This is a genomic window from Microbacterium bovistercoris, from assembly GCF_003387575.1.
Lineage (GTDB): Bacteria > Actinomycetota > Actinomycetes > Actinomycetales > Microbacteriaceae > Microbacterium > Microbacterium bovistercoris.
Genome location: NZ_QUAB01000041.1, coordinates 113,592 through 169,798 on the forward strand (window position 1 = coordinate 113,592; position 56,207 = coordinate 169,798).

The 56,207-nt window shown below is 68.5% G+C and carries 57 protein-coding genes and 2 tRNA genes (2 of these 59 cut by a window edge); 26 read left to right on the forward strand and 33 right to left on the reverse strand.

All coding sequences use genetic code 11. The features are described from left to right. The 5 genes from gltB to DY023_RS09660 all read left to right on the forward strand — a co-directional run. Positions 1–1,326 carry the final stretch of a glutamate synthase large subunit gene (gltB, locus tag DY023_RS09640; RefSeq protein ID WP_116242227.1) on the forward strand. 3,177 nt of this gene lie to the left of the window's left edge, so 1,326 of the gene's 4,503 nt are visible here — the last part of the coding sequence; its start codon lies off the left edge, out of view; it ends in the stop codon at positions 1,324–1,326. Next, positions 1,319–2,785, forward strand: coding sequence for a glutamate synthase subunit beta (locus DY023_RS09645; protein WP_116242124.1), 1,467 nt, complete (start codon positions 1,319–1,321; stop codon positions 2,783–2,785). Before gltB ends, DY023_RS09645 begins: the two co-directional genes overlap by 8 nt. Positions 2,786–2,840: 55 nt before the next feature. Continuing rightward, on the forward strand, positions 2,841–4,289 hold the full coding sequence (gene pyk / locus DY023_RS09650) for a pyruvate kinase (protein WP_116242228.1): 1,449 nt from the start codon (positions 2,841–2,843) through the stop codon (positions 4,287–4,289). Positions 4,290–4,350: 61 nt separating this feature from the next. Next, positions 4,351–4,431: transfer RNA gene (locus tag DY023_RS09655), tRNA-Leu, on the forward strand. A gap of 26 nt (positions 4,432–4,457) precedes the next feature. Further along, complete coding sequence (locus DY023_RS09660) at positions 4,458–5,075, forward strand: ANTAR domain-containing response regulator (RefSeq protein WP_116242125.1); 618 nt, start codon at positions 4,458–4,460, stop codon at positions 5,073–5,075. 22 nt (positions 5,076–5,097) lie between these two features. Here DY023_RS09660 and DY023_RS09665 read toward each other — a convergent pair whose 3' ends face one another. Beyond that, the gene (locus DY023_RS09665; RefSeq protein WP_116242229.1) at positions 5,098–5,469 is read right to left on the reverse strand and encodes a hotdog fold thioesterase; all 372 of its coding nucleotides are present in this window, start codon (positions 5,467–5,469) and stop codon (positions 5,098–5,100) included. A 96-nt stretch (positions 5,470–5,565) separates the two neighbouring features. Here DY023_RS09665 and polA point away from each other — a divergent pair, with 96 nt between their 5' ends. The 6 genes from polA (at position 5,566) to DY023_RS09695 (ending at position 13,959) form a co-directional block, all read left to right on the forward strand. After that, positions 5,566–8,196: a DNA polymerase I gene (gene polA / locus DY023_RS09670; RefSeq protein WP_181905792.1), complete on the forward strand. Its 2,631-nt coding sequence runs from the start codon at positions 5,566–5,568 to the stop codon at positions 8,194–8,196. A gap of 14 nt (positions 8,197–8,210) precedes the next feature. Beyond that, positions 8,211–9,881 (forward strand): DUF885 domain-containing protein, encoded by a 1,671-nt coding sequence (locus DY023_RS09675; RefSeq protein ID WP_116242127.1) that lies wholly within the window; start codon positions 8,211–8,213, stop codon positions 9,879–9,881. A gap of 81 nt (positions 9,882–9,962) precedes the next feature. Continuing rightward, positions 9,963–10,994, forward strand: a complete 1,032-nt coding sequence (locus DY023_RS09680; protein ID WP_116242128.1) for an LLM class flavin-dependent oxidoreductase — start codon at positions 9,963–9,965, stop codon at positions 10,992–10,994. Between the two features lie 43 nt (positions 10,995–11,037). After that, complete coding sequence (locus DY023_RS09685) at positions 11,038–12,390, forward strand: MFS transporter (RefSeq protein WP_116242129.1); 1,353 nt, start codon at positions 11,038–11,040, stop codon at positions 12,388–12,390. Between the two features lie 32 nt (positions 12,391–12,422). After that, the gene (locus tag DY023_RS09690) at positions 12,423–13,178 is read left to right on the forward strand and encodes an SGNH/GDSL hydrolase family protein (protein WP_181905793.1); all 756 of its coding nucleotides are present in this window, start codon (positions 12,423–12,425) and stop codon (positions 13,176–13,178) included. A gap of 37 nt (positions 13,179–13,215) precedes the next feature. Further along, a complete protein-coding gene (locus tag DY023_RS09695) occupies positions 13,216–13,959 on the forward strand; it encodes a formylglycine-generating enzyme family protein (RefSeq protein WP_116242130.1) in 744 nt (247 codons plus the stop codon). Between the two features lie 4 nt (positions 13,960–13,963). On the opposite strand, the gene DY023_RS09700 is transcribed toward DY023_RS09695, so the two are convergent. Continuing rightward, positions 13,964–14,380 carry a GNAT family N-acetyltransferase gene (locus DY023_RS09700; protein ID WP_116242131.1) on the reverse strand — a complete coding sequence of 139 codons (417 nt, stop codon included), beginning with the start codon at positions 14,378–14,380 and terminating at the stop codon, positions 13,964–13,966. Between the two features lie 37 nt (positions 14,381–14,417). Further along, positions 14,418–15,740: an MFS transporter gene (locus DY023_RS09705; RefSeq protein WP_281271921.1), complete on the reverse strand. Its 1,323-nt coding sequence runs from the start codon at positions 15,738–15,740 to the stop codon at positions 14,418–14,420. A gap of 45 nt (positions 15,741–15,785) precedes the next feature. Here DY023_RS09705 and DY023_RS09710 point away from each other — a divergent pair, with 45 nt between their 5' ends. After that, a complete protein-coding gene (locus DY023_RS09710; RefSeq protein WP_181905794.1) occupies positions 15,786–16,565 on the forward strand; it encodes a class I SAM-dependent methyltransferase in 780 nt (259 codons plus the stop codon). A 2-nt stretch (positions 16,566–16,567) separates the two neighbouring features. Here the strand turns inward: DY023_RS09710 and DY023_RS18000 are convergent, their stop codons facing one another. Beyond that, the gene (locus tag DY023_RS18000; protein WP_181905795.1) at positions 16,568–17,119 is read right to left on the reverse strand and encodes a GNAT family N-acetyltransferase; all 552 of its coding nucleotides are present in this window, start codon (positions 17,117–17,119) and stop codon (positions 16,568–16,570) included. A 91-nt stretch (positions 17,120–17,210) separates the two neighbouring features. Between DY023_RS18000 and DY023_RS09720 the strand changes: the two genes are divergently transcribed. Then, positions 17,211–18,095 (forward strand): GNAT family N-acetyltransferase, encoded by an 885-nt coding sequence (locus DY023_RS09720; protein WP_116242132.1) that lies wholly within the window; start codon positions 17,211–17,213, stop codon positions 18,093–18,095. A gap of 18 nt (positions 18,096–18,113) precedes the next feature. On the opposite strand, the gene DY023_RS09725 is transcribed toward DY023_RS09720, so the two are convergent. Next, positions 18,114–18,851: an alpha/beta hydrolase gene (locus DY023_RS09725; protein WP_116242133.1), complete on the reverse strand. Its 738-nt coding sequence runs from the start codon at positions 18,849–18,851 to the stop codon at positions 18,114–18,116. A gap of 159 nt (positions 18,852–19,010) precedes the next feature. Here DY023_RS09725 and DY023_RS09730 point away from each other — a divergent pair, with 159 nt between their 5' ends. Beyond that, the gene (locus DY023_RS09730; protein ID WP_116242134.1) at positions 19,011–19,874 is read left to right on the forward strand and encodes an HAD hydrolase family protein; all 864 of its coding nucleotides are present in this window, start codon (positions 19,011–19,013) and stop codon (positions 19,872–19,874) included. Here DY023_RS09730 and DY023_RS09735 read toward each other — a convergent pair. From DY023_RS09735 to DY023_RS09765, 7 genes are all read right to left on the reverse strand, one after another. Further along, entirely contained in the window at positions 19,861–20,343 is a 483-nt protein-coding gene (locus DY023_RS09735) for an HIT family protein (protein WP_116242135.1), read from the reverse strand. The genes DY023_RS09730 and DY023_RS09735 overlap by 14 nt on opposite strands. Positions 20,344–20,349: 6 nt before the next feature. Continuing rightward, entirely contained in the window at positions 20,350–20,694 is a 345-nt protein-coding gene (locus DY023_RS09740) for a VOC family protein (RefSeq protein ID WP_116242136.1), read from the reverse strand. 43 nt (positions 20,695–20,737) lie between these two features. Further along, a complete protein-coding gene (locus tag DY023_RS09745; RefSeq protein ID WP_116242137.1) occupies positions 20,738–21,391 on the reverse strand; it encodes a class I SAM-dependent methyltransferase in 654 nt (217 codons plus the stop codon). 39 nt (positions 21,392–21,430) lie between these two features. Then, a complete protein-coding gene (locus DY023_RS09750; RefSeq protein ID WP_116242138.1) occupies positions 21,431–21,955 on the reverse strand; it encodes an AAA family ATPase in 525 nt (174 codons plus the stop codon). Positions 21,956–22,049: 94 nt separating this feature from the next. Further along, positions 22,050–22,481 (reverse strand): type II toxin-antitoxin system VapC family toxin, encoded by a 432-nt coding sequence (locus DY023_RS09755; protein WP_116242139.1) that lies wholly within the window; start codon positions 22,479–22,481, stop codon positions 22,050–22,052. Next, a complete protein-coding gene (locus tag DY023_RS09760) occupies positions 22,478–22,738 on the reverse strand; it encodes a type II toxin-antitoxin system Phd/YefM family antitoxin (RefSeq protein ID WP_116242140.1) in 261 nt (86 codons plus the stop codon). The genes DY023_RS09755 and DY023_RS09760 overlap by 4 nt, the downstream gene beginning before the upstream one ends. A 71-nt stretch (positions 22,739–22,809) precedes the next feature. Continuing rightward, positions 22,810–23,358, reverse strand: coding sequence for an NUDIX domain-containing protein (locus DY023_RS09765; protein ID WP_116242141.1), 549 nt, complete (start codon positions 23,356–23,358; stop codon positions 22,810–22,812). Between the two features lie 30 nt (positions 23,359–23,388). On the opposite strand from DY023_RS09765, the gene DY023_RS09770 reads away from it, so the two are divergent. Both DY023_RS09770 and aspS read left to right on the forward strand, forming a co-directional pair. Beyond that, positions 23,389–24,153: a class I SAM-dependent methyltransferase gene (locus DY023_RS09770; RefSeq protein ID WP_245958653.1), complete on the forward strand. Its 765-nt coding sequence runs from the start codon at positions 23,389–23,391 to the stop codon at positions 24,151–24,153. 213 nt (positions 24,154–24,366) lie between these two features. Then, the gene (gene aspS, locus DY023_RS09775) at positions 24,367–25,668 is read left to right on the forward strand and encodes an aspartate--tRNA(Asn) ligase (protein ID WP_116242142.1); all 1,302 of its coding nucleotides are present in this window, start codon (positions 24,367–24,369) and stop codon (positions 25,666–25,668) included. 47 nt (positions 25,669–25,715) lie between these two features. Here the strand turns inward: aspS and DY023_RS09780 are convergent, their stop codons facing one another. The 7 genes from DY023_RS09780 to DY023_RS09810 are packed head-to-tail and all read right to left on the reverse strand — an operon-like array spanning position 25,716 to position 31,791. Next, the gene (locus DY023_RS09780) at positions 25,716–26,663 is read right to left on the reverse strand and encodes a GrpB family protein (protein WP_116242143.1); all 948 of its coding nucleotides are present in this window, start codon (positions 26,661–26,663) and stop codon (positions 25,716–25,718) included. Next, positions 26,660–26,941, reverse strand: a complete 282-nt coding sequence (locus DY023_RS09785; RefSeq protein WP_147303286.1) for a hypothetical protein — start codon at positions 26,939–26,941, stop codon at positions 26,660–26,662. Before DY023_RS09785 ends, DY023_RS09780 begins: the two co-directional genes overlap by 4 nt. Next, a complete protein-coding gene (locus DY023_RS09790) occupies positions 26,938–27,738 on the reverse strand; it encodes a class I SAM-dependent methyltransferase (RefSeq protein WP_116242145.1) in 801 nt (266 codons plus the stop codon). The genes DY023_RS09785 and DY023_RS09790 overlap by 4 nt, the downstream gene beginning before the upstream one ends. A 9-nt stretch (positions 27,739–27,747) precedes the next feature. After that, entirely contained in the window at positions 27,748–28,560 is an 813-nt protein-coding gene (locus DY023_RS09795) for a TrmH family RNA methyltransferase (protein WP_116242146.1), read from the reverse strand. A 4-nt stretch (positions 28,561–28,564) separates the two neighbouring features. Then, a complete protein-coding gene (locus DY023_RS09800) occupies positions 28,565–30,913 on the reverse strand; it encodes an ATP-binding cassette domain-containing protein (RefSeq protein ID WP_116242147.1) in 2,349 nt (782 codons plus the stop codon). Between the two features lie 16 nt (positions 30,914–30,929). Beyond that, positions 30,930–31,340, reverse strand: a complete 411-nt coding sequence (locus tag DY023_RS09805; protein ID WP_116242148.1) for a VOC family protein — start codon at positions 31,338–31,340, stop codon at positions 30,930–30,932. A 10-nt stretch (positions 31,341–31,350) separates the two neighbouring features. Next, complete coding sequence (locus tag DY023_RS09810; RefSeq protein ID WP_181905796.1) at positions 31,351–31,791, reverse strand: helix-turn-helix transcriptional regulator; 441 nt, start codon at positions 31,789–31,791, stop codon at positions 31,351–31,353. A 98-nt stretch (positions 31,792–31,889) separates the two neighbouring features. On the opposite strand from DY023_RS09810, the gene DY023_RS09815 reads away from it, so the two are divergent. Then, entirely contained in the window at positions 31,890–32,480 is a 591-nt protein-coding gene (locus tag DY023_RS09815; RefSeq protein ID WP_116242149.1) for an HdeD family acid-resistance protein, read from the forward strand. A 65-nt stretch (positions 32,481–32,545) separates the two neighbouring features. Here DY023_RS09815 and DY023_RS09820 read toward each other — a convergent pair whose 3' ends face one another. Then, positions 32,546–33,310, reverse strand: a complete 765-nt coding sequence (locus DY023_RS09820) for an SDR family oxidoreductase (RefSeq protein ID WP_116242150.1) — start codon at positions 33,308–33,310, stop codon at positions 32,546–32,548. A 117-nt stretch (positions 33,311–33,427) separates the two neighbouring features. Here DY023_RS09820 and DY023_RS09825 point away from each other — a divergent pair, with 117 nt between their 5' ends. The 4 genes from DY023_RS09825 (at position 33,428) to DY023_RS09840 (ending at position 36,101) form a co-directional block, all read left to right on the forward strand. Continuing rightward, positions 33,428–33,883 (forward strand): NfeD family protein, encoded by a 456-nt coding sequence (locus DY023_RS09825; protein ID WP_116242151.1) that lies wholly within the window; start codon positions 33,428–33,430, stop codon positions 33,881–33,883. Between the two features lie 34 nt (positions 33,884–33,917). Then, complete coding sequence (locus DY023_RS09830; protein WP_425453451.1) at positions 33,918–34,823, forward strand: SPFH domain-containing protein; 906 nt, start codon at positions 33,918–33,920, stop codon at positions 34,821–34,823. Further along, a complete protein-coding gene (locus tag DY023_RS09835; protein WP_116242153.1) occupies positions 34,820–35,593 on the forward strand; it encodes a glycerophosphodiester phosphodiesterase family protein in 774 nt (257 codons plus the stop codon). Before DY023_RS09830 ends, DY023_RS09835 begins: the two co-directional genes overlap by 4 nt. Before the next feature lie 124 nt (positions 35,594–35,717). Beyond that, positions 35,718–36,101 (forward strand): RNA polymerase-binding protein RbpA, encoded by a 384-nt coding sequence (locus tag DY023_RS09840; protein ID WP_116242154.1) that lies wholly within the window; start codon positions 35,718–35,720, stop codon positions 36,099–36,101. Here the strand turns inward: DY023_RS09840 and lnt are convergent, their stop codons facing one another. From lnt to DY023_RS09885, 9 genes are read right to left on the reverse strand one after another with little or no spacing between them, the layout of a single operon-like run. Continuing rightward, positions 36,102–37,649 (reverse strand): apolipoprotein N-acyltransferase, encoded by a 1,548-nt coding sequence (gene lnt / locus DY023_RS09845; protein WP_116242155.1) that lies wholly within the window; start codon positions 37,647–37,649, stop codon positions 36,102–36,104. A gap of 7 nt (positions 37,650–37,656) precedes the next feature. Further along, positions 37,657–40,131: a DEAD/DEAH box helicase gene (locus DY023_RS09850; protein ID WP_116242156.1), complete on the reverse strand. Its 2,475-nt coding sequence runs from the start codon at positions 40,129–40,131 to the stop codon at positions 37,657–37,659. After that, positions 40,128–40,889, reverse strand: a complete 762-nt coding sequence (gene tatC / locus DY023_RS09855) for a twin-arginine translocase subunit TatC (protein WP_116242157.1) — start codon at positions 40,887–40,889, stop codon at positions 40,128–40,130. Before tatC ends, DY023_RS09850 begins: the two co-directional genes overlap by 4 nt. Positions 40,890–40,948: 59 nt before the next feature. Beyond that, positions 40,949–41,188, reverse strand: a complete 240-nt coding sequence (gene tatA / locus DY023_RS09860; protein WP_116242158.1) for a Sec-independent protein translocase subunit TatA — start codon at positions 41,186–41,188, stop codon at positions 40,949–40,951. A gap of 35 nt (positions 41,189–41,223) precedes the next feature. After that, positions 41,224–42,207: a helix-turn-helix transcriptional regulator gene (locus DY023_RS09865; protein WP_116242159.1), complete on the reverse strand. Its 984-nt coding sequence runs from the start codon at positions 42,205–42,207 to the stop codon at positions 41,224–41,226. Beyond that, complete coding sequence (locus tag DY023_RS09870) at positions 42,204–43,193, reverse strand: helix-turn-helix transcriptional regulator (protein ID WP_116242160.1); 990 nt, start codon at positions 43,191–43,193, stop codon at positions 42,204–42,206. Before DY023_RS09870 ends, DY023_RS09865 begins: the two co-directional genes overlap by 4 nt. After that, positions 43,193–44,089: a hypothetical protein gene (locus tag DY023_RS09875; RefSeq protein WP_116242161.1), complete on the reverse strand. Its 897-nt coding sequence runs from the start codon at positions 44,087–44,089 to the stop codon at positions 43,193–43,195. Before DY023_RS09875 ends, DY023_RS09870 begins: the two co-directional genes overlap by 1 nt. A gap of 10 nt (positions 44,090–44,099) precedes the next feature. Beyond that, positions 44,100–45,110: a tRNA (adenine-N1)-methyltransferase gene (locus tag DY023_RS09880; protein WP_116242162.1), complete on the reverse strand. Its 1,011-nt coding sequence runs from the start codon at positions 45,108–45,110 to the stop codon at positions 44,100–44,102. Then, entirely contained in the window at positions 45,107–45,802 is a 696-nt protein-coding gene (locus DY023_RS09885) for an HAD family hydrolase (RefSeq protein WP_281271922.1), read from the reverse strand. The genes DY023_RS09880 and DY023_RS09885 overlap by 4 nt, the downstream gene beginning before the upstream one ends. Before the next feature lie 69 nt (positions 45,803–45,871). Here DY023_RS09885 and DY023_RS09890 point away from each other — a divergent pair, with 69 nt between their 5' ends. Further along, entirely contained in the window at positions 45,872–46,717 is an 846-nt protein-coding gene (locus DY023_RS09890) for a PAC2 family protein (protein WP_116242164.1), read from the forward strand. Positions 46,718–46,736: 19 nt separating this feature from the next. On the opposite strand, the gene DY023_RS09895 is transcribed toward DY023_RS09890, so the two are convergent. The 3 genes from DY023_RS09895 to DY023_RS09905 all read right to left on the reverse strand — a co-directional run bounded on the left by DY023_RS09895 (position 46,737) and on the right by DY023_RS09905 (position 49,060). After that, entirely contained in the window at positions 46,737–47,564 is an 828-nt protein-coding gene (locus DY023_RS09895; protein WP_116242165.1) for an undecaprenyl-diphosphate phosphatase, read from the reverse strand. Positions 47,565–47,612: 48 nt separating this feature from the next. Then, a complete protein-coding gene (locus DY023_RS09900) occupies positions 47,613–48,908 on the reverse strand; it encodes a M20/M25/M40 family metallo-hydrolase (RefSeq protein ID WP_116242166.1) in 1,296 nt (431 codons plus the stop codon). Positions 48,909–48,975: 67 nt separating this feature from the next. Next, positions 48,976–49,060, reverse strand: a tRNA-Leu gene (locus tag DY023_RS09905). Between the two features lie 202 nt (positions 49,061–49,262). Here DY023_RS09905 and DY023_RS09910 point away from each other — a divergent pair. The 4 genes from DY023_RS09910 to DY023_RS09925 are packed head-to-tail and all read left to right on the forward strand — an operon-like array spanning position 49,263 to position 55,616. Continuing rightward, positions 49,263–50,645 (forward strand): hypothetical protein, encoded by a 1,383-nt coding sequence (locus tag DY023_RS09910; RefSeq protein ID WP_116242167.1) that lies wholly within the window; start codon positions 49,263–49,265, stop codon positions 50,643–50,645. Continuing rightward, positions 50,642–51,364, forward strand: coding sequence for a GAP family protein (locus tag DY023_RS09915; protein ID WP_116242168.1), 723 nt, complete (start codon positions 50,642–50,644; stop codon positions 51,362–51,364). The genes DY023_RS09910 and DY023_RS09915 overlap by 4 nt, the downstream gene beginning before the upstream one ends. Next, a complete protein-coding gene (locus tag DY023_RS09920; protein ID WP_220347274.1) occupies positions 51,361–53,046 on the forward strand; it encodes a SulP family inorganic anion transporter in 1,686 nt (561 codons plus the stop codon). Before DY023_RS09915 ends, DY023_RS09920 begins: the two co-directional genes overlap by 4 nt. Positions 53,047–53,057: 11 nt before the next feature. After that, on the forward strand, positions 53,058–55,616 hold the full coding sequence (locus DY023_RS09925) for a LuxR C-terminal-related transcriptional regulator (protein ID WP_116242169.1): 2,559 nt from the start codon (positions 53,058–53,060) through the stop codon (positions 55,614–55,616). A 39-nt stretch (positions 55,617–55,655) separates the two neighbouring features. Here the strand turns inward: DY023_RS09925 and DY023_RS09930 are convergent, their stop codons facing one another. Next, on the reverse strand, positions 55,656–56,207 hold the 3' end of the coding sequence (locus DY023_RS09930; RefSeq protein ID WP_116242170.1) for a VIT1/CCC1 transporter family protein. Its footprint extends 558 nt past the window's final position; only the last 552 of its 1,110 coding nucleotides appear in the window; its start codon lies beyond the right edge, outside the window; it ends in the stop codon at positions 55,656–55,658.

A 56,207-nucleotide genomic window follows, 5' to 3' on the forward strand; every position in this document is an offset into this window, starting at 1 on the left:
ATGCTCAACGGCATGCGCGACCGCGTGGTCGTGCAGGTGGACGGGCAGCTGAAGACGGGCCGCGACGTGATCATCGGCGCGCTGCTGGGCGCGGAGGAGTTCGGATTCGCCACGGCACCGCTCGTGGTGAGCGGGTGCATCATGATGCGCGTCTGCCACCTGGACACCTGCCCGGTGGGTGTCGCGACGCAGAACCCGGTGCTGCGCGAGCGCTTCACCGGCAAGCCCGAGTTCGTGGTGAACTTCATGGAGTTCATCGCGGAGGAGGTGCGCGAGCTGCTCGCCGCCCTGGGCTTCCGGTCGATCGAGGAGATCGTGGGACGCACGGACCTGCTGCGCACCGACGCCGCCATCCGGCACTGGAAGGCCGACGGTCTCGACCTCGCTCCCATCCTCGAGGGGCCCGCGTTCCCCGCGGACGAGCCCCGTCGCGGCGGACGCTCGCAGGACCACGAGCTCGACAAGCACTTCGACGTCGAGCTGATCCGGATGTCGCACGATGCGCTGCAGTACCAGGACCCGGTGCTCATCGAGCTGCCCATCCGCAACACCGAGCGCGCGGTGGGCACCATGCTCGGCCATGAGGTGACCACGCGTCACGGTGCCGCGGGTCTGGCCAAGGAGACGATCGACATCACGCTGCACGGCACCGCCGGGCAGTCCCTCGGCGCGTTCCTTCCGCCGGGCATCTCGCTGCGGCTCGAGGGCGACGCGAACGACTACGTCGGCAAGGGCCTCTCCGGCGGTGACATCAGCATCCGTCCTCCACGAGGGGCGCTCTTCGAACCGCATCGCAATGTGATCGCCGGCAACGTGATCGGGTACGGCGCGACCGCCGGCACGATGTTCATCTCCGGTGTGGTCGGTGAGCGGTTCCTGGTGCGCAACTCCGGAGCGACCGCCGTCGTCGAAGGCGTCGGCGATCACGCGCTGGAGTACATGACGGGCGGAACGGCCGTCATCCTCGGCCCGACCGGCCGCAACCTCGGTGCCGGGATGTCGGGAGGCGTCGCCTACGTGCACCGCCTCGACACCGGAAAGATCAACGCCCAGTCGCTGCAGAGCGGCGAGCTCAGGCTCGAGCCGCTCGACCGGGCCGATCTCGAGCTCCTCCGCGGGCTGCTGGTCGAGCACGTCGAGCGCACGGCGTCGCCGATCGCGCAGAGCATCCTCGACGGCTTCGACGCTGTCGCGGACGAATTCACCAAGGTGCTGCCGCGCGACTTCGCGGCGGTGCAGAGCGTACGCCAGGAGGCGGAGCAGGCGGGGATCGATCCCGACGGCGACACCGTCTGGCACCGGATCCTGGAGGTGACCGGTGGCTGATCCCAAGGGCTTTCTCAAGGTGACCGAGCGGGAGCTGCCCGCTCGGCGCCCCGTCCCGGTTCGCATCATGGACTGGAAAGAGGTCTATGAGAAGGGCGACACCGCGGTGCTGCGTCGCCAGGCGAGCCGCTGCATGGACTGCGGTGTGCCGTTCTGCCATTCCGGATGCCCGCTGGGCAACCTCATCCCGGAGTGGAACGATCTCACCTGGCGCGGCGAGGACCGCTCCGCCATCGAGCGGCTGCACGCCACGAACAACTTCCCGGAGTGGACAGGGCGGCTCTGCCCGGCTCCCTGTGAGAGCGCCTGCGTGCTGGGCATCAACCAGCCTGCGGTGACGATCAAGCAGATCGAGCAGTCCATCGCCGACCAGGCGTTCGACAGCGGCTGGGTGCAGCCGCAGCCGCCGGCGCGCCTCACGGGAAAGACCGTGGCCGTGATCGGCTCCGGCCCCGCCGGACTCGCCGCGGCGCAGCAGCTCACCAGGGCCGGTCACACCGTGGTCGTCTACGAGCGCGATGACCGCGTCGGCGGGCTGCTGCGCTACGGCATCCCGGACTTCAAGATGGAGAAGCAGCATGTCGATGCGCGCCTCCGTCAGATGGAGGAGGAGGGCACCCGCTTCCGTGCCGGTGTCGCGGTGGGGAAGGACATCGGCTGGGACGAGCTCCGAGCCCGCTACGACGCCGTCCTCGTCGCCACCGGTTCCACCGTGCCCCGTGACCTGCCGATCCCCGGGCGAGACGCCGAGGGAGTGCACTTCGCGATGGAGTACCTCGTGCAGTCGAACAAGGCCACTGCGGGTGATGAGGTTCCCGAGCAGATCACCGCCGAAGGCCGGCATGTCATCGTGATCGGCGGTGGCGACACCGGCGCGGACTGCATCGGCACCGCGCACCGGCAGGGCGCTCTCAGTGTCACGAACCTCGCGATCGGGCGCCAGCCCGCCGATGCGCGGCCGGACCACCAGCCGTGGCCGATGATGCCGACGCTGTTCGAGGTGTCCTCGGCGCACGAGGAGGGCGGCGAGCGGGTATATCTCGCCTCGACCGTCGAGTTCCTCACCGATGACGCGGGCAGGGTGCGTGCGCTGCGCGTGGCCGAGACCGAGTACGTCGACGGCCGCCGCATCCCGAAGAGCGGCACCGAGCGCGAGATCCCCGCGGACCTGGTGCTGATCGCGATGGGCTTCACCGGGCCCGAGTCCGACACATTCGACGGTGGCTCCTCGCCGGTCCAGACCGAACGCGGTACCCTTCGTCGAGACGCCGATTACCAGTCGACCGTCCCCGGTGTGTTCGTCGCAGGAGACGCCGGACGCGGACAGTCGCTGATCGTCTGGGCGATCGCCGAGGGTCGCGCAGCGGCCGCGGCGGTGGATCGTCACCTGATGGGCTCGACGGTGCTGCCGGCACCGGTTGCCCCGACGGATGTCGCGATCGGCGTGCAGCCCGCGTAGGCTGGCGGCGGCAACGTCGCCTATTTCCGATCCCCCCTCTACCCTGGAGATGCTGTTGAGACGCGCGAAGATCGTCGCCACACTGGGCCCCGCCACATCCACCTATGAGACCGTGCGTGCACTGTTCGATGCCGGCGTGGATGTCGCGAGGCTGAACCTCAGCCACGGCGACTACACCGTGCACGACGCGAACTACGCGAACGTGCGCCGCGCCGCGGAGGACGCCGGTCGTGCGGTCGCCGTGCTCGTCGACCTGCAGGGCCCGAAGATCCGCCTCGGCAAGTTCGAGGACGGCCCGTACGAGCTCGCCGTCGGAGACATCTTCAAGATCACCACGGAAGACATCGTGGGCAACCGCGAGATCTGCGGCACGACGTTCAAGGGCCTGCCCCAGGACGTCAAGCCCGGTGACTTCCTGCTGATCGACGACGGCAAGGTCCGTGTCGAGGTCGTGGAGACCGACGGCGTCACCGTTACCACGCGTGTCGTGGTCGCCGGTGCGGTGTCGAACAACAAGGGCATCAACCTGCCCGGCGTGGCTGTCAGCGTTCCCGCGCTGAGCGAGAAGGACGAGGCGGATCTGCGCTGGGGCCTGCGCACCGGCGCCGACATCATCGCGCTGTCGTTCGTGCGGGATGCCGCGGACGTGACCCGCGTGCACGAGATCATGGCCGAAGAGGGGATCAAGATCCCGGTCATCGCCAAGATCGAGAAGCCGCAGGCGGTCGACAACCTCGAGGAGATCGTCGAGGCCTTCGACGGCATCATGGTGGCCCGTGGCGACCTGGGCGTCGAGCTGCCGCTCGAGGCCGTGCCGATCGTGCAGAAGCGCGCGGTCGAGCTGGCGCGCAGCCAGGCGAAGCCCGTGATCGTGGCGACGCAGATGCTGGAGTCGATGATCTCGAGCCCGGTGCCGACCCGCGCCGAGACCTCGGATGTCGCGAACGCGGTGCTCGACGGCGCCGACGCGGTCATGCTCTCGGGCGAGACCAGCGTGGGGGAGTACCCCGTGGTCGTCGTGGAGACGATGGCCCGCATCATCGAGTCCACCGAGGAGCACGGCCTGGAGCGCATCCAGCCGCTGCGCAACAAGCCGCGCACCCAGGGGGGCATCATCACGCTGGCGGGTGAGGAGGTCGCGGAGTTCGTCGAGGCGAAGTACATCTGCGTCTTCACCCAGTCCGGTGACTCGGCTCGTCGCATGTCCCGCCTGCGCCCGCGCATCCCGATGCTCGCGTTCACGCCCGAGCCGGGCATCCGCCGCCGTCTGGCGATGACGTGGGGCATCCGCACCGCGCTCGTGGACGTGGTGGAGCACACCGATCTGATGTTCCACCAGGTGGACGAGTACCTGCTCGGCAACAAGCTCGCCGTCGAAGGCGACAAGGTCGTCGTGATCTCGGGTTCCCCTCCCGGGATCATCGGCTCGACCAACGACATCCGCGTCCACCAGGTCGGGGATGCGGTCGGCGGAGCGGCGCCGGTCTACAAGTCGAAGAACTGATCGCACAGGAAGGGCGGGGCCGTCCGGCTCCGCCCTTTCCCGTGCGATAAAGTCGGTCAGGGCCGGCGTGGCGGAATGGCAGACGCGGAGCACTCAAAATGCTTTGTCGAAAGACGTGTGGGTTCGAGTCCCACCGCCGGCACAAGTTGAACAGATAGGATTTTCCCCGTGACTGAAGAGCAGCAGCCTGAGCAGCCCACGGCATCCGCCCCGCGACGCGTCGTCGTCGCCGAGGACGAGTCGCTGATCCGCCTCGACATCGTGGAGATCCTCCGCGACAACGGGTTCGATGTCGTCGGCGAGGCCGGCGACGGCGAGACCGCTGTGGCGCTTGCCACCGAACTGCGTCCGGACCTGGTCGTCATGGACGTGAAGATGCCCCAGCTCGACGGCATCAGCGCCGCCGAGAAGCTGCACAAGAACAACATCGCTCCCGTCGTGCTGCTGACCGCGTTCAGCCAGAAGGAGCTCGTCGAGCGCGCCAGCGAGGCCGGCGCGCTCGCCTACGTCGTCAAGCCGTTCACGCCGAACGACCTGCTGCCCGCGATCGAGATCGCCCTGGCCCGCCACGAGCAGATCATCACGCTCGAGGCCGAGGTCGCCGACATGGTCGAGCGTTTCGAGACCCGCAAGCTCGTCGACCGGGCCAAGGGCCTGCTGAACGAGAAGATGGGCCTCTCGGAGCCCGAGGCGTTCCGCTGGATCCAGAAGGCGTCGATGGACCGCCGCCTGACGATGCAGGACGTCGCGAAGGCGATCATCGAGCAGCTCGCCCCCAAGAAGTGATGACCTGAGGACGCGCCGCGCCTCAGGCGGGCGCGTCCTTGATCATGTTCGTGATGCGGATGGTCGAGCAGCGACGTCCCTGATCGTCGCTGACCACGATCTCGTGCACGGTGATGCTGCGCCCGAGGTGGATCGGAGTGCACACGCCCGTCACGGTCCCGCTGGTCGCCGAACGCGTGTGCGTGGCGTTGATGTCCACACCGACCGCGAGCTTCCCAGGGCCGGCGTGCAGGTTCGCCGCCATGGACCCGAGAGACTCGCCGAGCACCACGTAGGCGCCGCCGTGCACGAGCCCGACCGGCTGGGTGTTGCCCTCCACGGGCATGGTGGCGACGCTGCGCTCGATCGAGAATTCGGTGAACTCGATGCCCATCTTCTCGGCCAGGGCGCCCATGCCTCGGCGGGTGGCCCACTCCAGGCCGTCGGTCGTGGTCGTGTCGCTCACTCGTCCTCCTCAGCGCGTGTCCGTCGCCCTCGTTAGGCTGACAGGGTGACGGACTCCGCAAAGCCTACCCTCATGGTCGTCGACGGCCATTCGCTCGCCTACCGTGCGTTCTTCGCCCTCCCGGTCGAGAACTTCACCACACGCGACAACCAGCACACGAACGCCATCTACGGCTTCCTGTCGATGTTCGTGAACCTCATCAAGGCCGAGCAGCCGACGCATCTCGCGGTCGCCTTCGACACCTCGCGACACTCGTTCCGCACCGACGAGTACCCCGAGTACAAGGCCACCCGCTCAGAGACGCCCAGCGAGTTCCGGGGTCAGATCCCGCTGCTGCAGGACTGCCTCGCCGCGATGTCGGTCCCTGTGCTCACCAAGGAGGGCATCGAGGCCGACGACATCCTCGCGACGCTGTCCACCCAGGGATCCGCCCTGGGCTACGACGTGCTCGTGGTCTCGGGAGACCGCGACACGATCCAGCTCGTGAACGATGAGGTGACGCTGCTGTACCCGTCGGTGCAGGGCGTCTCGCAGCTCAAGCGCTACGACCCGGCGGCGGTGCAGGAGCGCTACGGCGTGCGGCCCGAGCAGTATTCCGACATCGCCGCGCTGGTCGGCGAGACCAGCGACAATCTGCCGGGTGTCCCGAAGGTCGGCGAGAAGACCGCGGTCAAGTGGCTGACCCAGTTCGGCACGCTCGACGAACTGCTGGAGCGCTCGGGTGAGATCAAGGGCGTCGTGGGCGGTAACCTGCGCGACCACATCGATGACGTGCGCCGCAACCGCAAGCTCAACCGCCTGCTGACCGATGTCGAGCTGCCGGTCGGCCCCGCCGACCTCGCGGTCGCCCCGATCGACGCTCAGGCGGTGCGCGACATCTTCGCCCGCCTCGAGTTCCGTACGCTGCTGCCGCGTGTGTTCGACGCGGTCGGCGCCCACGACGAGGACGCTGAGACCGCGGCCTCCGTGGACCTCCCCGAGGCCGTCCAGGCCGCAGCAGCTGACATCGCGAGTTGGCTCGCCTCTCAGCAGGACGAGGTGGCGCTCACACTGGTGCCCGGAGCACGCCCGACCCGCATCGGCGTCGCGACCGCGACCGAGCTGCGCGAGGGCGACTGGAACGAAGAGATGGCCGACGCGCTGCGCACGTGGCTCGAGTCGGATGCGCCGAAGGCGCTGCACGACGCGAAGCCCCAGGTGAAGGCGCTGACCGCCGCCGGCATCCGGCTCGGCGGGCTCGCCTACGACACCAGCCTCGCCGGCTGGCTGCTGCGGCCGAGTTTCCCCGACAAGACCCTCGGCGACCTCGTGGAGCGCTACCTCGGTGAGAAGCTGCCCGAGTCGGACCCCTCGCAGCTCGTCCCCGAGACCGACGGTGCGACGCCGTCGCAGGAGGCGTGGTTCACGCTGCGGACAGCGCACGCGCTGCGCGACGAACTGCCCGAGTCCGTGGCCACGGTGCTCACCGACATCGAGCTGCCCACCCTGCTGACGCTGGCCGACATGGAGACCGCAGGCGTCGCCGTCTCGCACGAGGTGCTCTCGACCTTCTCCGCGGAGCTGGGCGCGCGGGCCGAGGGCATCGCGCAGGACGCGTACGTCACGATCGGCCGCGAGGTGAACCTCGGCTCTCCGAAGCAGCTCCAGGAGGTGCTCTTCGAAGAGCTTCAGCTGCCGAAGACGCGCAAGACGAAGACCGGCTATTCGACGGATGCCGCTTCGCTCGCCGACATCCAGGAGAAGAGCCCGCACATCTTCCTGGAGCAGCTCTCGCAGCACCGCGAGGCGACCAAGCTGCGCCAGATCATCGAGTCGCTCGACACCGCGATCCGCGACGACCACCGCATCCACACCACCTACGTGCAGACCGGCAGCCAGACCGGGCGTCTGTCCAGCACCGACCCGAACCTGCAGAACATCCCGGTGCGCACCGAGGAGTCCCGCCGCATCCGCAGCGCCTTCGAGGTCGGCGAGGGGTACGAGACGCTGCTCACCGCCGACTACTCGCAGATCGAGATGCGCATCATGGCGCATCTCAGCGGCGACGAGGGCCTCATCGAGGCGTTCAACTCCGGCGAGGATCTGCACCGCTTCGTCGGGGCACGGGTGTTCGGCGTCGAGCCGTCCGAGGTGACCCCGGCGATGCGCACCAAGGTCAAGGCGATGTCCTACGGTCTGGTCTACGGCCTGAGCGCCTTCGGCCTGTCCAAGCAGCTGCGCATCGAGCAGTCCGAGGCCAAGGGGCTCATGACCGAGTACTTCGCCCGGTTCGGCGCGGTGCGCGACTACCTGCGTGCGTCGGTGATGGCGGCGAAGGAGGTCGGCTACACCGAGACGATCTTCGGTCGCCGCCGCCCGTTCCCCGACCTGTCCAGTCCGAACCGCGTGCTGCGCGAGAACGCCGAGAGGGCGGCGCTGAACGCACCGATCCAGGGCAGCGCCGCCGACATCATGAAGATCGCGCTGTTCCGCATCCACGACGACCTGCGCGCCGCCGACCTCTCCTCGCGGGTGCTGCTGCAGATCCACGACGAACTCGTGGTCGAGGTCGCGGCAGGGGAGTGGGACGCCGTCGAGGGCATCGTCCGCGATCGCATGGGCGGCGCGGCCGACCTCTCCGTTCCGCTCGACGTCCAGGTCGGCCGAGGACGCGACTGGAATGAGGCGGCCCACTGACTAGGCTCGACCCCATGACTGATTCACGCACGCCCTCGGCGATCGACAAGGTCGCCGAGGAATGGGTCGACGAACTCGTCGGCCTGTCGCCGGTGCTGGCGACTTACATCGGCCGCAACGAAGCGAACGGCCGCCTCGACGATCTCAGCCCTGAAGGGCATGAGCAGAGTGTCGAGGCGACCCGTCGCACGCTCGCCGCCCTGCAGGACCTGGAGCCCGTCGACCACATCGACGAGGTCACCAAGTCTGATCTGTCCTCCCAGCTGCAGCTCGACCTCGAGTTGCACGAAGCGCAGTGGCACCTGCGCGATCTCAACGTGATCGCCTCGGCGGCGCAGGACTTCCGCCAGGCCTTCGACCTGATGCCCACCGCCACCACAGACGACTGGTCGGTCGTCGCCGAGCGCCTCGCAGCCATCCCGCAGGCGCTCCGCGGGTACACCGCCACGCTGCGCGAGGGCATCGCAAAGGGCGTCGTCCCCGCGCGCCGTCAGGTCACTGAAGTCGCGACGCAGATCACCAGGTACACGGCCGACGACGGCTTCTTCGCCTCGTTCGTCGCGGGAGCCGCCCCCGAGGACGGTCAGCTGCCCGCATCGCTCGCCCGCACCCTGTCCGACAACGCCGGTGCGGCCCGCGTGGCCTACGACCAGCTGCGCGACTTCCTGGCCACCGAGCTCGCCCCGGCGGCGGGCGAGGACGACGCGGTCGGCCGCGAACTCTACGCACTGAACTCCCGCCGCTTCCTCGGTGCGACGATCGACCTCGACGAGACCTACGAGTGGGGTCGTGAAGAGCTCGCCCGCATGATCTCCGAGCAGGAGGCGATCGCGAACGAGATCCTGCCCGGCGCGACCGTCGAGCAGGCCGTCGCACACCTCGAGGCCGACGCCTCGCGCCGGCTCGTCGGCACGGACGCGCTGCAGCAGTGGATGCAGCAGACCAGCGACCGGGCGATCGCCGAGCTGGGTGCCACGCACTTCGACATCCCCGAGCAGATCCGCGAGCTCGAGTGCATGATCGCGCCTACGCAGGAAGGCGGAATCTACTACACCGGTCCGACGGACGACTTCTCCCGTCCCGGCCGTATGTGGTGGTCGGTGCCCGAGGGCGTCACCGAGTTCGACACCTGGCGCGAGCTCACCACGGTCTACCACGAGGGTGTTCCGGGCCACCATCTGCAGATCGCGCAGGCGACCTACAACCGGGCCGAGCTGAACAGCTGGCGCCGCCTGCTGGCCGGCACCTCCGGTCACGCCGAAGGCTGGGCGCTGTACGCGGAGCGTCTGATGGAGCAGCTGGGCTATCTCGACGACCCGGCGGATCGTCTGGGCATGCTCGACGGCCAGCGCATGCGCGCCGTGCGCGTCGTGCTCGACATCGGCGTGCACCTGCGCAAACCGCGCCTCGACGGCGAGGGGATCTGGGACCACGACTACGCGCTCGAGATGATGCGCCGCAACGTGAACATGTCGGACGAGTTCCGTCAGTTCGAGGTGAACCGCTACCTCGGCTGGCCGGGACAGGCTCCTTCCTACAAGGTCGGGCAGCGCATCTGGGAGCAGGTCCGCGACGCGTACCGCGCCGAGCGGGGCGACGACTTCTCGATGAAGGAGTTCCACAAGCGCGCCCTCGACATGGGCGGCGTCGGGCTCGACACCCTGCGCACGGCGCTGCTGGGCTGAACGCACCGGCAGACGCGGGGGTCATCCGGGAATGCCCGGGTGGCCCCCGTGTTGCATTCGTGTGAATACGAAAGGGACTTCATGAACGTGGAATTCGGACTCGGCACTTTCGGCGACATGTCGACGGACCTCGACGGCTCGCCGCTGACGGGGGCGCAGACCATCCGCAACGTCGTCGCCCAGGCGGAGCTCGCCGACAGCCTCGGCGTCGACTACTTCGCGGTGGGGGAGCACCACCGGCCCGAGTTCGCGATCTCCGCCCCCGAGATGGTGCTGGCCGCCATTGCGAGCCGCACGGAGCGGATCAAGCTCGGCACAGCGGTCACCGTGCTCTCCTCGGATGACCCTGTGCGGGTGTACGAGCGCTTCGCGACGCTCGACGCCGTCTCGAACGGCCGGGCGGAGCCCGTGCTGGGCCGCGGGTCGTTCACGGAGTCCTTCCCGCTCTTCGGCTACGACCTGCGGGATTACGAGGCCCTGTTCGAGCAGAAGCTCGACCTGTTCGCCGAGCTTGTCAAGGAGCAGCCGGTCACATGGTCCGGCACGATGCGTCCCGCCCTCCATGACGCCGACGTGTTCCCGAAGACGGAGAACGGCCTGCGACCCTGGGTCGGCGTGGGCGGCAGCCCCGAGTCGATCCTCCGCGTCGCGCGATACGGCTTCGGTCTCACCCTTGCGATCATCGGGGGAGCGGCGTTCCGGTTCAAGCCGCTCGTGGACCTCTACCATCGCGCGGTCGACCAGTTCGGCACCGAGGTCCGCCCCATCGCGGCCCACTCACCGGGACACATCGCCGACACCGACGACGAGGCCTGGGAGCAGGCCTACCCGGGATTCGAGGCGATGAACCGCACGATCGGGCGTGAGCGCGGCTGGCCGTCGTACAGCCGGGCGCAGTTCCAGAACGACGTCGGCCCGATGGGCGCGACATATGCAGGCTCGCCGGATCGGGTGGCGGCCAAGATGGCGGACACCATCCGCACGCTCGGCCTCGGTCGCTTCGAGCTCAAGTACGCCACCGGCACGACTCCGCACGAGCACCTGATGCGCAGCATCGAGCTGTACGCCACGGAGGTCGTTCCGCGGGTGCGCCGCCTGCTCGCCGACGACTGACCCTTCGCGGCTCGGGTCGCGGCTTCGTCCTAGGATGAAGGTCATGCCCGACACCGTCGTCCCGAGCCGCCGCTCCCTGGCGTCGCGCCTCGACGCGCTCCCGCTCACCCGTCGCCACCTCCGCATCCTCACCGGATCGGGTGTCGGCTGGGCGCTGGACGCGATGGATGTCGGCCTGATCTCGTTCATCATCGCCGCACTCGCACAGCAGTGGGCGCTCACGCCGGGTCAGTTGGGCTGGATCGCCTCTGTGGGTTTCATCGGCATGGCGATCGGTGCGAGTGTCGGAGGTCTGCTCGCGGATCGCTACGGGCGCCGGCAGGTGTTCGCCGTCACCCTGCTGGTGTACGGCATCGCCACCGGAGCCAGCGCCCTCGCCGCCGGTGTGACGGGCCTGCTCATCCTGCGCTTCATCGTCGGACTCGGCCTCGGCGCCGAGCTGCCCGTCGCGTCCACCTACGTCAGCGAGATCGTCCCCGCCCGTATCCGGGGTCGTCTGATCGTGGTGCTCGAGGCGTTCTGGGCGGTGGGCTGGACGGCGGCCGCCCTGATCGGATTCTTCGTGATCCCGGCATCCGAGGACGGCTGGCGCTGGGCCTTCGCGATCGGCGCGATCCCGGCCCTCTATGCGGTGGTCGTGCGCTGGGGGCTGCCGGAGTCGCCGCGCTGGCTCGCCGGAAGAGGGCGGATCACGCGCGCGCAGCGCATCGTCGAGACGTTCGAGAGGGATGCCGGGATCGTGCTGTCCCCGGCGATCAACAAGGAGCCCGACACGCGTCCCGTCGCGGTCACCACGGCGGCGCGTCTGGCGACGCTGTGGAACCAGGAATTCCGGCTGCGCACCCTGAGCATCTGGTTGGTGTGGTTCTGCGTGAACTTCGCCTATTACGGGGCGTTCATCTGGATTCCGAGCATCCTCGTCGCGGCCGGCTACGACCTGGTGCGCTCGTTCGGCTTCACGCTGATCATCACGCTCGCCCAGTTGCCCGGGTACGCGGTCGCCGCGTGGCTGATCGAGGTGTGGGGGCGCCGCACGACGCTCTCAGTGTTCCTCGTCGGCTCCGCCGTGTCGGCGGTGCTGTTCGGCACTGCGGGCAGCACAGGCATGATCATCGCAGCGGGCATGGCTCTGTCGTTCTTCAACCTCGGCGCCTGGGGTGCACTGTACGCCGTCACCCCCGAGATCTATCCGACCTCGCTGCGCGGAACCGGTGCGGGCTGGGCTGCGGGGGTGGGCCGGATCGCCAGCATCTTCGCGCCGCTGCTCGTTCCGGTGATGCTCGACGCGGGCGGCGCGCCGCTGGTCTTCATCGTGTTCTCGGCGTTCTTCGTGGTCGCAGCCGTCGGCGCGTGGGGCCTTGTCGATCGCCGAGGCGCTCGGCTCGACGACCGCTGACCTTCGACGAGAAGTCGCAATAGGCTGGACGGATGGCGGCTGTGCGATTCGTGGCGATCGGAGACTCCTTCACCGAGGGCGTGGGCGACGAGCTCCCCGACGGCCGGGTGCGCGGCTGGGCGGACATCGCCGCGCAGGGGTGGGCGAACGCTGCGGGTGAGCCGATCGAGTACGCGAACCTCGCCATTCGAGGCAAGCTCGCCTGGCCCATCGTCGAGCAGCAGCTCGAGCCGGCACTCGCATTGCGTCCGACGCATCTGTCGTTCAACGCCGGCGGCAACGACATGCTCCGCCCGAAGGCTGACATCGAGCACATCGCCGACTCGTTCACCCGCGTGCTGCGTCGCTGCGACGAGCAGGGCGTGACGATGATCGTGCTCTCCGGCGCCAACCCGAGCGGTCAGCTGCCGATGGGAAAGATGATCCAGGCCCGCGGCGACGAGCTGTCCGCTGCGGTGCTGCGCCGCTTCGAGGACCGCCCCGATGTGCTGCGCGCGCTGAACTGGCCCGATGCCGAGCTCTCCACGCCTCCTTACTGGTCCGAGGACCGACTGCACATGAACTCCAACGGGCACCACAGAGTCGCCGCGCGAGTGCTGCACGCTCTGGGTTTCGAGCCGCCCGCGCAGTGGTGGGCGGCGCATGAGCACGGCCCGGTGGGCCCCGCCGGTCTCCAGTACTACCGGGAGTTCGTCGGCCCGTGGATCAAGCGGCGCGTCACACGGACGTCCTCCGGAGATGGACGGGCAGCGAAGTACCCGACCTGGGTCGAGCGGACCCCGCAGTGACGGGGACCGGCGGCGAAGTCCCCGCGGTCGCTTGACCATGGACCTGTGGGAGATGCGCCGCCTGGACGGCGGCGCCGTGACTCTGCACGACGCGCGGAGGAACGAACACCGCACCGTGCAACTGGAGTCCTACGAGATGGGCGTCTTCGCCGTGACGCAGGAGCAGTTCGCCGAGGTGCTCGGCGTGCCGGCGACACATCCGCGCCGGCCGGCATCCGATCTCAGCTGGCTGCGCGCGATCCGGTTCTGCAACGCCGCGTCCGAGTGGGAAGGGCTGGATCCTGCGTACTCGTTCGACGGAGAGGACGTGACCTGGCATCTGGACAGTGACGGCTACCGTCTGCCGACTGAGGCGGAGTGGGAGTTCGCCTGCCGCGCCGGGTCTGTGGCGCCGCACTACGGACCGCTTGCGGACGTGGCCTGGACGGGTGCGGACGGCGTGCCCACCCCGCAGGACGTCGGCCTGCGCCTGCCGAACCTCAACGGCCTGTTCGACATGCTCGGCAACGTGTGGGAATGGTGCTGGGATCTCCTGGATCCGGCGCGCTATGACGACTACCGGGTGTTCCGCGGCGGCGGCTTCGCCGATGACGCCTGGAGTGTGCGCGCATCGGTGCGTCGCGGGGGCGCCCCACGGATGCATCACGAAGACGTCGGGATGCGCCTCGCGCGCGGAGGATTCGACGCGGTCGACGCCGCACAGGGCTGGTCCGCCACGGTCGATGTCGAGCGCGGCGGTCGAGGCGGAGCACGACCGCTCGGCTGGACGCCCCGGGGGTGACCGCTCAGTCCCTGAGCCGGATCATGTAGCGGTTCGGGTCCTCCGAGGGCGCGAAGCCGTACTGCGCGTACAGGCCGTGCGCATCAGCCGTGGCGAGCACGATGCGCCGCACCGTCGTCTGCTCGATGTCGGAGATGACGCCCTCGACCAGCAGCTTGCCGACGCCGTTTCCGCGCGCGGCCGGGTCGACGAACACGTCGCAGAGCCAGGCGAAGGTCACGGCATCGGTGACGACGCGGGCGTATGCGACCTGCCGGCCCGAACCGTCGAGGACGGCGTAGTTGCGGGAGCCGTCGATCGCGGCATCCTGCATCTCCCGTGCCCGCCCGGCCGCCCAGTACGACTGCTCGCTGAGCCAGGCGTGCACGCGGGCACGATCGATGTCGGCGAGATCGGAGGAGAAGCGGTATGCGGAGGTCATCCTTCATCCTATGAGGACGGCAGGCGGCCCCTGCCGGTCATCGCCGCGGCCGCTCCGGGTCGAGTCCCATCCGGATGCGGGTTCGCTTGCGCTCGATGCTGATGAACGTCACGCCGAGGGCCCAGAGCGGCAGCTGGGTCGCGAACGCCCAGCGGAAGGCCTCAAGGGAGTAGGTGTCGGGTGTTCCAGCGCCCTGCAGGTCGAGTGTGAGGCCGATCAGGAAGATCGCGATGAGGGCGGCGAGGAAGCCGCCCGAGTTGGTGAGCCCGGTGGCCGTGCTGAGGCGGTGCGCGGGGTTGTGCGTGCGCGCGTGGTCGAAGGCGATCATGGACGCCGGCCCGCCCGCGGCGAGCGCGACGACCAGGGCGACGAGGAGCCAGGTCGGTGCAGGGCCCGGCCAGAGGATGACGGCGAGCCAGGCGACCACCTGAACGGCGACGCTGGGGATCACGAGGGCCCGCGACCTGCGCAGCGGGATGCGGCGGGAGAGTTCGCCGATCAGAGGGCCGAGGGCCATCGCGACGATGACATTGAGCGAGAGCAGGGATGCGGCGGCGGCGTTGCTGAGCCCCTCACCCGCGGTGAGGAACGGCATGCCCCACAGCAGCAGGAACGCCGTGCCCGCGAACGGCGTGGTGAAGTGCGACCAGAACGCGAGACGGGTGCCGGGGTGCGCCCAGGCCGCACGGATGCCGGTGCCGGTGTCTATCGCCGAGGTCACCACCCGGATCGCACCGGTGTCTGTGTTGACCGACACATCGGCCTTCTGCTCCGGCGGGTGGTTGCGGATGACGGCCCAGGTGAGGATGGCGAAGAGCACGCCGAGCCCTGCGATGCTGCCGAATGCGATCGACCAGGAGGTCGCGTGCAAAAGCGCGGCGAGCGGGATGAGGGCGAGCAGCTGACCGCACTGACCGACCAGGCCGGTCAGCTGCACCATGAGGGGGCCGCGCTGTGCGGGGAACCAGGTGGCGACCAGCCGGAGGACGGCGGGAAAGATCGCGGCGTCGCCGGCGCCGAGGAGCATGCGGGCGATCAAGGCCACGCCGATGCTCGGCGAGACCGCCATCACGAACTGGCCGACCGCCATCAGCAGCATCCCGATGGCCATGATGGGGCGGGAGCCGTAGCGGTCGAGAAGCACGCCGATGGGGATCTGCATCCCGCCGTAGACGGCGAGCTGCACCACGGCGAACAGCGACAGCGTCGCGGCATCCGCGTTGAACCTGTCGGCCGCATCGACGCCGACCGCACTGAGCGAAGCACGGTTGGTGATCGCGAGCATGTATGCCGTGACTCCCACGCCCCAGATCAGCCAGGACCGCCAGCCGGGAGCCGAGACAGGAAGCGCACGCGTCACCTGATCGACTCTAGTCCTGGTACCGCCTCGGCTAGCCTCGGGGGAGTGAGCCTGTTCGCGTCGACCGCCGAGTACTACCGTCGTCATCGTTCGGGGGTACCCGCCGAGGTCGCCGAGATCCTGGCGGACGCCGCGCCGCAGGGCTCGCCTCGGCGGCTGCTCGACGTCGGAACGGGTCCGGGGTTCGTGATCGGTGCGCTGCTGCCGTGGTTCGACGAGGCGATCGGGGTGGACCTCGACGCCGACCTGCTCGCCGTCGCACGAGAAGAACTCCCTGCCGACTCCGTACGGCTCGTACAGGCGCCCGCTGAATCGTTCGAGCTCCCCGATTCCTGGTCGCCGCACCTGGTTACGGTGTGCCGCGCCTTCCACTGGTTCGAGCGTCCCGTGTTCCTGCGGCACGTCACGGAGCGGATGGAGCCGGAGGCCGTTCTCGCCGTCTTCGGCGACCAGAGCATCTGGGCGGGCGGCGACGACTGGAAGGACCGCACGAGAGAGGTCGTGCAGGAGATTCTGGGGGAGCGCCGGCGCGCCGGCGCCGGCACCTATGACCGGCCGACAGGGAGCTTCGAGGACGACATCGCGGATGCCGGCTTCCGCGGCGTGACGACGACGCGCGTTCCCGTGGTTCGCACGAGGACGGTGGGCGACGTGGTCGGTCTGATGCACTCCATGTCGTTCGCCTCACCGGCAGTGCTCGGCGACCGTGCGGAGGAGTTCGACCGGAGGCTGCGCGAGCGCCTCGAGCCGTTGACCGATGAGCACGGTCTGCTCACGGACCACAATGAGTTTCACATCATCCTGGCGACGCGGCCGCCTGGGTAGACCTACTCCCGGATGTCGGAAGGGATACGCGAGAGGACCACGAGGTCGACGCGGCCCCCGTCGGTGAAACCGGCGTTGCGGGCCGTCCCCTCCCGCCGGAATCCGGCCTTCTCCGCCGCGCGCATCGAGGCGGCGTTCCCCGGCGCGATCCGCAGCTCGACGCGTTCGAAGCCGTGGTCGCGCAGCAGCCTCCGCGAGAACGCATCGACGGCGCGGGGCATCAGCCCGCGTCCGCGGAACGGCGCAGCCGTCCAGTACGACAGTTCGCAGGTCATCGCACGCCAGTCCACGCGCTTGGCATCGAGGCTGCCCGCGAGCTCGCCACCGGCCCGCACCGCGCGCACGATCCCGCGACCGCTGTCGCGGAGCTGTACGGACGTGGCTGCGCACCACTCCTCGGCGAGGGCCAGCGGGTAGGGATCGGGCACCGGCAGCCAGCGCCGCAGGCCAGGGTCGGAGAAGGCGTGCACCAAGGCCGGAGCATCGTCGACGGTCAGCGCATCGACGCGGAGTCCGTCGTCGGCGATCACAGTGACATCGGGAAACGCAGGCATCGGTTCAGTCTGCCTGATCGGGAGCTGCGTCCGCAGTGGGGTACTGTCACGGTATGTCGCGACTCGTGTCTGCAGCGCAGGAACCGAAGCCATGAGCTGGAACCGCGTCAGCGACCCGGAGCAGCGTGGCGTGCTCATCAGCGCGGCGGTCGGGCGCGTGTACGCGGCTCGCTCCGCTGCCGAACGACGAGACATCCCGGTGCCGGAGCTGGACAGCGGCGAGATCTGGCAGACCGATGACGGAACGGTGACGGTCTGGACGATCCCCGGTGACGGCGAGGTCGTGCTCGCGGACGTCGACGGTCCGACCATCGCCTGGCCGATTCTCGATGACCTCGCTGCCCAGGCTGGCTGGTCCGGCATCTGGCACTTCAGCTCGTTCGCGGAGGGGACCGAGATGGCTGCCCTCGCCGCAGCCGGCGATGCCCGTCGGGTCGCCACGAAGATGCGCGTCTCCGTCTCAGAGGTGCCCGCCCCCGCCGGCATCCGCCTGGTGCCGATGGGTGAGGACGACTTCGCGGCGTACCGGGCCGTCGCCGATGAGGACTATGCGCAGGAGCGGTTCGCCTCCGGCGCCGAACCCACGATCGAGGATTCCCGCCGCGTCGCGGCCGAGCAGATGGCAGAGCTGCTGCCGGACGGCCCGCGGACGCCCGGGCACCGGCTCTGGACCGTCCGTGACAGCGTGGGGGAGCGGGTCGGCATCCTCTGGGTGCACGTGGGCGAGGACGCCGCGTTCATCTACGACATCTCACTGGACGAGTCCCGGCGGGGGCAGGGGCTGGGCACGCAGGCGCTCCGCGCCGCCGCGGAGCAGACGGCGGCTGCCGGTCTTGATGTGCTGGCACTGAACGTCTTCGGCAGCAATGACGGTGCGCGACGACTCTACGCACGTGAGGGCTACCGCGAGACCGAGGCCCTCTGGTCCGTGCCGATCGGGAGGCACTCACGGACGGTCTCTGCTGACCGTCCGTGAGTCATGAGGCTCACGCCGTCAGCGCACGTGCCGTGCGAGGAATGCCGCGGCGTGCTCGGCGGCGGATGCCGGGATGCCGGTGTGCCCGCCCATATTGGCCAGAAGAGCCTTCTCCTCTGAGCCGAACGCGTCGAACAGGTCCAGCGCCATCTGACGGTCGTTGCCCTCGTCATCCCACTGCAGCATGACGTGCAAGGGGATGGTGACGCTCCGGGCCTCCTCGATGATCGAGCGCGGCACGTAGCTGCCGGCGAAGAGGCTCGCGGCGACGATCCGGGGTTCGACGACCGCGAGACGGACGCCGATGGAGATGACGCCGCCCGAGTACATCACAGGCCCGCGCAGTTCCGGCGACTGCAGCAGCTCGTCCAGGGCGCGCTGCAGCTCGGGGACGCCCTGTTCGACGAGCGGCAGGACGAGCCGGTCGACGACGTTGTCGGCGACCGGCTCGTCGGCGGCGAGTGCCTGTTGCAGGTCAGCGCGCGCCTGATCGACGACCGGCAGGCTCAGCCGATCGCCGGCTCCGGGGAGTTCGAGGGTTGCGCAGGCGTACCCGCCGGCTGCCGAGTGCTGCGCGCGTCCCCGCAGGCGCGGACGCATGCGCGCGAGGCCGCCCGGGTGGCCGAGCAGGGCGAGCGGGACGGGCACGTCAGCGCCCGCGGACGGGGGAGTCCAGAGGATGCCCGGGATTTCGCCCAGCAGGAAGTCGCGTTCGAGGACGCCGTCCTCGAGAAGGTGTTCTGAGGTGAAGTGCATGATCGTGCCTTTCGGGAGCTGAGATGGCGCTCCCGGACGATCTATCGCCCGACCGTGACCCCGGAGGGGAGCACCCATGTCGTCTTGTTCACGGATACCACCTCCTCGCTCTGCCGCACGGCGCGGATCAGACTAGCAGAGGGCTGCTAGACAGGAGTCGTGAGCACCATCACATCTCCTCGCACCCTCTATGTGTCGGACCTCGATCGCACCCTTCTGCGATCGGACGGCACTCTCGGTCAGTTGTCGGTCGAGTTGCTGAACGAGGTCATCGACCGTGGTGGATTGTTCACCATCGCGACAGCGCGTTCTCCGGCCTCGGCGCGGAAGGCGACTGCCGGGTTGCGGATGACCCTGCCCATCATCACCTACGGCGGCACTGTCACGGCCGATCCGGTGACGGGCACGGCATACGATGTGCGTTTCACGCAGCCGGACGTCGTCACCGACGTCATCCGGGCCGCGAAGGACCATGCGAACATCGAGCCGATCTTCTTCACGTTCGAGGACGGCCGCGATTGGATCCGCTGGGATCCGTCGCGGATGACAGTTGGCGTCGAAGTTTTCCTCTCGAAGCGCGGCGCGAAGGATCGGCGTCTCAGGCCGATCCTTGGCGATGATCCGCTCGACGTCCGGACTGTCCACTATGTCTCCATACTTGCCAAGCGCCCTGATCTGGTGGCGTTCCGTGCAGAGAATCAGGTAACGATGATGCACGTCGCGCACTTTCTCAGTACCGATCCGGGGACGCCCGGGTTGGACTGGTTGGAGTTCCACCACCCGGACGGGACGAAGGCCGCGGCTGTCCAACGGCTGCGAGCTGATGTCAAGGCGCACCGGCTGGTCGCGTTCGGCGACAACCACAATGACGCGCCGATGTTCGAGATCGCTGATGAAGCGCACGCCGTGCAGAACTCTGTGCCGGAGCTCGTTGCGATCGCGACGTCGGTCATCGACCATCACGAGGACGACGCGGTCGCCCGGTTCATCGCATCGGAAATGGCCGGGGTCAGTCGAAGCTGAACGGCATGCCGAGCTCCGTCCGGAGCTTCTGCGCGAAGATGTCCCGGTCGGCGGGGGAGACCCACCGCGCCTCGTCCTGTCGTTGGTACAGGCGATCGTCGGTGTAACGAGGGAAAACGTGCACGTGCAGGTGCCAGACGTCCTGGCCGCCGGACGGCTCGTTGTGCTGGCGGATCGAGGTCCCCTCGCATCCATACGATGACCGGATCCCGATGGCCAGCCGCTGCGTCAGCTCCCAGACCGCCTGCCCGTCGGCAGGGGAGAGGTCGTAGAGGTTCTCGGCGTGTGCACGCGGGATGACGAGCACGGCACCTGGATTGCCGGGCCACCACTTCGGCGCGATGCGGGCGAAGGCGCGATCGCTGACGGCGACGACGTCGGAAGGCAGGTTGCGCTCGTTGAACATCCCCTGCTGGATGCCGCAGAACGGACAGGTGTAACGGTCCGGTTCGTGGGTGGGCGGGTGCATGCGCGTTCAGATGTCGCGGCAGACGTCGACGATCAGGCCGCCGGGTCCGCGAAGATAGGCCGCCTCAGTGCCCCAGTCCGTCATGAGTGGACCGCTGAGCAGCTCCGCGCCGGCCGTGACGGCACGCGCGACGGCCGCAGTAACGTCATCGACGTAGTGGTGCAGGATCAGGCCGTCGAGCGCGCCCCAGGGCACCATCGCGTCGCGCGACAGCATCACTCGGATGCCGCCGGCGTCGAGTTCTCCGAAGTTCGGGTCATCCGTCAGCACGGCCCAGCCGTACGCCGCGGACAGCAGCTTCGTCGCCGTGGTCACGTCGTCGACCTGGAGATCGATCGCCTGCACGCCCATGGGGGTCCTTCCGTCCGATGTCCTGAGGCTATCGGGTGGGCGCTCAAGACGGTGCTGTCCAGTGCGCCGTGTAACGCCAGAACAGACGTCGCCGCATTCTGATGCCCGGCAGCACCTCGGCCGCCACGATGCGAATGTCGTCGAAGGTCTCGCGCGGTTCGGCGGTCGGCGCACGCATCGACGCCGGGGGAGCGGATGCCCGACGTGGGTGCTTCAGGAAGCCGATGACCGGATTGAGCGCGAGCGACACCAGCGATCGGGGGGCGTCCGCAGAGGTCTCCCTCGCCGCACCGACGATCAGGATCCTGCCCTGGGGGCGCAGTGCCGCACTGGCCTGATGCAGGGTCGCGCGCAACGGCATGTGGTGCAGTGAGGCCACGAACACGATGAGATCATAGGCGCCGCTCGGTTCGTCACCGAACTGCCGCTGTTCGATGCGAACCCGTGCGGATCCGTCGAATCGTCTTGCCGCCGATCGTGCCGTCTCCGCGTCGGGCTCGATGCCGATCACCACGGGGAGGACGCCTGCGAGCGCCGCGGCGAGATTGCCGCTGCCGCATCCGACATCCGCCGCGACGCGACCGCCGGCGCGTCGGACGGCTCGGGCGTGTCTCAGGACGAAATGCGAATAGGCATCGTTGTGCGACCACGGATGCGCGGCGTTGAATCGGTCCAGTGCCGCCAGGAGGTGTCGCATGAACGGAGGATATCGGGGGAGTGGACGACCGACGCCGTCTTAAGCCGGGCCCAGATCCTGCAGGATCGACGACACCAGGTCCTCCGTCGAGACCTCGCCGCCCACCCGCGTCTCGTCATGCCAGGGGAGTGGCTGCCACCCGTCGTACCAGTCGCGGATCTTGTCCGCGCCGAACTCCTTCGCCAGCGGTCGCCCCGCGTGGCGTCGTATCGTCTCGTCGAGTCCGATGTCGAACTGGTAGATCCGCGTCCGCCCTCGGTGGTCGTCGTGCAGGCGTTCGAGCGGCGCGGAGTAGTCGCGCAGGTTGAAGATCCCGTCCAGGATGACGTCGTATCCGAGGTTCAGAGCCTCGCGTGCGGCGCCGACGATCAGAATGCTCGCGTCTCGAGATCGCTGCACCCTGTCGTCGTTGCTCAGAATCTCGCGCCGGAAGTAGTCCTGATGGATCAGGGCGACCTTCGGCCCGAGTTCTGCGCGCAGAGCCACAGCCGTCGTCGTCTTCCCTGAAGCGGAATCGCCTCGGAGAATGACGAGACGAGTGGATTCGCTGCCGACGGAGGTCACGCCTACATCCTGTCAGCGGGAGCCGTGCGGGGATGGGGAAAGTCACGCGTACTGACATAATGTGCATTATCGGTGATTGTCCGACGTGCGACTGTCACGCCTGACTGTTCGCATCCGCGACGTCGACACCGTGGTTGCGCCACGCCTCCAGGAGCGCGCGATCACCACTCACTCCGACGGGGTCGAGTCGTGCGAGGCGCATCGCACTCGCACAGTGCACAGCGTCGTATCCGCGTAGCCCAGCTTCGTGCGCGATCGCTGCCGCGTCCTTCATCAGGCTGTCATCCAGTTCCACAATCTGAACCTGGCTCCAAAGCACGTCCAACACCGCGAGCGCCTGCGCGTGTACGTCCGAATCGATCCGCCGGGAACGCTCTGCCGCAGCCAGTGCCGCGGCCGCTTCGACGTACGTGATCCGAGCAGTGAAGCGGAGGCGGGAAACATCCCACAACCGCCCACAGCGCTCGCTACTCGGTTCGGAGATCAGCAGCGGCACGATCGCGGACGTGTCCAGGTACAGAATCATCGACGCTGCTCGACGATCAGATCGCTGACCAGCGTCCCCTCGGGCACGGCGATCGGCTCGGGCCTCGATGTCGTGGGCCGACTCGCGGGTGTCACGAGCCCCTCGGCGATGAGCTTCTCCAGGGCGCTGGGTGCATCGTACGGCATCAACCGAGCCACGGCCTTGCCGTGATCCGTGACCACGATCTCCTCGCCGTCACGCGCGGCCGCGACGTAGCGGCTCAAGCCGTCACGCAACTCCCGGATTCCGACGTTCATCACTCCCCCAATCATGTGGCGCTTTTCTATAGGACATAGTAGCCACTTGATATGGAGTGTGAGCCGGAGCGCTACAACATGTGCGGCGGGTCATCCTTGTACGCCGCGACGAGTTCGTCGGTGATGACGTGACCGGGCGCTCCGTGAAGGACGGGGATCCCGTGTCGCAGATGTGGCGCACGAGAGCGCAGCCCGTCCGCCACGATTGCCGGATACAGCGGCACTGTCTCATCCACGTCGTCGAAGGGCCGCCAGACGACAGGAACCACGGAACCGTCGATCTCTGTGAGCGTTCCGCCTTCAGCCGGCGGCTCGGGATCCAGTCGTCCGCTGTACAGAGCGACGATCTCGTGTCCGAGCTCTCCGTCGAACCGGAAGATGTTCTCGACCATCCCGACGAAGGCGAGGTCACGGATCTGCGCGCCGAGTTCCTCGTCGACCTCGCGGATGACCGCCTCGCGGTGCGTCTCCCCCAGCTCGACGCTGCCACCGACGAAGCGGTCGTACCCCTGCGGGTTCTCCCGCGACGGTGCGTTCCTGCTCACCAGGTGCCGCGTGCCGTCGGCGTTCGGAGCAATGAGCATGGCCTTGACACGGATGTACGAGCGATCGACCGGCATGATCTCATCCTGCCCGATACCGTTGACGACGTGACGCAGTCCGAATCCCCCGCTGAACTCCAGACGACGAATACGGATGCCTGGGCGCAGCTCTCCGGCGACTACGAACGCGCCCGCGGCCGCGAGGACTCGCTCGACCGCATGGTGGAGTGGCCTGCGCAGCGCGGGATGCTCGGCGACGTGAGCGGGCGCTCCATTCTCGACCTCGGCTGCGGAAACGGCGGCAAGATCGCCGAACTGGTGCGCGACGGCGCCGCCGAGTCGGTCGGTGTCGACATCAGCGGGAACTTCGTCGCCGATCCCCCGGTAGGCCTGCAACTCCTCCGGGCGGATCTCTCAGTGCCCCAAGCGATCCCGGAACTCACCGGCCGCCGGTTCGATCGCATCCTGTTCCTGCAGTCCTTCGGGTACGCCGCCGATCCCGTCGCCACTCTGGTCTCCGCCAGAGATCTCCTCACCGACGACGGCTTCATCCTGCTGACCAGAACCCAGCCGATCCGCTACGCCGTCGAGCGCATGGAGCAGAACGGCACCAGCCTCGGCGAGGAGTACTTCGCCGGCGGCACGCACTTCCACGTCAGCGGGTGGAACGACGGGATCGCGCTCGCCAAGCGCACGTACACGATCAGCGACCTGCTCAACATCTTCGCCGCAGCCGGACTCCGGGTCGAGGCTGCGGCTGAGCCACAGCTGTCCGAGGAGGACGCCCGCCGCTTGCCGCACAAGAAGGCCTGGCTGGACAAGCACCTCGGCATCCTGATCTTCCGGCTCCGCCCCGTCGCCGCGGCGGGTTGACGACCGACAGCACCGACGAGCAGTTGCGGAGTCGTTCGACTAGTCTGATTCCCAGCCACGATGAGGCCTGACAACCCTCGGCTCCGAAGGAGCAGTCGTGCTCGTGCGTCCGGCGTCACCGACGAGAGGCCGGCGGTACGTCGGCGAAGGTGTGGTGGCACCGCGATCTGGCCCCCGCCCGCACCTCCAGGGCTTCCGCATCCTGGAGGAATCATGAAACCACCCGTACCGTCTCGGACTCTCGCCGCAGAGCTCACCCATGCCGAACCGGGCACCGAGGTTCGTTTGCAGGGCCACGTGCACCGCAGACGCGAACTCGCCACGGTGAGCTTTCTCATCATCCGCGACCGCTCCGGGCTCGCTCAGGTCGTCGTCCGCGCCGACGAGATCGGCGACGACGGGCTCCCGCCCGAGGAGACCGTCGTCGACATCGTCGGCATCGCCACGGCGAACGCCCATGCGCCCGGCGGCATCGAGGTCGTCTCCCCCGTCGTCACGCTGCTCACCGAGCCGGCTGCAACGCCACCGGTCGAGCTGTGGCGACCGGCGCTGACCGCTGGGCTCCCGACCCTGTTGGACAACGCCCCAGTGACCTGGCGTCACCCGGCGCAGCGCGCCAAATGGCAGATTGCATCAGCAAGCCTGCAGGGCTTCCGCGCCACTCTGGACGCCGCGGGCTTCACCGAGATCCAGACGCCCAAGCTCGTGGCATCCGCCACGGAGTCCGGCGCGAACGTGTTTCCGGTGGACTACTTCGGCCGCCAGGCGTTCCTCGCTCAGAGCCCGCAGTTCTACAAGCAGCAGCTCGTCGGCGTCTTCGAGCGCGTCTACGAGGTCGGGCCGGTGTTCCGCGCCGAGCCGCACGACACGGTCCGGCACCTCGCCGAGTACGTCTCCCTCGATGTGGAGTTCGGCTTCATCAGCGACCACCACGATGTGCTCAGGATGCTGCGCACGGTGCTCACGGGCATGACCGACGCGATTGCGATGCAGGCGGGCGAAGCGGTCGAGCTGCTGCAGCTCCGGCTTCCGTCGATCCCCGACGAGATCCCGGTGATCCACTTCTCCGAGGCCCTGACGCGCGTCGGCGCTCCTGCCGACGAACCGGACCTCGCCCCCGAGCACGAGCGAATCCTGGGCGACTGGGCCTTGCGGGAATTCGGCAGCGACGTGCTGGCAGTCGAGGGCTATCCGATGCGCAAGCGCCCGTTCTACACGCATCCGCAGCCCGACGACACGCGCTGGAGCAACAGCTTCGACCTGATCTTCCGTGGACTCGAGCTCGTCACCGGCGGGCAGCGTCTGCACCGCTACGGTGACTACGTCGAAGCGCTCACCGCACGAGGCGAGTCTCCTGCTGCCTACGAGGGCTACCTGCAGACGTTCGCGCACGGAATGCCCCCGCACGGCGGCTTCGCGATCGGACTGGAGCGATGGGTCGGCCGACTGATCGAGGCCCCCAACATCCGCGAGGTCACGCTCTTCCCGCGCGACGTGCATCGCCTCACGCCGTGAGGGCGGCCGGGCTGAGAGCGGATGCCGGTTCTCAGCCCGGCCGTCCTTCACCGCACTTCGAGCCCGCGCAGCCACTCGTTCGCGGCGACCGGGTACAGCGGCACATCGAGGTCGGCGTCATCGAACGGACGCCACACCACGGGAACGATCGAGCCGTCGATCTCTGTGAGCGTTCCGCCTTCCGCGGGCGGCTCGGGATCGAGTCGTCCGCGGTACAGAGCGACGATCTCGTGTCCGAGATCTCCGTCGAGCCGGAAGATGTTCTCGACCACTCCCAGGAAGGCGAGGTCGCGGATCTGCGCGCCGAGCTCCTCATCGACCTCACGGATGATCGCCTCGCGGTGCGTCTCCCCCAATTCGACGCTCCCGCCGACGAACCGGTCATACCCCTGCGGGTCCTCGAGCGAGGGCGCGTTCCTGCTCACCAGGTGCCGTCTGCCGTCAGGGCTCGGCGCGATCAGCATGGCCTTGACACGGATGTACGAGCGATCGATCGGCATGTCTCCATCCTTCAGCTTCGGCAGTTCGGCCACGATCTCGGCCTTGCTCGCCGTGTAGTCGCCCCACCCGGTGGCCTGCACCGCGGCGCGCTCTTTGACGGCGAGGTAACGGGCGCGGGCATCGGACGACCGTCGGAGCAGATCACGGAAGTCCACGCGATCCCGCCACTGACGAGAGCCGTCGATGACGACGTGCACGACAGCCGTACGAGCTTCGCGGTTCGGAAGACTCAGCCACGCATGGCCGTCCCGTTCTCCCTCCAGGTCGAATCCATCCGCCACGAGCAGGGCCACCGTCGCCGAGATCCGGCCTGAGGGCACGCCGATGAGGACGTCGATCACATCCTTCGCAGGGAGCTCGGGAACGGATGTCGACCCGATGTGCTCGATCGGCACGGCGCCCAGGGTCGCTGCGATCCGTTCACGCAGCGTCCCGTATCGCTCGGCCCACTCATCGAAGCGACTGAGGACCAGGACGACCCGCTCCCCCGTCATCGCTCGGCGAGTTCTGCGGGCAGCTCGGTGATGAGGATGTTCGTCGCGCCGACCAATGCGGCGACGACCTCGGGTGCCGCCGTCGCGTAGAGCTGCGCATAGTCGTGTTCACCGCGATCCTCATCGATCCGGTAGGCCAGTGCGAACGTCGCATCCGTCGGATTCTGCTTCCGCAGTTCGCCGGCGAGCGCCCTCACCTCGTCATCGTCACTCTGCACGAACGCGTCGCTCGCCAGATACCGAGCGGGATCAGCCGCACCGAACATCGGATCGTTCATTGCAGGCGCACCCGCGCGATTGCGAGCATATGCGCGCTCTGGTCCCGGATGCCCGGCTCGGCGGATGCAGCGCGCGCCAGGATCATCGCGGCGTCCTGCACGTCCTGACCGAGGCCGCTCGCCACCTCGAGGAAAAGCCCCGCAGGCCCCTCGACGCCGACGACGTCGAGAACGTCCAACCCCGCTGCCTCGACCTCCGCAAGCAGTTCTTCGGCGGTGTGGAAGTGTCCGGCGGGGAAGCGCATCCCTGATCCCGGCGTGCCGTCCGCGATCAGTGCTGCCCACTCCCCCGGGATCGGCGAGGGAACCTCACGCGCCAGAGTCGCGGCACCGAACGCGACATATCGCGAAAGCCCGGCGGCGAGCACCATTCCGCCCGGACGCACGACGCGCGCTGCCTCGCGCAGCGCCGTGAGCCGATCCTCCGCGGACGCCAGGTGGTACAGCGGCCCGAGCAGCAGCGCCGCGTCGAACGATCCGTCCTCGTAGGGAAGCGCCCGAGCGTCACCGACCCGCGCGGCGACCCCTGCTTCGGAGGCGCGTTCGACATGCTTCGGCACAGGTTCGATCAACTCGACGTCGTATCCGTCGCCTTGCAGCGCGACGGCGTGCACACCGGATCCGCCGCCGATGTCGAGCACGCGACCCCGCGGCACGTGCGCACGGATGAGCTCCTGCGTCCGCCGGAACTCCAGCGGACCCTGAGCCGAACGCGTCGTCAGCCGCACGCTCTCGTCGAACACATCGCCGTAGTAGGTCTGGATGCGTGCGTCGATCTCGGTCTGCGAAGAGGTCATGAACGGATGCTAGCGAGCCGCACGCTGCCGTGCGGCTTCGTACAGCATGAGCGTCGCCGCGTTCGACGCATTCAGCGAGCTCGCCGAACCCCGCATCGGAACCCGCACTGTGACATCCGCAGCCTCGCGCCACCCGCGCGAGAGTCCGACCGTCTCATTGCCGATCAGCACCAGGCTCGGCTGCGTGAAGTCGTAGTCCCAGACGTCCACGTCGCCATGCTCGTCGGTCGCGACCAGCGTCACCGGGAGGCCCGTCGAGCGGATCCCGGAGACCCAATCCTGCACCGGCCCCTGCGACGCCGCGCGCACCACAGGTGTCGCGAACAGCGATCCGGTCGATGAGCGCACCGACTTCGGGTCGTACGGATCGGCGGCGTGCCCCGACACGATGAGTCCGTGCCCGCCGAGGGCGTCGAGTGATCTCAGGATCGCGCCGATGTTGCCCGGCTGCGTCGGGCGGTCGAACACCATCCCGAGGAAGTCCTCCGGCGTCGGAATGCGGGCGAAGTCATCATCCGGCATCTGCGCGATGAGGATCAGCTCGGGCGCCTCATCGTCCTTGCCGGAGAGCTCTGCGAGCAACTCGGCACTCATCGCGATCGATTCAGACGCCGAGGACAGCGCCTCCTGCGCCCATGATGACAGCTTCCGCTGCGCATTGAAGATCGCCGTCTCGATCGTCCAGCCGTGCGCGATCGCCTGATTGATCGGGCGCACGCCCTGCACGAGGAAATGGCCGTCGCGCAGCCGCCTGTTGCGGTTGTGCAGCAGCGCTTCGATCAGCTGGAAGCGCGAATTGCGGGATGAGATCCTCAGCGGCATCCGATCATGATCCCACGTACTGGGCGAGGTGCTCGCCCGTCAGTGTCGATCGGTCGGCGATCAGCTGGGCGGGGGTGCCTTCGAACACGATCTTCCCGCCGTCGTGTCCGGCGCCCGGCCCCAGGTCGATGATCCAGTCGGCGTGCGCCATCACGGCCTGGTGGTGCTCGATGACGATCACTGTCTTGCCGGAATCGACCAGCCGGTCGAGCAGGCCGAGGAGGTTCTCGACATCCGCGAGGTGCAGGCCTGTGGTGGGCTCGTCCAGCACGTAGACGTCTCCGCCCTCCGCCATCTGAATGGCGAGCTTGAGACGCTGCCGTTCACCGCCCGACAGGGTGGACAGCGGCTGTCCGAGCGTGAGGTATCCGAGACCGACATCCGCCATGCGCGCCAGCATCTTCTCCACCGCGGGGATCCGCGCCTCTCCCCCGCTGAAGAACTCCTGCGCCTCGCGGACCGGCATGTCGAAGACCTCGACGATGTCCTTACCTGCCAGCCGGTACTCCAGCACGGCCGGCTGGAAACGCTTGCCTCCGCAGTCCTCGCACGGGGTCTCGACGGTGTCCATGAAGCCGAGTTCGGTCACGATCACGCCCGATCCCTTGCACGACGGGCAGGCGCCTTCCGAGTTCGCGCTGAACAGTGCCGGCTTGACACCGTTCGCCTTCGCGAACGCCTTGCGGATCGGTTCGAGCATTCCGGTGTAGGTGGCGGGGTTACTGCGCCGCGAGCCCTTGATCGCGGTCTGGTCGATGGTGACGACGCTGTCGCGTCCGGCCACCGATCCGTGGATCAGTGAGCTCTTGCCCGACCCCGCGACGCCGGTGACAACCGTCAGCACACCGAGCGGGATGTCGACGTCGACGTCCTTCAGATTGTTCTCATCCGCTCCGCGCACCTCCATCGCGCCCTCCGCCGAGCGCACCTCTTCCTTCACCGCAGCGCGATCGTCGAGGTGCCGGCCCGTCAGAGTGCCGCTCGAGCGCAGTCCGTCAACGCTCCCCTCGAAGCAGATCTCGCCACCCGCACTGCCGGCGCCCGGCCCGAGATCGACGACATGGTCGGCGATCGCGATCGTCTCGGGCTTGTGCTCCACGACCAGCACGGTGTTGCCCTTGTCCCGCAGCTGTCGGAGCAGCCCGTTCATCCGCTGGATGTCGTGCGGATGAAGGCCGATCGTCGGTTCGTCGAAGACGTAGGTGACGTCGGTGAGGGACGATCCGAGATGCCGCAGCATCTTGATCCTCTGCGCCTCGCCCCCGCTCAGAGTTCCCGACGGACGGTCGAGGCTCAGGTACCCGAGCCCGAGCATGACGAACGCGTCGAGGTTGGCGCTCAACGCATTCAGCAGCGGTCCCGCTCCGGGCTTGTCGACGCTCCGCACCCACTCGGCCAGATCCGTGATCTGCATCCGGCAGGCGTCCGCGATGCTGATGCCGTCGATCTTCGACGAGCGGGCGCCCTCGGTCAGCCGCGTGCCATCGCACTCGGGGCAGGTCGTGAACGCCGCCGCGCGTTCGACGAAACGGCGGATGTGCGGCTGGAGCGCGTCGAGGTCCTTCGACAGCATCGCCTTGGTGATCTTCGGGATAAGACCCTCATAGGTGATGTTGATGCCGTTGACCTTCACCTTGGTGATCTCGCCGTAGAGGAAGTTGTGCCGCTGCTTCTCGGTGAAGGTTGAGATCGGCTCATCCGCCGAGTAGAAGCCCGACTCCGCGAACTGGCGCACCATCCAGCCGTCCGCCGTATAGCCGGGAACGAGGATCGCACCGTCGTTCAGCGAAAGGCTCTCATCGACCACCTGGCTGAGGTCGACGTCCGAGACTGTGCCGCGGCCCTCGCAGCGCGGACACATGCCACCCAGATAGATGGCGTCCTTGACGATCTTCTTCTCGCCCTTGGGCCCGGTCATCACGCCACTGGCCTTCTGCGTCGGGATGTTGAACGAGAACGCCGTCGGTCCGCCGATGTACGGTTCGCCGAGTTTGGAGAACAGGATGCGCAGCATCGCGTTCGCATCGGTAACCGTGCCCACCGTTGAGCGCGGATTCGCCCCGAGCCGCTCCTGATCGACGATGATCGCCGTGGTCAGCCCTTCGAGCACGTCGACGTCGGGTCTGGGCACCGAGGGCATGAAGCCCTGGACGAAGGCGCTGTAGGTCTCGTCGATCATCCGACGGGACTCCGCGGCGATCGTGTCGAAGACCAGGGAGCTCTTCCCCGATCCGGAGACTCCCGTGAACACGGTGAGCCTCCGCTTGGGGAGGACGACGCTGACATCCTTCAGATTGTTCTCACGGGCCCCCTCGACGCGGATGCTGTCGTGGGCGTCGGCGACGTTCGTCATCGTCGTCCTCTCTGGCTCAGGCTGCCTGCTGCAGACGCACCATATTGCCCGCCGGGTCTCGGAACGCGCAATCACGGATGCCGTAGGGCTGATCGATCGGCTCCTGCACCACGTCGGCACCCTTGGCCTCGATGGCCGCGAACGCCTCATCCACGTCGGTCGTCTGGAGCACGATGCCCCCGTAGCTGCCCTTGGCCATGAGCTCGAGGATCGTGGTGCGCTCCTGGTCATTGATGCCGGGGTCGACGGCCGGCGGCGTCAGCACGATCGCCGTGTCCGGCTGGCCGACCGGTCCGACCGTGATCCATCTCATCTCCTGATAGCCGACGTCCTTGCGCACTTCAAATCCGAGCACGTCCCGGTAGAAGGCGAGGGATGCCTCGGCGTCGGTGTGCGGAAGGAAACTGGCGTTGATCTTGATGTCCATGTCTCCGACGCTACGCATCGCTGCCCGCGCCCGCTTCTCGATTCCTGATCGGTCTCGTGGCCTGCTTCTCGACCCAGGACGGGATGCCGGGCCCGAGCCCTGGGTCGTCCCGGTAGGTGCTCGGCGGCGCTCCGACGAGCTCGGAGAAGCGGGTGCTGAAGGTACCGAGCGAGGAGAACCCCACCTCGAAGCAGACGTCGGTGACCGATAGGTCGCCACGCCGGAGCAGTGCCATGGCCCGCTCGATCCGGCGCGTCATCAGGTACGAGTACGGCGACTCGCCGAAAGTCTGCTTGAAGCGCCTGCTGAGGTGTCCGGCAGACATGTGCGCTCCCCTGGCCAGGGCCTCGACGTCGAGCGGCTGAGCGTACTCGCGGTCGATCCGGTCACGGACTTTGCGGAGAACGACGAGCTCACGCAGTCGCGGGTCATCCGCCGGTGTCACATTCACCTCACGATCGTGGCACGGGCTGCGGGGTTCCACGGAATGGAAACGGCAACCACTACGCTGGTACCTGCCTCACAGGAGGTTCCCAGAAAGGAAACATCATGTCTGATGCTCTCTCGGAAGCGAAGGGCTTCGTCAAGTCCGTCCGGGTCTTCCTCGCCGTCTCGGGCGCGATCGCCCTCATCGCCGGCCTCATCCTGCTCATCTGGCCGGGTAAGTCGGCAGTGATCGTCACGGCGATCATCGCCGCGTACCTGATCATCGCCGGTCTGGTCTACATCGCGCTCGGCATCTTCTCCAAGGAGAAGGGCGGGTGGGCGCGTGTGGGCCACATCGTGCTCGGCCTGATCTACATCGTCGCCGGTGTGATCGCGTTCACCAACCTGGCCGCGGCCGCCGCGACGCTCGCCTTCGTGGTCGCCATCCTGATCGGTGTCAGCTGGATCATCGACGGCATCGTCTCGCTCAGCCTGCTGGGCAAGGCCGCCTCGAAGACGTGGACCGTCATCTACTCGATCCTCAGCATCGTCGCCGGTGTCGTCGTGCTCTTCTCGCCGCTGTACGCCGCTGTCGTGCTGTGGTGGATCCTGGGCATCGCCCTCGTGGTGCTCGGCATCGTGCAGATCGTCCGTGCGATCACGCTCGGCAAGGATGCGAAGGAGATCGAGGACACCCTCAAGACCGAGGTCTGATCCGCGCACTCATGAGAATGGCCCCGTCCGAATCGGACGGGGCCATTCTCATGCACGCGGTGAGGTCACTCGGCGACGAAGCCGGAGGTGTCCCCCACCAGGCGGGTGTTGTCCTCGGGCACCGGGTCCACGGCAGCCTGTGCGACCTCGGCCGCGAACTCCGACACGTTGTAGAGCTTGCCGGCGGACTCGCGGCGCTCCGAGATCGCCCCCGGGTTCATCCGCTCGAGAAGGGTGGCGGTGATGGTCCCCTCGATCATGTCGCCGGAGACGACGGTGAACCCGACGCCCGCCTCGGCGAGGCCGGGGATGAGCTCGCGCAGAGCATCCTCGCCGGCACGCTTGGACTTGGCGACCGGCTCGTACTCGGGCATCGTCGGGGTGGTCCTGATGAAGTGCGCCTGATGGCTGGTCACGAAGACCACACGCGAGCCCTCACCCAGCAGCGGACGGGCCTGCTCCAGCACGTCGACCTGCGCGTCGCGGTTCAGCTTCAGCGCATAGTCCTCGGCCATGCCGGACTCCATGCCTCCGGAGGCGTTGAGCACCAGGATGTCGAGGCGACCGAACTCCTCGGTCACCTTCGCGAACATCTCGCCGACGGATGCCGGGTCGGTGAGGTCCGCCGCGACGACGAGCGCCTTGCGGCCCAGGCCGCGCAGCTCGGTCGCGAGCTTCTCGGCACGGGGCGCCTTGTTGCGGTAGTTGATCACCACGTCGGCCCCGGCCTGCGCGAAATAGCGGACGGTGTCGGCGCCGATGCCCCGCGACGATCCGGTGACGAGAGCCACCTTGCCGTCGAGGGAGCCAGCGGGAAGAACGTCGGTCACTGGTGCTCCTTGGAATGCTCTGTTTCGCCGCGACCGCGACGATCTCACCCTACAACGGAGGGGCCCGCCGACCCGGTCCGGCCCGTGATAGGTTCGCACCAAACAGGAAGGGTGACCATGTTCGAGATGATCGAGCAGTGGGCGTGGATCGGCTGGCTGGTGCTGATCGCGCTGTTCCTCGTGATCGAGATGCTCTCGCTCGACTTCACCTTCCTCATGCTCGCCTTCGGCGGCGGCGTCGGTCTCATCACCGATCTGATCGGGATGCCCGTCTGGCTGCAGGTGATCATCGCAGGCATCGCCGCTGCGCTGTTCATCCTCTTCCTGCGACCGCCGCTGCTGCACCGGCTCCGACGGGGCGAGGACCCCGCCAAGTCCAACGTCGACGCGCTCATCGGCCTGCACGGCACCGCTCTGGCGGACATCACGCGGATCAGCGGCGAGGTCAAGCTCAGCAACGGCGACACCTGGACCGCGCGCAGCTCGACTGACGCGCCCATCCCCCGGGGCGGGCGCATCCAGGTCATCGAGATCACCGGGGCGACGGCGGTCGTCCGCCCCGTCAGCGAATAGGAGCATCGTGGACGATTCGTTCATCCCCACAGCGATCGGGTGGATCCTCGCGATCGCGGTGATCATCCTCGTGATCGTCACCGTCGCGCGTGCGATCCGCATCATCCCGCAGGCCACAGCCGGCGTCGTCGAGCGCCTCGGGCGCTACCACAAGACCCTGACGCCGGGCCTGAACATCCTGGTGCCCTTCATCGACCGGCTGCGGCCGCTCATCGACATGCGCGAGCAGGTCGTCTCCTTCCCGCCTCAGCCGGTGATCACCGAGGACAACCTCGTGGTGTCGATCGACACCGTCGTGTACTTCCAGGTGACGGATGCCAGGGCCGCGACGTACGAGATCGCCAACTACCTCGGCGCGGTCGAGCAGCTCACCACGACCACCCTGCGCAACGTGGTGGGCGGTCTGAACCTCGAAGAGGCGCTGACGAGCCGCGATGAGATCAACGGTCAGCTGCGCGTCGTCCTCGACGAGGCGACGGGCAAGTGGGGCATCCGCGTGGGTCGCGTCGAGCTGAAGGCCATCGATCCGCCCGTCTCCATCCAGGACTCGATGGAGAAGCAGATGCGCGCCGAGCGTGACCGCCGCGCCGCGATCCTCACCGCCGAGGGCTCGAAGCAGTCGCAGATCCTCGAGGCCGAGGGGCAGCGCCAGGCGGCCATCCTCAAGGCCGAGGGCGACAAGCAGGCCGCCGTGCTGCGAGCGCAGGGCGAGGCGGAGGCCATCCAGAACGTCTTCTCAGCGATCCACATCGGTCAGCCCGATGACAAGCTGCTGGCCTACCAGTACCTGCAGATGCTGCCGAAGATCAGCGAGAGCCCGTCCAGCAAGCTGTGGATCATCCCGAGCGAACTGACCGACGCCTTGAAGTCCTTCGGCACGGCATTCTCCCCGAAGCCGGGCGGCACTCCCCCGACGCCTCCGACGCTGCCCGGCGCGTGACGCACCCGTACTTCGCCGGCACCGGCCTTCCGCGCGTCCTCGCCCACCGCGGTCTTGCGACGCCCGAGGGCGAGGAATCCTCGGTGTGGGAGAACTCCGCCGGCGCCTTCGCCCAGGCGGTGACGGCGGGCGCGGAGTTCATCGAGACGGACTGCCAGGTCACGGCCGACGGAGACGTCGTGCTCTTCCACGATGACACGCTGGAGCGCCTCACCGGCGACCAGCGGCCGGTCTCAGCGGTGCGCACGGCCGAACTGCGGGCACTCTTCGCCGAGCACGGCGGACTGATGACCGTCGGGGAGGCTCTCGACGCGTTCCCCGACACGCGATTCAACATCGACGTCAAGACCGACGCCGCCGCGGAGCCCATCGGCGCTCTGGTCGCCGCTCACACGCAGAGGCTGCTGATCACGAGCTTCTCGGATGCCCGTCGGCTGCGCGCGCTCGACGCGATCAGGCGTGCAGGCGCGGCCGAACCGCCGGCGACATCGGGAGGGCGTCGCTCCATCGTCGCGCTGCGTGCGCTGTCCGCTCTGCACGTCGTCCCCGGGACGGCCCTGCGCGGCATCGACGCGGTGCAGATACCGGTGGCGCAGGGATCGTTCCGCGTCCTGACCCCGGCGCTTCTCCGCGCCGCGCACCGGCACGGCGTGGAGGTGCACGTCTGGACGGTGAACGACCCGGCGCAGATGCGCGAGCTCCGCGAGCTCGGCGTCGACGGCATCATCAGCGATCATGCCGATGTCGCCCTGCGCACCCTCGCCGCCTGACAGCTGTCTCATCAGTTCGCAGCCGGTGCTGGGATTCCGCTGTGAAAGGGTCTAAGATTCAGGCCCTGTGGATGATCCGCACAGGCAGGTTCGTTATACCTGACAGCGACGAGAGGACCACAAAATGGCAGATCGCAGCCTGCGCGGCATCCGACTCGGCGCCCAGAGCCTACAGAGCGAAGAGGGCGTCGTGTTCATGGAGCGGAGCGCCACCACCTACGCGTGCCCGGCTTGCGGGCACGAGACCACCCTGATGTTCGCGGCCGACGCGGAGCCCCCGCAGACCTGGGAGTGCCGTTCCTGCGGCGCCGACGCACTGCTCGAGGTCGACGGCAAGCCGGTGAAGCCCGCCGAGGACGACGAGAAGGCCGCCCGCACGCACTGGGACATGTTGCTCGAGCGCCGCACGCGCGCCGAGCTGGAAGAGCTGCTCGAGGAGCGGCTCGCCTACATCCGCGCCCGTCGCGGCGCCGGCGACGACCCGACTCGCCAGAAGATCGGCGCCTGATCAGGCCCGACGCCGTCGGGCGAGGACGCCGCTGAGCACCAGCCCGGCGAGCCCGCCCCACAGCAGGACCTGCTGAAGCCAGGGTCCGACCACGACTCCCGCCGTGAGGCCGGTGCGAAGCTCGACATCGTCGAGCAGCGCACCGGCCTCATCCGCGTCCAGCGTGGACATGGTGGAGCCGTCAGGACGGATGGTCTGGCTGGTGCCCACCGTGGAGATGTTCACGACGCTGCGGCCGGTCTCGATGGCCCGCGTGCGCGCGTAGGCGAGCTGCTGCAGGTTCTCGTCGGTGCCGCGGAAGTCCGCGTTGTTGGTCTGGAAGATCAACACCTGAGCCCCGCCGGTGACGCCTTCGCGGATGACCTCGTCGTAGATGACGTCGAAGCAGATCGCGAGGCCCACGAGCACGTCGCCGACCTGCATGAGGGGCGGGTTGGAGCCCGGGGTGTACTCGCGCTGCAGCAGCCCGATCAAGTCGGGGACGATGGCGTTGTAGAACGCCCGATCCGGTACGTACTCCCCGAAGGGCACCGGATGCCGCTTGTCATGAATCTGGTCCGCGGTTCCGTCGGAGGTCCACAGGAACGAGGTGTTGAAGATGTCGTCGCCCCGCTCGGTGGCGGTGTTCGCCAGCAGCGGCGCTCCGGCCTCGGTCACGACTCGCGTGAGGCGACGCGCCGTCGCCGGATCCTGGAACGGGTCATAGCCCGCCGAACCCTCCGGCCAGACGACGAGATCGAGATCCCGGCCGTACAGCGGCTCGGTCGCCGCCATCTGGGAATCGATGACCGAGTACGGCTCGCGATCGTCGAAGTAGCCGGTCGGGCCGTTCCCCTGCACGGCGCCGATCCGCATGTCGCCCGCCACCGATGTCGGGAACAGGGGCGTGAGCAGCAGGACGATCGCAAGCGCCGCCGGCGCGATCAGATGCAGTGGACGGCGCCAAGCTCCCGTGCGCGCCACTTCGATCAGCAGGGCCGTGGTGGTGACGATGAGGAAGCTCAGTCCACTCACCCCTGCCCAGGAGGTCACGGACCCGAGCGGACTCTCCGACTGCGTCATCCCGAGCCGCGCCCAGGGGAATCCGCCGTACGGCCAGTTGCCGAGGAACAGCTCGTGGCCCGTCCAGAGTGCGCCGACCAGCACCGGAAGGGTGAACAGCCTCCCCCGTGGCCAGACGGGCGGCACCCAGCGGTAGGCGAGGGCGATCGGCAGCAGGGCGACGGCGGTGAGCCCGCCCTCGACGACGGTCAGTGCGGACCACGGGATGGTCCCGAGGTAGCGGCTCGTCCAGGAGACGAGCAGTCCGAAGAACAGCAGGCCGTATACGAGTCCGACCAGGATCGCGCCCCAGGCCCGTCGTCCGATCAGCGCGAGCAGCAGCAGCGCCGTACCGGGGAACACCAGGGGCCAGACGGCGGGCTCCGGGAAGGCCGCGCGCATGAGCAGTGCGGCAAGGGCTGCCGCGGGCAGGGCGAGCCAGAGCGGCAGCAGCGGCTGCGGCCGCGCTGATCTGTCGACGGGCGCGGAGCGGTCCGTGTCGGGCATCCGGGGCCTACAGTCCTGAATAGGCGACGATGCCCCGGCGCACGCCGTCGAGAGCGCGTCGCGCGGTGCGGGCGAGATCCCCGTCCTCGGCGACGATGGAGAGCTGATCGAGCAGGTCGATGGTCTGTTTCGTCCAGCGGACGAAGTCCCCGGCCGCCATGTCCGCCTCGATGAGCACCCGATCCAGCATGCCTCCGCGTGCCCACTCGTGCATCGCGGCGGCGAGACCGGGCGCCAGCGGCTCGGTGCCCGGCAGCCTGTGGTCGTGCTCCAGGTCGTCGAGCTGCGCCCACAGCTCGATGGTGCGGTCGTAGGCGATGCGGAAGGCGCCGCGCGGCATGCCCCGCTCCCCCGCATTCTGCTCGTCACGGCGCGGCTCGTAGACCAGGCAGCACGCCATCGCGGCCAGAGAGGGCGCGTCCAGCTGCTTCCAGATTCCCTGGCGCAGGGCCTCAGCGACCAGCAGGTCGCGTTCGCCGTAGATGCGGCGCATCGTGCGTCCGGCATCCGTCAGCTGGAGGTCGTCGCCCTCGCCGGTGACGTAGTGGACCGCCTGCAGCACCTCGAGCACGCGGTCGAAGATCCGCGCCACGGTGCCGGTGCGGTTCTCGATCTGACGACGGGTGCGGTCCGTCTCGCGCTTGAGCTTCCAGTACCGCTCGGCCCAGCGGGCGTGTGCCTCGCGGTCGGGGCAGGAGTGGCAGGGGTGCCGCTGCATCCGCGTGCGCAACTGTTGGATCTTGTGCAGCCGCTTGTCGCGCACCGCGCGAGGAGCGGCGGCATCCTTGCGGTGCTTCTTCTCGAGATCGCTCAGTTCGCGCCGGATGCCGGCGTACTCGGTGAAGTCTCCGTGCTCGCAGGTCATCGCCTCGACGTAGCCGGCGAGCGACGTCTCGGCCTCCTTCACCTGACGCGCCAGACCCACGACAGCGCGGTCGGCCTGGAACTGCGCGAAGGAGGACTCCAGGATCTCGCGCGCACGCGCGCGCCCGAAGCGGTCGATGAGGTTGACCGCCATGTTGTAGGTCGGACGGAAACTGGAGTTGAGAGGGTAGGTGCGGCGGGAGGCCAGAGCGGCGACCGCCTGCGGATCCATCCCTTCGGTCCACTGGACGACCGCGTGTCCTTCGACATCGATGCCGCGACGCCCGGCACGGCCGGTGAGCTGGGTGTACTCCCCCGACGTGATCGCGACACGCGCCTCGCCGTTGAACTTCTCCATCTTCTCCAGCACGACCGTGCGGGCCGGCATGTTGATGCCGAGTGCGAGGGTCTCCGTGGCGAAGACGGCCTTGAGCAACTTGCGCTGGAAGAGTTCTTCCACGACCTCCTTGAACGCGGGCAGAAGACCGGCGTGGTGCGAGGCCACACCGCGCTCGAGATCATCGCGCCACTGCCAGAACCCGAGCACGTCGAGGTCCTCGTCCTTCAGCGCCCGCGTGCGATCGTTCACGATCTCGCGGATCTCGGTGCGCTCCTCGGCGGTCGTGAGCCGCAGCCCGGAGCGCCGCACCTGCTGCACGGCCGCATCGCAGCCGACCCGGCTGAAGATGAAGAAGATCGCCGGCAGCAGATTCGCGTTGTCGAGCAGACGCACGACCTCGGGGCGATCCATCCGTTCGATCCGACGGACGTTGGAGGAGCGCACCGGCCGCTTCCCGCCGCGCGGCGGGCGCTGGGCCTGCCGGCCCGCGTGCCGCGCGCTGCGATACTCCTGCGCGCGCCTGTTGTCGTCGTACCGCGATCCGGTGAAGGAACGGATGCGCATGAGCTCCTGATTCACCTGCGCGGTGGCGATGCCTGCTCTGTCGTCGAACAGCGGCAGCAGGTCATCGCGCACCAGCACGTGCTGCTCGAGCGGCACGGGCCGGGTCTCGGACACGATCACGTCGGTGTCGCCGCGCACGGTGTCGAGCCAGTCGCCGAACTCCTCGGCGTTGGACACGGTCGCGCTGAGCGACACCAGCCTCACCTGCGGCGGCAGATGGAGGATGACCTCTTCCCAGACCGGACCGCGGAATCGGTCGGCGAGGTAGTGCACCTCGTCCATCACGACGTACCGCAGACCGGTGAGCGCCGGCGAGTCCGCATAGAGCATGTTGCGCAGCACCTCGGTGGTCATGACCACCACGCGCGCACTGCCGTTGATGTTCGTGTCTCCGGTGAGCAGACCGACCTCGTCCTCACCGTAGACGTCGACCAGCTCGCGGAACTTCTGGTTCGACAGCGCCTTCATCGGCGTGGTGTAGAACGCCTTGTCACCGGGCGTCTGCATGGCGAGATGGATCGCGAACTCGCCGACGATCGTCTTGCCCGCGCCGGTCGGCGCGGCCACGAGCACGCTGCGTCCGCGCTCGAGCGACTGACACGCCGCCACCTGGAACGGATCCAGGCGGAAACGCAACTGCGCGGCGAACGCCGACGCCTGCGGGTGGTCGCGTCGGTCGTTCGCCTCGGCGAAGCGATCGGCGGCCGAACTCATGCGGGCAGATCGGGGTCGAGCCCCATCGCGATCATGCGCTTGCGCTTGCGCTTGTCGAAGATCAGCGCGAGCCCGCCGGCCGCGAAGTACAGCACCGTCAGGATGCCGGCCAGCAGGAACATGCTCACCACGTCGGCGGGCGGCGTCGCGATCGCCGAGAACACGATCGCCACCAGGATGGCCCAGCGCCAGCCCTTGAAGATCGCCTTGCCCGTCAGGATGCCCGCCATGTTCAGGCCGATCATGAACACCGGCGTCACGAACGAAATGCCCACCACGATCATCAGCTTGAAGATGAAGTCGTAGTACTCACGGGCGCTCATGAAGCTGGTGCCGGTCTGCGGTGTGAAGCCGACCAGCATCTCGATGACGTGCGGACTGACGATCATCGCGGTGTAGCAGCCCGCGAAGAACAGCGGGATCGCCGCGGCGACGAATCCGATCGTGTACTTGACCTCTTTGCGCGTCAGACCGGGCATGATGAACGCCCAGATCTGCCACAGCCACACCGGCGCCGCCAGCGTCAGTCCGATCGCGAACGCCATGCGCATGCGAAGGTCGAACGCCGCGGTCACGGTGCCGAAGTTCAGCGAGACGTAGTTCACGCCCCGCTCGTTCTGCAGATCAGCGATCGGACGCGAGATGAAGTCGATGATCGGATCCGTCACGAAGAACGCCACGATCATCGCGACGACGATCGTGATCGCCGCGATCGTCAAACGCTTGCGGAGCTCGCGCAGATGCGCGCCGAGCGACATCCGACGGTCGTGGCGAGGCTGTTCCTCGACGGGCGAGGAATCAGTCACTGCCACCGCCGTCAGCTGGTCTTGTCAGCGCTGGACGGTGCGTCCTTCTGCGGTCCGGTCGAACCGCTCTCGGGCGCCGCCTCTGTCTGTGCTGCGGTCGCGTCGTCGTCCTTCATCGCCTTCATCTCGCCCTTGAACACGCGGGCGGACTGTCCGACGCTCTTCGCGAGTGCCGGCAGCTTCGCCGCACCGAAAAGAAGCAGGACAACGATGAGAATGGCGAGCAGGTGCCATCCGGTCAGGCCAGCCATGGAAGTCTCCTCATTGATGGGTAGTGGCGTTCAGTCTACCCGTGGTCGGCGGACTCCGGGTCACGGTACAGCGCCAGTCCTGCGATTGCCCAGTCACGGGTGGCCGTGCGCGCCGTAGCGGGTTCGAGCACCTGCATCCTGCCGGCGAAACGCGCCGCGAAGCGCTTGATCCCCCGGGGGTCCGCCATGCGCAGGCGCAGGGTGACCTCGCCGTCCGATCGCGACACCTCTTCCGACCGGAAACCGCTCAGCAGCGGCGCGAGCCCCTCCGGGATGCGCACCGTCACCGTGTCGTCGGTCGGAGCCGTCCCGAACGCGTCAGGCACACCCTCGGCGCCGTGCGTGATGGCGATGTCCGTGAGACGGGCGTCACTGACCCGGTCGAGGTGGAAGGTGCGCATCGCCTGGCGCAGATGGCACCAGCCCTGCAGGTACCACTGCCCGTCGGTGATGAGCACCTGCACCGGGTCGACCGTGCGCACCGTCGGCGAGGCATCCGGCGCCTGATAGGCGAACGAGACGGCGACGCCGTCGTTCAGCGCACGCGAGACGACCTCCTGCACCTCCCCCACCTGACGAGGGGCGACCACGACATCGGCGGGCGCGTCGACCGCACCGCGGGCCAGCTTCGCCAGCAGACCCGCCACCAAGCCGGAATCCGACACGGCGGGCACCGCGGCGACCATCTGCAGTCCTGCCAGCAGCGCTGCGGCCTCGCGGGCCGTGAAGCGCGGCACACGGCGCAGCGCCACGTCGTTGGTGATCTCGATCACGTCGTGCTCGTCGAGCAGGTCCCAGTCGATGTCGAACATCTCCTGCGGCTGCTGCCAGAAGCCGTCCTCGCCGGGGAGGCCGATCACCGTCAGCTTCTCGACCATGGCGCGCATCTCCGGCACGCTCACGCCGAATTCAGCGGCCGCCTCGGCCAGCGAGACCTGGCCGCGTTCGAGCAGGTACGGCACGAGGGTGAGGTAGACGCGCACGCGGTCGGCGGCGAGAAGGGGTTTCGGATCGCTCATGCGTGCTCCCCGTCATCGTGTGCGGCGAGGACCCCGCGCAGTCGTTCGACGACGGCGACGCGCAGCTCCGCCGGTTCGACGACGCGCACCTCGGGTCCGTAGGAGGCCAGCTCGTCGGCGAGGATGTCGCGGTCCACGTAGGGCACCCGGATGCCCTGCACGGCAGGTGTCGCCCGGCGTCCGAGTCGCAGCGCGGCCTCGGTGCCCGGCTCGACCTCCAGCAGTGCGGAGTGCGTGGCGGCGACCTGCTCGAGACCGGACAGTGCCCGATCCCCCGCGCCCTCGCGGAGTGAGGAGTCGAAGGACTGCGCGGTGACCTTCACGGCGCCGACGATGCGGCTGAGCAGGAACGTGCGCTCCGCCTCCGCATCCACGTCGATGCCGTAGACGTGCCAGCGGGCCTCGTAGTCGAGCAGAGCGAGAGGCCGCAGCCGCCGGCTCTGCGGGCGCTCCTCGCCCGGTTTGAGGTAGTCGAAGGTCACGACGCGGGAGCGCTCGATCGCGTCTTGAAGGGGCGCGAATGCGGCATCCCGCACCGTGATCCGCGGCGCGAAGCCGATGATCGGCTCGTCACCGTCGATGCCCAGTGCGCGGATCTTGCGGACACCGGCCTGCGCATCGGATGATGCGGACTCGGCGCTCCAGACGCTGCCTGCCAGCCGCAGCACCGCGAGTTCCGCCGGGCTGAACGCGATGTCTCCTGGAAGGTCGTACTCCTCCTGCGGGATGCGGTAGCGGGCCTCGCGCAGGTCGTTCGGATCGGCGGCGTCGCCGATCGTCTCGACGCGCACGCCCAGGGCGCGAAGCTGGTCCTTGTCGCGCTCGAACATCTTCTCGAGGGCGTCGGCCTTCGCGCCGGCCTCGGCGCGCTGACGGTATCCGGAGACGCTGTCGAGGATCTGCTGCTTGGTCAGGCCGATCCGCGTGGCCATCAGCGCCACGATCAGGTTGGTGAGGCGCTCCTCCGCGGGGATCGTGGCGGCCATCAGTTGCTCGCGGGCACCGAACCGAGGATGTCGACGACGTATGCCACAGCCTGCGCATCGCCCTCGCCGGGCACGACGACGAGGACCTGCGATCCGACGGTCGCCGCCTTCACCGCATCGGCGACCTGCTGAGGCAGTTTCGAGAGGTCGGCCTCGGGCAGTTTGCCCCAGCTGCTCTCAGCGACCTCGCGGTCGTTCCAGCCGACGGCGGTGTAGGCGAAGAACGGCTGGGCGTCACCGACCACGTCGCCCTCTCCTGCGATGAGGGTCTCGGTGACGGTCTTCGTCGGAGCGTCGCCGTCCGGGATGATGATGCCCGGCCGTCCGTCCGAGGGGTTGCGGACCACCGTGGGGATACCCCGGGCGTTGTTGAAGACGTCGCTGCCCTCGGCGCGGGAGAGCATGGTGCTCTCGATGTCGAAGACGGCGATCACGCTGTCGCCCTTCTTGCTCGCCGGAGCGGCGACCACGACCCGGCTCCCGCCGGTGGCGCACTCCAGCGCCTTGGTGAGGTCGACGCCCTGCAGGCCCTGCTCGATCGTGCTGATCGTGAACAGCTGGCCCTGACCGTCGAAGCCGACGTTCTGGATCATCTCGCCGGTCGTGCCGGAGTACATCGCGAACCCGCCGACGAACACCTGGTTCGGGTCGACCAGCGGGTCTCCGTCGCCGACCTCGGCGTCGAAGAACGAGACCTGCTCGGTCTTCAGCGGGCCGATCAGCTCGAGCTCCGGCACGCTGCCGAGATCGCCGCTGACGGTCACATCCTCGTCGATCCCGTTCGCGGAGCCGGTGCGATCACAGGTCGCCCCGGCGAAGGTCGGCGCGGCCGAGCATCCGCTCAGAGCGACGGCGGACAGGGCGAGGGCGGCGAGAGCTGCGGACGTTTTACGCACGCGCTCCAGTCTATTCCGTCGCCGAGTCCGATTCGCGCGCAGAGGCGGCGATGCGCGCGCCGTCGGCGGCCTTCTGCGCCTCCCGCACCCGCTTGCGCAGGTTCTTGTCGGTGATCTCGCGATCGCCGACGGCGCCCGGTGTCCACAATTCGACGTCCTCGTCCGAGAAGCTGGTCTTCGAGGCGCGGCGGCGGACCTCGGGCGGAATCGCCCCCGGCGCCAGCCTGCGCGCCGTGAGAAGGAAGCCGGTGTGCGCGACCATACGGTGATCGGGACGCACGGCGAGGCCCTCGACGTGCCATCCGCGCACCATGGTCTCGGAGGCCTCGGGGTCGGTGAACAGGCCGGTGGCGCGGATGTACTCCGCGACGCGGGAGAGCTGGGTGGCGGTGGCGATGTAGCAGATCACCACACCGCCGGGCGTGAGGGCGTCCGCGACGGCGTCCATGCAGTCCCAGGGCGCGAGCATGTCCAGGACCACGCGGTCCACGGTGCCCGCCTCGAACTCGGCGCCGAGCTGCTCGGCGAGATCGCCGACGACCACGCGCCAGGTGTCTGGGGTCTCACCGAAGAACGTCTCGACGTTCGCCATCGCGACTTCGGCGAAGTCCTCGCGGCGCTCGAACGAGGTGAGCGCTCCGTCCGAGCCGATCGCCCGCAGCAGCGCGAGCGACAGGGCACCCGAGCCGACGCCGGCCTCGACCACCGTCGCCCCCGGGAAGATGTCCGCCTGCATCACGATCTGCGCGGCATCCTTCGGATACACGATCGCCGCTCCGCGCGGCATCGACATCGCGAAGTCGCGCAGCAACGGCCGCAGCGCGAGATAGTCGTGGCCCGAGCTGTTCGTGACGACGGACCCGTCCGGCAGCCCGACGAGATCGGCGTGACGGAGCACGCCGTGGTGGGTGTGCAATTCGCCGTCGGCACGCAGCGTGATCGTGTGCATGCGCCCCTTCGGGCCGGTCAGCTGCACCCGGTCACCCTCGCGGAACGGGCCGCTCGGCCGTGCCGCGGTCATCGGACGACCTCCTTCGCGTGCTGCGCGTGCAGTGCGATCACATCGTCCGCGGTACGGCCCGCGAGCGTCTCCCAGAGCTCATGCGCACCGAGGCCGTCGAGCGGGATCAGGTTGGGCACGCCGACGGTCACGGCGCCGGATGCCACGCCCGAGGCGACACCGGTGCGGGAGTCCTCGATCGCCACGGTGTCGGCGATGTCGACGCCCAGCAGCTCGGCCGCCCGCAGATAGGGCTCCGGATGCGGCTTCGGAAGCTCCACGTCGTCGCCGGCGACGACGAGGTCGAAGGCGTCGAAGTCGATCAGGTCGACGACGTCGGATGCCATCCGGCGAAGCGACATGGTGACCAGAGCGGTGCGGATGCCCGCCGCCCGAAGGTCGGCGAGCAGTTCGCGTGCGCCGGGTCGGAACGGCACGCCCTGCGTGCGGAGCGCCTCCAACACGCTGTCGGTCAGGCGGTCGACGATCTCCTGCGCCTCCAGGTCGACTCCCGCCGCCTGGAACACTCTCGCGCTGTCGAGCAGCCCACTGCCGATCAGCTGCAGCGCCTGCTCGTGCGTCCAGGTTCCGCCGTAGGACTCGACGAGAACCGTCTCGGCGGCCATCCAGTACGGCTCGGTGTCGATCAGGGTGCCGTCCATGTCCCACAGGACGGCAGCGGGCCGGGTGGCGGCAGAGGGAGTGGTGCTCACTGCACCTATGGTACCGGCGCCACGGCGCGCGCTCGCGCCGCCGTGCGCTCCGGCGACTAGCCTTGAGTGATGGACGTCCTCGGCTCGCGCATCATCGTCGCCGCCTTCGACGGCTGGAACGACGCCGGCGAAGCCGCGACCGGCGCCCTCGCCACGCTCCGCGACAGCACCGAGTTCACCACGGTGCACAGCGCCGACCCCGAGCTGTACTTCGACTACCAGTACACGAGGCCGGCGACTCGCATAGATGCGCAGGGCCGACGCGAGCTGACCTGGCCGGAGGCGACACTGTCGAGACCCGCAGTCGTGACCGGCTCCCCCGAGGTGTGGCTTCTGACCGGATCCGAACCGGCGCGCACCTGGCAGGCGTTCGCCTCCGAGTTCATCGATGTGGCACTGCGCGACGACGTCACCGGTTTCGTCACGCTCGGCGCCATGCTGTCCGACGTCCCGCACACCCGCCCGATCTCGGTGTTCGCCTCCAGCCAGAACGAGCAGGTGCGCGAGGCGCACGGCCTGGAGCGCTCGACCTACGAGGGCCCCGTCGGCATACTCAGCGTCCTGGAGCACTTCGCGGAGCGCGCCGGCATTCCGACGGCGAGTCTGTGGGCAAGCGTGCCGCACTACGTGGCATCCGCCGCGCCTTCTCCGAAGGCGACGCTCGCCCTGCTGGACCGGCTCGAAGAGCTCACGGCGATCGGCGTCCCGCGTGAGCACCTCCGCACCGAGGCCGCCGCCTGGGAGGCCTCGATCGACGCCGCGGCTGCGGACGATGACGACATGAGCGAGTACATCCGCCAGCTGGAGCGCACCCGGGACACCTGGGACTCCCCCGATGCTTCCGGCGACGCGATCGCGCAGGCGTTCGAACGCTACCTGCGCCGCCGGGGCGACGGTCCGGATCAGAAGCGCTGATGCGGACCGCCCGACCGCCTCAGCCCGAGATCACACCCGTCGCGAGCAGCACGATGAGCACACCGCCCAGCAGGATGCGGTAGATCACGAACGGCAGGAAGCTGCGCTTGGAGATCCAGTTCATGAAGAACGCGATCACGCCGAGGGCGACGACGAACGCGATGCCGGTGGCGGCGAGGGTCTCGGGCATCGTGAAGTACTGGTCCGGAGCATCCCAGCTCTTGGCGAGCTGGAAGAAGCCGCTGCCGAACACTGCGGGGATCGCCAGCAGGAAGGCGTAGCGGGCGGCCGCGGCACGCTCGTAGCCGAGGAACAGGCCCATCGTGATCGTGCCGCCCGAGCGCGAGACGCCGGGGATCAGGGCGAGCGCCTGGGCGAAACCGTAGGCGACGCCGTCGGGGTAGGTCAGCTGGTTCAGCGAGCGGCGCTTCGCGCCGATGTGGTCGGCGATGCCGAGCAGGACGCCGAAGACGATCAGCATGATCGCCACGATCCACAGCGACCGGAGCACGGTCTCGATCTGGTCCTGGAACAGCAGGCCGAGCACCACGATCGGGATGCTGCCGATGATGATCAGCCAGCCCATCCGGGCATCCGGATCGTTGCGCGGCAGGCGTCCGACCAGCGCGAGAGCCCAGCTCCTGATGATCCGCACGATGTCACGCCAGAAGAACACCACGACGGCCGCCTCCGTGCCGATCTGCGTGATCGCGGTGAATGCCGCGCCGGGGTCCTCGCCCGAACCGAGCATGGTGCCCACGATGCGCAGGTGCGCGCTGGAGGAGATCGGCAGGAACTCGGTGAGTCCCTGGACGATGCCGAGAAGGAGTGCTTCGAGCAGGTGCATGCACAGGTCTTTCGTGACAGAGCGATGCCGGCCGCGGCTACGGCCGGGTCAGCAGGTGCGGAAGAGGTCGGCCAGAACACGCTGACCGAAGCTCAGTGAGTCTACGGGTACGCGCTCATCGACTCCGTGGAACATCCCCGTGAAGTCGAGGTCGGCGGGCAGCAGCAGTGGAGCGAAGCCGTAGCCGGTGATGCCGATCGAGGCGAGCGCCTTGTTGTCGGTGCCGGCACCGAGCAGGTACGGGATCACGGGAACACCAGGGTCGTGCCGGCCGAGAGCGGCGACCATCGCGTCGACCAGGTCGCCGCAGAAAGGCGTCTCCATGCCGATGTCCCGGACCACGATCTCGATCTCGACGTCGTCGCCTACGATGTGCTGCAGCTCGGCGAGCACGTCGTCCTCGGTGCCCGGCAGGGTCCGCACATCGATCAATGCCTCTGCACGCTCGGGGATCACATTGTGCTTGTACCCGGCCTGCAGCACCGTCGGATTCGCGGTGGTGCGGAAGGTCGACGCGAGGAACGCCTCGGCCGGGCCGGCTGCTGCGGCGAGAGCATCCGGATCATCGGCACTGCGGCCGGTGAGATCCGACAGCCCGGCCAGCAGAGCCTCGGTCGTCGGTGTGAGCCTGATCGGCCAGCGGGTGCGCCCGATGGCGGCGACAGCCTCGGCGAGCCTCGTCAGAGCGTTCTCGGGATGCAGACGGCTGCCGTGTCCGGCACGGCCGCGAGCGACGAGCCGGATCCAGATCAGGGCCTTCTCCCCCACCTGCAGCAGGTAGGCCCGGCGGTCGTCGACGGTGATCGAGTAGCCGCCGACCTCGCTGATGGCCTCGGTGGCGCCGGCGAACCACTCCGGGCGCTCCTTCACCACCAGCGCCGAGCCCTCGACGCCGCCGTTCTCCTCGTCTGCGAAGAACGCGAGGACGAGATCGCGCTCGGGCTGCTCGCCCGCGCGCAGCAGGTCGCCCACGGACGCCAGGATCATGGCGTCCATGTTCTTCATGTCGACGGCACCACGGCCCCAGAGCATCCCGTCACGGATCTCTCCGGCGAACGGGTCGACGCTCCAATCCTCGGCCACCGCCGGGACGACGTCGAGGTGCCCGTGCACGACCAGCGCCGGACGACTGCGATCCCGCCCCGGTACGCGTGCCATGACGTTGGTGCGGCGCGGGATCGGCTCGTAGTACTCGGTCTCGAGGCCCAGCGACTCGAGGTGGGCGCCGACGTACTCGGCCGCCTCACGCTCACCGTTCGCCTTGCCCCCGCCCCAGTTGGACGTGTCGATGCGGATCAAGTCGCGCGCGATGCGTGCGACCTCGGGCAGCGGCGTTGAGGACATGGATCAAGGCTATCGAACCAGGAAAACGAAGAAGGTCCCGGGTCTGCGACCCGGGACCTTCTCATTGTGCGCGAGGGGGGACTTGAACCCCCACGCCCTTATCGGGCACTAGCACCTCAAGCTAGCGCGTCTACCTATTCCGCCACCCGCGCAAGGTGGTTTTTTCGGCTGTTCCCAACCGAAGATCGAGATTAGCACGTTCCTGGAGCGGGGACGAACCGGCGCTGCACCCCGGGCGCGCCTCCCGACACGGTCACCCTTCCGGGATGAACCTCTTCTGCCAGTGCGCCTCACTCCGGCAGGATGGGCCTGTACCGGCGAAGCACCGCCGGATCGGGACACGGGAGGGTTCGCATGGCAGGCAACGACGAGCTGGAGGATCTGCGCCGTCGCGTCGCGGAGCTCGAGGCCGAGAACGACGGGCTGCGCTCGGATGCTCCTGCAACGAAGAAGCGCAGGAATCCGACCCGCAGCATCCTGTCGGCTGTCGCGCTCGTGCTCGCCATCCTGCTCGCCCCCGTGGCGGTCCTGGGGACCTGGGCACGCCTCGAGCTGGTCGACACCGACCGGTTCGTGGCCACGTTCGCTCCGCTCGCGGATAGCCCGGAGGTGCAGGCCTACGTCTCAGACCAGATCGTGACCGCCATCGACGAGAACGTCGACATCGACGGGATGGTCGCCGACCTGGCAGACGGGCTCAAGGGGCTGGATCTGCCGCCGCGCGCGCAGGACGCCATCGGGCTGCTCACAGCGCCCGCCGCGGACGGGATCCGCGGTCTGATCGCCTCCACCGTCGACAAGCTGGTGGCCTCCCCCGCGTTCGCCGACGTGTGGGAGCAGGCTCTGCGCCAGACCCATTCGCGGGCTGTCGCGATCATCCAGGGACAGGAGGGCACCGCCATCCAGCTCTCCGCCGACGGGACGCTGTCTCTCGAGCTCGATGTCGTGATCGAGAGCGTCAAGGAGCGGCTGATCGAGAACGGGTTCGGCTTCGCATCATCCATCCCGGTGATCCACAAGTCCATCCCCCTGGTCACGGCGGACGCGTTCGTGCTGGTGCGCACGGTCTACCAGGTCGCGATCGCAGCCGGGTACTGGCTGCCCTGGGTCGCACTCGCACTGGCTGCGGCCGGAATCGCGCTGGCGCGCAACCGTTCACGCGCCCTGCTGGCGACGGGCATCGGTCTGGTCGCGACGTTCCTGCTTCTCGGGGCCGGCCTCGGCGTCGGCAAGATGTTCTTCATGGGCACCGTCAGCCCGTCGATCATGCCCGCGGCGACGGCAGAGGTCCTCTTCGATCAGATCACCGAGATGATGCACTCGGTGATCGCTGCGCTGGTGCTCCTCTCGGCCTTCGTCGTGATCGGGGCATGGATCACCGGACGCTCGCGGCCTGCGAAGGCGCTGCGCACGTCCGGGAACGCCGCGTTCGCCAAGGCCCGGGAGAGCGCGGACCGCAGCGGCCTGAACACCAGGGGCTTCGGCGCCGCTCTGGATCGCTGGCGGCCCGCGATCATCGTGATCGTGATCGCCCTGGGCGTGTTCATCCTGTTCATGACGCGCCCAGTCAGCGTCGGATCCGTGGTCTGGACCGTCGTCGGCATCCTGGTGGCACTGCTGCTCCTCGAGGTCCTGCGTCGTCCGGCCGGGAGCGCGCCCGTCGTCGAAGCGGCGGAAGCGGATGCCGCTGAGCAGCAGCCCGTCGAGGTCGCACAGGAAGAGGGCGCCGTGCGGTGATCAGCGTCATCTGGCAGCTGCTGCCGATCGCCCTCGGTGTGATGGTCAGCCCCATCTCCGTGATGGCGCTGCTCGGCATCCTGGTGTCGACGCATGCTCGCCGGAACGGCACCGCCTTCGCGGTCGGCTGGGTGCTCGCGACCGGTGGCAGCCTGATGCTGTGGACGCTGCTGCTCACCTGGCTCGGGATCGGCGACGGCTACGGTTACGCCGGCGGGCTCACCGGCACCGTGCTGCACCTGCTGATCGGACTGCTCTGCATCGCGGCCGCGGTCTGGACCTACCGCCGCTCGCACGACATCGTGATGCGGATGGGGACCGCAGAGACCCCGGATGAGCTGGCCGCCGCGACACCGCAGCTGCCGGGTCTGCTGCGCGACGTCGACCACTACAGTGTTCCGCGGTCCTTCGTGCTCGGCATCACCGTCTTCGTGCTCAATCCCGTGAACATGTCTCTCCTGATCGCGACGGCACTCAGCCTGATCGATGCCGACATCTCCGAGCAGAGCGCGCGGGCGATCGCTGCGGGCTTCGTGGTCGCCGCCGCTCTGCCTGTGATCACCCCGGTGCTGGTGCTGTGGGTGCGCGGCGCGGACGCCCCCTTCGTGGGCCGGATGCGCACCTGGGTGATGAACAACAACGGGTACATCAGTGCGGGGCTGCTTCTGCTGATCGGCTTCCTGCAGCTCACCCGCGCCCTGGAAGGAGTCCTCGCGTGAGCATCCGATCCGAACTCCGCCGGTGGACGGCGCGCTTCGGCGACCGCAGCACGGTCGGCGGCGACATCCGCGCGGGTGTCGCACTCGGCGTCGAGAGCGTTCCCGACGGGCTGGCGGCGGGCGTGCTCGCGGGGGTCAGCCCGCTCTACGGCCTCTACGGCTACATGCTCGGCACCCTGGGGGGCGCTCTCACCACCGGTTCGGTGTTCATGACGGTGCAGGCCACCGGTGCGATGGCGGTGATCATCAGCGACGTGCCCGAGGTCCGGGGCGACGACGGCGCGGGAGCGATGGCGATGCTCACCCTGATCGCCGGCGTGGTCATGCTCGGCCTCGGGATCGCGCGGCTCGGCAGCCTGGTGCGCTTCATCCCCACCGCGGTGCTGATCGGCTTCGTCAACGCCGTCGCCATCAACATCATCCTGGGACAGCTCGACAACATCACCGGTTACGACAGCGACGGCGCGAACCGGATCATGAAGCTCTTCGACACCGTCCTGTCGGTGCCTCAGTTCAGCTGGCCGACGGTGCTGGTCGGGATGATCACGATCGCGCTGATCCTGCTGCTGGAGCGCACCCCGCTGGGCGCGCTCGGCATGGTCGTCGCGGTGGTCGCCGGATCGCTGATCGCGCTGGTCCTGCCCGATGACAGCGTCGCGACGATCGGCGACATCGCCGAGGTGACGCGCTCGCTGCCGATGCCGGTGATGCCCGATCTCAGTCTGATCGGCGCACTGATCGTCCCCGGCATCTCGATCGCCCTGGTCGGTCTCGTGCAGGGCGCCGCGATCTCCGGCGCCATTCCGAATCCGGACGGCAAGTACCCCGACGCATCCGCCGATTTCCGTGGCCAGGGCATCGCGAACATCGCCTCGGGCCTGCTCCGCGGCATGCCGGTCGGCGGATCGATGTCGGCGACGTCGCTGGTCCGCGCCGCCGGCGCGAGGACCGCCCTGGCGAACCTCATCGCCGGGGTCGTGATGATCATCACCCTGCTCGCCTTCGGACCGCTCATCGAATACATCGCGATGCCCGCGCTCGCCGGCCTGCTGATCCTGGTCGGCGTGCGCACCCTGAAGATCCACCAGGTGATGCTGGTGCTGCGAACAGGACCCACACAGGCGGCGGTGTTCGCCGTCACCTTCGTGCTGACCCTGCTGATCCCGCTGCAGTACGCCGTGCTCGCCGGCGTCGGGCTCTCGATCGTGCTGCACATCGCCCGCCAGTCCAATCGCGTGCGCATCGTGCGGTGGCAGTTCGACGATCCCGGCGGGCACCCGCTCGAAGTCTCCCCGCCCGCGGTCGTGCCGCACGACGAGGTCGTCATCCTCTCGCCCTACGGCAGCCTCTTCTTCGCCTCGGCGCAGTCCTTCCGGGCTCAGCTGCCCACGCCGACCGCAGACTCCGCCGGCGCCACCGTGATCATCCGGCTGCGCGGCTCCGAAGAGCTGGGCGTGACATTCCTCACCATGGTGCGGGACTATGCCGACGAGCTCTCGGCTCGGGACGCCACGCTGATGCTCGTCGGTGTCGGCGAACGGCTGCAGGATCAGCTGGACGCCACCGGCGTCGGTGCGCGCATCGGCGGCGGCAACATCATCCCGGTGCGTCCGAGGGTCGGCGACTCTCTCGCCGAGGCGCTGGCGATCGTCGCGTCGAGGAAGAACGACGGCGGCCGATAAAATCGGGGACGATGGTTCCCCCAGCCGCATCGCTGCGCACGTATCGCTTCCGTCCGCCGTCCCCCCAGAGCGGACATCTGGCGCGCCCTCGGCTGACGGCGCTGCTGGACGCCAAGGCGGCATCGCATCCGACGACGATGGTCATCGCACCGAGCGGGTACGGCAAGACTTCGGCGGTCGCCGAGTGGGCCGCGACGCACGACGGGGACGTCGCCTGGCTGACACTGGGTCCGTTCGATGCGGACAGCAGCGCGCTCGGCGCGAGCGCCGTGCTCGCGCTGCAGGCACTGGCTCGCTCCACGGGACGCGCCGATCTCGCGCAGCTGCTGTCATTCGACGCCGCCGAGCTGGCGCCGGCAGCCTCGTTCGACATGCTCACCGAGGCGCTGGCGGACGTCGAGCAGCCGATCCACCTCGTGATCGACGACGCGCACAGAGCCGAGGACGAGCTGGGCGACGGCCTGCTCGGCGCGCTTCTCGAAGGCGCCTGCGATGCGCTGCGCGTCGTCATCGTCGGCACCGGCCACGTCGAGATCGCCCTGAGCCGTCTCGTGCTGCAGTCGCCGAGCGCGGTGATCCGCGCCAGTGATCTCGCCTTCGACGCCCGCGAAGTCGAAGGCCTCCGGGCCGAAGAACGGCATCCGTTCACCGTAGAGGCGATCCTGGAGCAGACCGGCGGGTGGCCGATCGCCGTGCGGGCCGTGCAGCTGGCGAAGGCGCGCCCGGATCACGTCGCGCACAGCCAGGATTCCGTGCTGAGGCGCTACATCGACGTGCACGTGCTCGGAACGCTTCCTGACGACATCGAGAGGTTCGTCCGCAGCGCGGCGCTGTGCCCGACACTCACACCGGAACTCGCGGTGAGCGTCACCGGCGCGGCCGATGCCGGGACTCTGCTCGAGCGCTGTGTGCAGATGGGCCTGTTCCTCGATCGCTTCGAGACCGCGACTGGTCCGCTGTACCGATGGCACGACGCGCTGTCGCATCAGTGCGAGCGGATCCTGGAGCAGCGGGATCCCGGTCGGCGGCGTGAGATCCTCCGCGCAGCGGGGGCGCATCTGTCCGCTGAGGACCCGCTCGCATCCGCCCGGTACTGGATCCGAGCGGGAGACACGGACGCGGCGGTGCGGACGGTTCTGGCCGGCTGGACACGACTCGTCGTGGGTTCGGAGGCCGGTTCTCTGGACCGCTGGTGCGCGTCGCTGCCGCTCCCCTATGCGGACGACCCGCGGATCCTGATGATCAGGGCCTGTGCCCAGGATGTGATCGGCCACCACGACGTCGCGATGATGCTCGCGGCGCGCGCCGACGCCCGCGCCGACGAACAGGCGGTGACGCCCGGGTTCGACGAGGTGAAGGCGCGCGCCCGGCTGTTCCTCATCGACGACCGTGCTGAACTCGCCGAGGCGATCGGCACCGTGTGCGCGCAGCTGGAGGCGCCGGAGGGCGTCGAGCTCGGCGACCGGGCCGCTCTGCAGTATCTGCTGGGCTGGAGCGAACTGCGCCGACGTGCTGCTCCCGGTCTCATGGTGCAGCTGTTCGCGACAGCAGCGACCGACGCCGAGGCAGCAGGAGACCCCACCCTCGCTCGTCGTTCGCTGGGACATCTCGCGCACGCGCTGTCCTGGGCGGGACGGCTTCGCGACGCCGATGACGTGCTCACCCAGCGCCTGGAACTCATCGACGAGGGATCCTGGGCGAGCTACGCCGGAGGAAGCGCAGCCACGGCAGCCGCGTTCGCCGCCTACTGGCGGGACGACCAGCCGCAGGCGATCGCCGCAGCGCAGCGGGCGATCCGGAGCGGAGGATCGGCGATATCGTTCCCCGGCGCCGCACGGATGCTGTACGCCTTCGCCGCCGCGGCATCCCGCGATGTTCCGGCGTGTCAGCGGGCCGCGCGCGAAGTGCGCGGCATCCCCACCGAGACGATGCAGGGCGTCGAGTGGCAGGCTTTCCGGCACGCCTCGTTCGCCGCGCTGAACGAGGCGGCCGGCCGCCGGGACCTGGCCCTCAAGGCGGTCGCCCTGTACGAGAACGCGACGGACCTGCCGCTGATCACCGTCGTCCTCGCGGGAGTGGCCTCCCGCTCGGGGAATGCCCGCGAGGCGCTGCAGATGCTGCGTCGGGTCGAGCCCTTCGAGTCGATCTCGTACGTACGCGTCTCCCGGCTGCTGGCCGAGGCCGTCGTCGTCTGGCGGGAGGATCGCCGCGCCCAGGCCCGCGGGCTAGTCGAACAGGCGCTCGAGATCGCGACCCCCGAGGCCCTGCGCCGACCGTTCGCGGCGGGTGGGCTCGACATGCGGCAGATGCTCGCAGAACAGCTGTCCTGGGGCACCGAGTACGAGACGTTCCTCACGGGATGTCTCACGCCCCGCGAAGCGGACGGCCCGCTGCAGTCCCTGTCCGATCGGGAGCGCGAGGTGTTCTCGAACCTGCGCAGCAGTCGGACCATGCAGGAGATCGCTGACGCGATGGGCGTCTCGATCAACACGGTGAAGACCCACCAGCGTGCGATCTATCGCAAGCTGGGGGTCGCCTCGCGACGTGAGGCGGTCAGGCTGTTCGCCTGACCGCTCATTCCAGGCCCTGCTCCCCCGCGCGGGTTGGGATCAGGCCACGCCGACTCCGAACAGCAGGCCGAGCAGGTAGGTGACCGCGGCGGCTCCGAACCCGATGGCCAGCTGCCGCAGGCCCCGCCGCAGAGGCGGGCCGCCGGAGAGGATGCCCACCATCGCCCCCGTGCTGAGCAGGGCGATGCCGACCAGGATCAGGGCGACGACGATCGCCGTCGTCCCCTGAAGCCCGAAGATCCACGGCAGTACGGGGACGATCGCCCCCGAGGCGAACAGCAGGAAACTGGAGATCGCGGCGGTCCATGCGCTGCCGACGATCTCGTGGTCCTCGCCGCCGGAGCGGACGCCGATCGGCCCGGTCGCCGAGCGGCGAACCCCCGCCTGGGCGGCGCGCACGATGCGCTCCGCCCTCGCAAGGGCCTCATCCTGCTCCATTCCGCGCGCCCGGTAGACGAGGGCGAGCTCGTTCGCGTCGATGTCGAGGTCCCCCGCCGCGGCATCCGCGTCGTCGTTGTGCTCCGTGGCGGCCAGAAGCTCGCGCTGGGAGCGTACCGAGACGAACTCGCCCGCGCCCATCGACAGCGCGCC

Excerpts from the sequence above, each read along its gene's own strand:
- DY023_RS09665 (WP_116242229.1), bottom strand. The coding sequence starts at position 5,469 with ATGGGCGCCCTGGCCGAGAAGATGGGCATCGAGTTCACCGAATTCTCG.
- DY023_RS09675 (WP_116242127.1), top strand. The coding sequence starts at position 8,211 with ATGACTGATTCACGCACGCCCTCGGCGATCGACAAGGTCGCCGAGGAA.
- DY023_RS09680 (WP_116242128.1), top strand. The coding sequence starts at position 9,963 with ATGAACGTGGAATTCGGACTCGGCACTTTCGGCGACATGTCGACGGAC.
- DY023_RS09685 (WP_116242129.1), top strand. The coding sequence starts at position 11,038 with ATGCCCGACACCGTCGTCCCGAGCCGCCGCTCCCTGGCGTCGCGCCTC.
- DY023_RS09690 (WP_181905793.1), top strand. The coding sequence starts at position 12,423 with ATGGCGGCTGTGCGATTCGTGGCGATCGGAGACTCCTTCACCGAGGGC.
- DY023_RS09695 (WP_116242130.1), top strand. The coding sequence starts at position 13,216 with ATGGACCTGTGGGAGATGCGCCGCCTGGACGGCGGCGCCGTGACTCTG.
- DY023_RS09700 (WP_116242131.1), bottom strand. The coding sequence starts at position 14,380 with ATGACCTCCGCATACCGCTTCTCCTCCGATCTCGCCGACATCGATCGT.
- DY023_RS18000 (WP_181905795.1), bottom strand. The coding sequence starts at position 17,119 with ATGCCTGCGTTTCCCGATGTCACTGTGATCGCCGACGACGGACTCCGC.
- DY023_RS09720 (WP_116242132.1), top strand. The coding sequence starts at position 17,211 with ATGAGCTGGAACCGCGTCAGCGACCCGGAGCAGCGTGGCGTGCTCATC.
- DY023_RS09725 (WP_116242133.1), bottom strand. The coding sequence starts at position 18,851 with ATGCACTTCACCTCAGAACACCTTCTCGAGGACGGCGTCCTCGAACGC.
- DY023_RS09735 (WP_116242135.1), bottom strand. The coding sequence starts at position 20,343 with ATGCACCCGCCCACCCACGAACCGGACCGTTACACCTGTCCGTTCTGC.
- DY023_RS09740 (WP_116242136.1), bottom strand. The coding sequence starts at position 20,694 with ATGGGCGTGCAGGCGATCGATCTCCAGGTCGACGACGTGACCACGGCG.
- DY023_RS09745 (WP_116242137.1), bottom strand. The coding sequence starts at position 21,391 with ATGCGACACCTCCTGGCGGCACTGGACCGATTCAACGCCGCGCATCCG.
- DY023_RS09755 (WP_116242139.1), bottom strand. The coding sequence starts at position 22,481 with ATGATTCTGTACCTGGACACGTCCGCGATCGTGCCGCTGCTGATCTCC.
- DY023_RS09760 (WP_116242140.1), bottom strand. The coding sequence starts at position 22,738 with ATGAACGTCGGAATCCGGGAGTTGCGTGACGGCTTGAGCCGCTACGTC.
- DY023_RS09765 (WP_116242141.1), bottom strand. The coding sequence starts at position 23,358 with ATGCCGGTCGATCGCTCGTACATCCGTGTCAAGGCCATGCTCATTGCT.
- aspS (WP_116242142.1), top strand. The coding sequence starts at position 24,367 with ATGAAACCACCCGTACCGTCTCGGACTCTCGCCGCAGAGCTCACCCAT.
- DY023_RS09780 (WP_116242143.1), bottom strand. The coding sequence starts at position 26,663 with ATGACGGGGGAGCGGGTCGTCCTGGTCCTCAGTCGCTTCGATGAGTGG.
- DY023_RS09785 (WP_147303286.1), bottom strand. The coding sequence starts at position 26,941 with ATGAACGATCCGATGTTCGGTGCGGCTGATCCCGCTCGGTATCTGGCG.
- DY023_RS09790 (WP_116242145.1), bottom strand. The coding sequence starts at position 27,738 with ATGACCTCTTCGCAGACCGAGATCGACGCACGCATCCAGACCTACTAC.
- DY023_RS09795 (WP_116242146.1), bottom strand. The coding sequence starts at position 28,560 with ATGCCGCTGAGGATCTCATCCCGCAATTCGCGCTTCCAGCTGATCGAA.
- DY023_RS09800 (WP_116242147.1), bottom strand. The coding sequence starts at position 30,913 with ATGACGAACGTCGCCGACGCCCACGACAGCATCCGCGTCGAGGGGGCC.
- DY023_RS09805 (WP_116242148.1), bottom strand. The coding sequence starts at position 31,340 with ATGGACATCAAGATCAACGCCAGTTTCCTTCCGCACACCGACGCCGAG.
- DY023_RS09815 (WP_116242149.1), top strand. The coding sequence starts at position 31,890 with ATGTCTGATGCTCTCTCGGAAGCGAAGGGCTTCGTCAAGTCCGTCCGG.
- DY023_RS09825 (WP_116242151.1), top strand. The coding sequence starts at position 33,428 with ATGTTCGAGATGATCGAGCAGTGGGCGTGGATCGGCTGGCTGGTGCTG.
- DY023_RS09840 (WP_116242154.1), top strand. The coding sequence starts at position 35,718 with ATGGCAGATCGCAGCCTGCGCGGCATCCGACTCGGCGCCCAGAGCCTA.
- lnt (WP_116242155.1), bottom strand. The coding sequence starts at position 37,649 with ATGCCCGACACGGACCGCTCCGCGCCCGTCGACAGATCAGCGCGGCCG.
- DY023_RS09850 (WP_116242156.1), bottom strand. The coding sequence starts at position 40,131 with ATGAGTTCGGCCGCCGATCGCTTCGCCGAGGCGAACGACCGACGCGAC.
- tatC (WP_116242157.1), bottom strand. The coding sequence starts at position 40,889 with ATGTCGCTCGGCGCGCATCTGCGCGAGCTCCGCAAGCGTTTGACGATC.
- tatA (WP_116242158.1), bottom strand. The coding sequence starts at position 41,188 with ATGGCTGGCCTGACCGGATGGCACCTGCTCGCCATTCTCATCGTTGTC.
- DY023_RS09865 (WP_116242159.1), bottom strand. The coding sequence starts at position 42,207 with ATGAGCGATCCGAAACCCCTTCTCGCCGCCGACCGCGTGCGCGTCTAC.
- DY023_RS09870 (WP_116242160.1), bottom strand. The coding sequence starts at position 43,193 with ATGGCCGCCACGATCCCCGCGGAGGAGCGCCTCACCAACCTGATCGTG.
- DY023_RS09880 (WP_116242162.1), bottom strand. The coding sequence starts at position 45,110 with ATGACCGCGGCACGGCCGAGCGGCCCGTTCCGCGAGGGTGACCGGGTG.
- DY023_RS09890 (WP_116242164.1), top strand. The coding sequence starts at position 45,872 with ATGGACGTCCTCGGCTCGCGCATCATCGTCGCCGCCTTCGACGGCTGG.
- DY023_RS09895 (WP_116242165.1), bottom strand. The coding sequence starts at position 47,564 with ATGCACCTGCTCGAAGCACTCCTTCTCGGCATCGTCCAGGGACTCACC.
- DY023_RS09900 (WP_116242166.1), bottom strand. The coding sequence starts at position 48,908 with ATGTCCTCAACGCCGCTGCCCGAGGTCGCACGCATCGCGCGCGACTTG.
- DY023_RS09910 (WP_116242167.1), top strand. The coding sequence starts at position 49,263 with ATGGCAGGCAACGACGAGCTGGAGGATCTGCGCCGTCGCGTCGCGGAG.
- DY023_RS09925 (WP_116242169.1), top strand. The coding sequence starts at position 53,058 with ATGGTTCCCCCAGCCGCATCGCTGCGCACGTATCGCTTCCGTCCGCCG.